Here is a 55,446-nt window from a genome sequence, read left to right as displayed (position 1 = left end):
CGCCACCGCCATCCTGGCGCCCCAGCAGGGCGTGACCCACGACCTCAAGGGCACCCCGACCGCGCTGGTGGTGAACGCCGACAACAAGGTCGAGCTGCGTGAGCTGAAGGCTGACCGCACCGCTGGCACCGACTGGCTGATCCAGGACGGCCTGCACGACGGCGACCGCCTGATCACCGAGGGCCTGCAGTACGTGCACCCGGGTGACACGGTCAAGGTCAGCGAAGCCAGCAACGTCCAGGCCCCGGTGAATGTCCAGGCCAGCGTCGCGGCAAAAGGGGAGTAACCCATGTCCAAGTTCTTTATCGACCGGCCCATCTTCGCCTGGGTGATCGCCCTGGTGATCATGCTGGTCGGCGCCCTGTCGATCCTCAACCTGCCGGTCAACCAGTACCCCAGCATCGCACCGCCCGCCATCGACATCACCGTGACTTACCCGGGCGCCTCGGCGCAGACCGTGCAGGACACCGTGGTGCAGGTGATCGAGCAGCAGCTCAACGGCATCGACAACCTGCGCTACATCTCCTCGGACAGTAACTCCGACGGTTCGATGACCATCGAGGCCACCTTCAACCAGGGCACCAACCCGGACATGGCCCAGGTGCAGGTGCAGAACAAGCTCAACCTGGCCACCCCGTTGCTGCCCCAGGAAGTACAGAACCAGGGCATCCGCGTGACCAAGGGGGTGAAGAACTTCCTGATGGTGATCGGCCTGGTGTCCGACGATGGCAGCATGACCAAGGACGACCTGGCCAACTACATCGTCTCCAACATGCAGGACCCGATTTCGCGCACCAGCGGCGTGGGTGACTTCCAGGTGTTCGGCGCCCAGTACGCCATGCGCATCTGGCTGGACCCGGCCAAGCTCAACAAATACGCGCTGACCCCGGCCGACGTGTCCACCGCCATCACCAACCAGAACGTGCAGGTGTCCTCGGGGCAACTGGGCGGCCTGCCGTCGGTGGCGCATCAGGAACTCAACGCCACCATCATCGGCAAGACCCGTCTGCAGACCGCCGAGCAGTTCAAGAAAATCCTGCTCAAGGTCAACACCGATGGCTCGCAAGTGCGCGTAGGCGACGTCGCCGACGTGGGCCTGGGCGGCGAGAACTACAGCATCAGCTCCGAGTACAACGGCAAGCCGGCCTCGGGCATGGCGATCAAACTGGCCACCGGCGCCAACGCGCTGGACACCGCCAAGGCCATCCGCGACACCGTCAAGCAACTGGAACCCTTCTTCCCGCAAGGCGTGAAGGTGGTGTACCCGTATGACACCACCCCGGTCATCACCGGCTCCATCCACGGTGTGGTCGAGACCCTGATCGAAGCGATCATCCTGGTGTTCCTGGTGATGCTGCTGTTCCTGCAGAACATCCGCGCCACCCTGATCACCACCATGGCGGTGCCCGTGGTACTGCTGGGTACCTTCGGTATCCTGGCCGCCGCCGGTTTCAGCATCAACACCCTGACCATGTTCGGCATGGTATTGGCGATCGGCCTATTGGTGGACGACGCCATCGTGGTGGTGGAGAACGTCGAAAGGGTGATGGCCGAGGACGGCCTGTCACCGAAAGAAGCCACGAAAAAATCCATGGGCCAGATCCAGGGCGCCCTGGTGGGTATTGCCATGGTGTTGTCGGCGGTGTTGCTGCCCATGGCGTTCTTCGGCGGCTCCACGGGCGTGATCTACCGTCAGTTCTCCATCACCATCGTTTCGGCCATGGCCCTGTCGGTATTGGTGGCCCTGGTGTTCACCCCGGCCTTGTGCGCCACCATCCTCAAGCCGATTGCCAAGGGCAGCCACGGCAAAACCACCGGTTTCTTCGGCTGGTTCAACCGCACCTTCGACCGTGGCGTGAACCGTTACGAGAAAGGCGTGATCAGCATCCTGCGCCACAAGGTGCCGTACCTGCTGGCCTATGCGCTGATTGTGGGCGGCATGATTTTCCTGTTCACGCGCATTCCGTCCTCGTTCCTGCCTGAGGAAGACCAGGGCGTATTGTTCTCCCAGGTCACCACGCCACCGGGCACCCCGGCCCAGCGTACGCAGCAGGTCATCGACCGCATGCGTGACTATATGCTCAAGGATGAATCCGGCGCCGTCAGCTCGGTGTTCACCGTGACCGGCTTCAACTTCGCCGGCCGCAGCCAGAACTCGGGCATGGGCTTTGTGATGCTCAAGCCGTGGGACCAGCGTGACGCCTCCAACAGCGTCAGCGCCCTGGCCGCCCGTGCGCAGAAACACTTCGCCAGCTTCCGTGACGCCATGGTGTTTGCCTTCGCGCCGCCGGCGGTGATGGAACTGGGTAACGCCAGTGGTTTCGACGTGTACCTGCAGGACCGCTCCGGGGTTGGCCACGCCAAGCTGATGGAAGCGCGCAACAAGTTCCTGGCCGCTGCCGCCAAGAGCCCGATCCTGTCCCAGGTTCGTCCCAACGGCCTGGACGATGAGCCGCAGTACCAGCTGATCCTCGACGACGAACGCACCGAAGCACTGGGCGTGACCGTGGCTGACGTCAACGACACCCTGTCGTATGCCTTCGGTGGCAGCTACGTCAACGACTTCATCGACCGTGGCCGGGTGAAGAAGGTGTACATCCAGGGCAAGGCCGATTCGCGCATGAACCCTGAAGACCTGAACAAGTGGTACGTGCGCAACAGCGCCGGCACCATGGTGCCGTTCTCGGCCTTCGCCAGTGGCAAGTGGGTGTATGGCTCGCCGAAGCTGTCGCGCTTCAACGGCGTGTCGGCGGTGGAAATCCTCGGTGCCCCGGCGCCGGGCCACAGTACCGGTGAGGCCATGGCCGAAGTGGCGCGCATTGCGGCTACCTTGCCGAGCGGTGTCGGTTACTCCTGGACCGGTCTGTCGTACGAAGAGAAATTGTCCGGCTCCCAGGCGCCAGCGCTGTACGCCATTTCGATGCTGATGGTGTTCCTGTGCCTGGCGGCGCTGTATGAAAGCTGGTCCATCCCGATCGCGGTGATGCTGGTGGTGCCCCTGGGGATCATCGGTGCGCTGCTGGCCACCACGTTCCGCGGGCTGTCCAACGACGTGTACTTCCAGGTGGGGCTGTTGACCACCATCGGTCTGGCGGCGAAGAACGCCATCCTCATCGTCGAATTTGCCAAAGAGCTGCACGAACAGGGCCGCAGTTACACCGAGGCGGCCATCGAGGCCTGCCGGATTCGTCTGCGGCCGATCATCATGACCTCGCTGGCGTTCATCCTCGGCGTGGTGCCCCTGGCCATTTCCCACGGTGCCGGCGCCGGCAGCCAGCACGCCATCGGTACCGGCGTGATCGGCGGCATGCTCACCGCCACCACCCTGGCTGTTTTCTGGGTGCCGTTGTTCTTCGTCAGCGTCTCGTCACTGTTTGGCGACAAGCGCAAGGCCAAGGACGAACCCGCACCTGCTATTGAAGAGGAGACCGCACAATGATCCGTCCCCTGACGTGTCTGGCCCTGGCGGCGTTCATGCTCGGCGGTTGCTCGCTGATCCCGCACTACGATCGCCCTGCCGCCCCGGTGGCCGCGCAATTCCCGCAAGGGCCGGCGTACGCGCCAGCCCAGGAGGCGGCCAGCCAGGCCGCCGCCGAGCAGGGCTGGAAGCAAGTATTCCGTGACCCGGCCTTGCAGGCAGTGATCCACACCGCCCTGGACAACAACCGCGACCTGCGCGTGGCGGCCTTGAATGTCGAGGCCTACCGCGCCCAGTACCGTATCCAGCGCGCTGACCTGTTCCCGGCGGTCACCGCCGGGGGCACGGCGACGCGCACCCGCACACCGGCTGACCTGAGCACCACCGGCAAGACCAGCGTGGGCGGTGAATACACCGCCACCCTGGGGGTCAGCGCCTATGAACTGGACCTGTGGGGCCGCGTGCGCAGCCTCAGCAAGGAGGCCCTGGAAACCTACCTGGCCAGCGATGAAGGCCGGCGCTCCACGCAGATCAGCCTGGTGGCCAGCGTGGCCAACGCCTGGTTCACCCTGGAGTCTGACAAGGAACTGCTCACGCTGACCCAGGACACCCTGGCCACCTACGAGCAGAGCTACAAGCTGACCGCCCACAGCGGCGAGGTGGGTATCTCCACCGCGCTGGACGTCAGCACCGCGCGCATCTCGGTGGAAACCGCCAAAGTCAGCCTGGCCAAGTACCAGCGCGCCGTGGCCCAGGACATGGACAACCTGGTGCTGCTGCTCGGCACCCACCTGCCCGACAACCTGCCCGCCGGGCAGCCGCTGGCCGGCGACCTGGTGGCCGAGGTGCCCGCGGGCCTGCCGTCCGACCTGCTGCAGCGCCGCCCGGACATCCTTGAGGCCGAACACACCCTCAAGGCCGCCAACGCCAACATTGGCGCGGCGCGGGCGGCGTTCTTCCCCAGCATTACGCTGACGGCCAGTGCTGGTTCGGAAAGCGCCGACATGGGCCACCTGTTCAAGGGCGGGCAGGGCACCTGGACGTTTGCGCCGAGCATCAACATCCCGATCTTCAACGCCGGCAGCCTCAAGGCCAGCCTGGATTACGCGAAAATCGAGAAAGACGTCAACGTTGCCAGCTACGAAAAAGCCATCCAGACCGGCTTCCAGGAAGTCTCCGACGGCCTGGCCGCGCGGCAGACCTACAAGCAGCAGTTGCTGGCGCAAAAAGACCTGGTGCAAGCCAACCAGGACTACTACCGCCTTGCGGAGCGCCGCTACCGCACTGGCATCGACAGCAACCTGACCTTCCTCGACGCCCAGCGCTCGCTGTTCAGTGCGCAGCAGTCGGCGATTACGGATCGGTTGGCGCAGTTGACGGCTGAGGTGGATTTGTACAAAGCGTTGGGTGGGGGGTGGAAGGAATAACCTGTAGCCGCTGCCGCCAGGCTGCGCTGGCCCTCCAGAACGCTCCACATCTCCAGCGTGGCCAAGTGCCGGCGCAGCCTTCGGCAGCGGCTACAGGGCATGGCCTCCAGGCGTAATCCGTAGCCGCTGCCGCCAGGCTGCGCTGGCCCTCGAGAACGCTCCACATCTCCAGCGTGGCCAAGGGCCAGCGCAGCCTTCGGCAGCGGCTACAGGGCATGGCCTCCAGGCGTAATCCGTAGCCGCTGCCGCCAGGCTGCGCTGGCCCTCGAGAACGCTCCACATCTCCAGCGTGGCCAAGGGCCAGCGCAGCCTTCGGCAGCGGCTACAGGGCATGGCCTCCAGGCGTAATCCGTAGCCGCTGCCGCCAGGCTGCGCTGGCCCTCCAGAACGCTCCACATCTCCAGCGTGGCCGAGGGCCGGCGCAGCCTTCGGCAGCGGCTACAGGGCATGGCCTCCAGGCGTAATCCGTAGCCGCTGCCGCCAGGCTGCGCTGGCCCTCGGGAACGCTCCACATCTCCAGCGTGGCCGAGGGCCAGCGCAGCCTTCGGCAGCGGCTACGCGAACGCGGGTAACCTGTCGATCGCGTCGCCTGCATCGCGGCCAAGGCCGACTCCTACCTCGGTCAGCGTAGGAGCCGACTTTAGTCGCGATGCAGGCGACGCAGCTTCCAGGCCTTTGCTGCTACCTAAGCGGCTACACCGTCCCCCCTTCGTCAACACTATGTAAATAAAAAGCAAAGCCCACCCATCAGGGTTGGCAGGGCGTTCGGCGCAAGGTCAAATGCCCTTATGAACTTAATCGTACACAGCCGCTCGAACAGTGCGCCCTGCACACTCCCTGCACAATTACTGGCTATGCTGCCCGGTGATTTGCGCAGCGCCGCGTCGTTGCCGGTGCCTTTTATTCCTCGCCTACGCAGAAGTTTCCAATGACCCAGACTCCGGCCGCCCGTTCCCGCAAGCCTCTTGTACTTGCGCTTCTGATTGCCGCCGCCATTGGCGCTGCCTTCATTTACGTCAAGCACACCCCGTCCACCCCCGAAGCCCCGGAGGCGGGCGCCGCACGCGCTGCCGGCCCCGGCGGGCGGCACAGTGGGCCGGGGATGGACGCCAATGCCACGGTCAGCGTGGCGGTGGGTACGGCGGGCGTGGCCGATGTGCCGGTGATCCAGCAGGCGCTGGGCACGGTGATTCCCAACTACTCGGTGACGGTCACCAGCCGTGTCGACGGTGAGCTGATGGCGGTGTACTTCACTGAAGGCCAGTACGTGAAGAAGGGCCAGTTGCTGGCGCAGATCGACCCGCGCGCCTACCAGGCCACCCTGGACCAGTACCAGGGCGACTTGGCGCAGAACCAGGCGCTGCTCAAAAGCGCCCAGCTGACCGCCGAGCGCTACAAGCGCCTGTTCGCCAAAGACTCCATCGCCAAGCAGGACCTGGACACCCAGACGGCCACCGTCGGCCAGTACCAGGGCGCGGTCAAGGCTGACCTGGCACAGATCGACGCCGCCAAGCTGAACCTGATCTACGCCAAGATCGTCTCGCCCATCGACGGCTTCGTCGGCCTGCGCCTGGTGGACCCGGGCAACATCGTGACCTCCAGCAGCACCACCGGCATCGTCACCGTGACCCAGACCAACCCCATTGCCGTAACCTTCAGCATCCCCCAGGCCCAACTGGCGACCATCCTGCCTAAAGTGCGCAAGGGCGAAGTGCTGGCCGTGCAGGCCCTGGACCAGATGGGCAATACCCCGCTGGCCAACGGCACGCTGAAGTTCATCAGCAACGAAATCGACACCAGCACCGGCAGCATCAAGCTCAAGGCGCTGTTCGACAACCCGGACGAGAAGCTCTACCCCAACCAGTTCGTCAACGTGAAGCTGACAACCGACACCCTGCACAACGCCGTGGTGGTACCGTCGGCCGCCGTGCAACTGAGCAGCGACGGCGAGTTCCTGTACGCGGTGAAGGACGGCAAAGCTGAGCGCCGCACCATCAAGACCGGCCCGGCGCTGGGCGAGCAGACCGTGATCACCCAGGGCGTGGCCCAGGGCGAGCAAGTGGTGACCCGTGGCATCGACCACCTGCGTGACGGCGCCACAGTGGAAGTCGAGAAGCCGGCCAGCACTGACAAGGCCGCGAGCAAAACCGCCCAGCCTGCTGCCGGTGCGAAAAGCGAATGAACCCGTCCAGACTCTTCATCCACCGCCCGGTCGCCACCGTGCTGCTGATGCTGGCGGTGATGCTGGCGGGCATCTTCGCCTACCGGCTGCTGTCCACCTCGGCCCTGCCCGAGGTCGACTACCCGACCATCCAGGTCAGCACCCTGTACCCCGGCGCCAGCTCCAACGTGCTGGCCTCGGCGGTCACCGCGCCGCTGGAGCGCCAGCTGGGGCAGATGTCAGGCCTGTCGCAGATGTACTCGACCAGTTCGGCCGGGGCTTCGGTGATTACCCTGAAGTTCTCCCTGGACCTGTCCCTGGACGTGGCCGAGCAGGAGGTGCAGGCGGCCATCAACGCCGCCGACAGCCTGCTGCCCAGCGACCTGCCCAACCCGCCCACCTATAAAAAGGTGAACCCGGCGGACACTGCGGTGCTGACCCTGGCCGCCACCTCCGACAGCCTGCCGTTGACCCGCGTGCAGGACCTGATCAACACCCGCGTGGCGCTGAAACTGTCGCAGATTTCCGGCGTGGGCATGGTCAGCCTGGCCGGCGGCCAGCAGCCGGCGGTGAAGATCGAGGTCAACCCCACCAGTCTTGCGGCCCACGGCCTGACGCTTGAAGACGTGTACGACAAGGTCAACGCCGCCAACGTCAACGGCTCGAAGGGCGGCTTCGACGGGCCCTCGCATTCGATCACCATCGACGCCAACGACCAGTTGCGCGACGCCGTGGAATACGGCGATTTGGTGCTGGCGTACGAGAACGGCGCAGCCCTGCGCCTCAAGGACGTCGCCACTACCGCCGAAGCGCCCCAGGATCAGTACCTGTCGGCCAGCGCCGACGGCAAGCCGGCCATCGTCATCAACGTGCAGCGCCAGCCCGGCGCCAACGTTATCGAAGTGGTGGACAGCATCAAGCAGAAGCTGCCCACCCTGCAATCCGCACTGCCTGATTCGGTGAAGCTCACCGTGATCAGCGACCGCACCCAGACCATCCGCGCCTCGATCAAGGACGTGCAGATCGAACTGCTGCTGTCCATCGGCCTGGTGGTATTGGTGACCTTCGCCTTCCTGGGCAACTTCACCGCCACCCTGATCCCCAGCCTGGCGGTACCGCTGTCGCTGATCGGCACCTTCGGCGTGATGTACCTGGCCGGTTTCAGCGTGAACAACCTGACGCTGATGGCCCTGACCATCGCCACCGGCTTCGTCATCGACGACGCCATCGTGGTGGTGGAAAACATCTCGCGGCACCTGGAGGAGGGCGAGGAACCCATGGCCGCCGCCCTCAAGGGCTCGCAGGAAATCGGCTTCACCATCATCTCGCTGACCTTCTCGCTGATCGCCGTGCTGATCCCGCTGCTGTTCATGGGCGACGTGGTGGGCCGGCTGTTCCGCGAGTTCGCCATCACCCTGGCGGTGGCGATCCTGGTGTCGATGGTGGTCTCGCTGACCCTGACCCCAATGCTGTGCGCGCACCTGCTGCGCCATGTGCCCGAAGGCGGTCAGAGCCGCTTTGCCAAATGGGGCGACCGCCAGTACCAGAAGGTGCTCAACGCCTATGACCGTGGCCTGGTGTGGGTGCTGGACCACCAGCGCCTGACCCTGCTGGTGGCCGTCGGCACCGTGGCACTCACCGGCTTCCTCTACCTGGTGGTGCCCAAGGGCTTCTTCCCCACCCAGGACACCGGCCTGATCCAGGGCTTCACCCGCGCCTCGCAGGACGTCTCGTTCGGCGAGATGGAGCGCCGCCAGCAGGCCATGGTCGAGGTCGTGCGCCAAGACCCTGCCGTGGAATCGGTGTCGTCCACCATCGGCGTCGATGGCAACAACGGCTCGCTGAACAACGGCCGCCTGCAGATCGAACTCAAGCCCTTCGAAGACCGCGATGACACCGCTACCCAAGTCATCGCCCGCCTGGAGCAATCGGCCAAGAGCGTTGCCGGGCTGCAACTGAACCTGGTGTCCTCCCAGGACCTGACCGTGGACGACCAGCTGACCCCCAGCCAGTACCAGTTCACCCTCGACGACTCGGAAAGCGCCAACCTCTCGGCACTGATCCCCAAACTGATGGAGAAGCTGCAGCACCGCAAGGAGATGCGCGACGTCATCGACAACCTGCAGGACCAGGGCCTGGTGGCCTACGTGGAACTGGATCGCGCCGCCGCCATGCGCTACGGCATCACCGCCTCCGACGTCGACACCGCGCTGTACAACGCCTTCGGCCAGCGGCTGATTTCGACCATCTTCACCCAGTCCAACCAGTACCGCGTAGTGCTGCAGGTGCCGGGCAAGTTCCAGCAGAACCTGGCGGCGTTCGACAACATCTACCTGGCGGCAGCGACCACCAGTACCACCGGCAGCAACAGCAGCACGACCACCACAACCACGGGCACCACCACCGGCAGCAGTGCGTCGACGACCAGCTCGTCGACCACCACCACCGCCGCGCAGATGGTGCGCCTGACCGACATCGCCAAGGTCGGCCAGCGCACCGGTTCGCTGTCGCTGAGCCGTCTGGACCAGTTCCCGGCCGTGACCCTGTCGTTCAACCTGGCCGACGGTTACTCGCTGGAGCAGGCGCAACAGGCCATCAGCGAAGTGATGACCGAACTCAACGCACCCAGCAGCATCACCCTGCGCTACCAGGGCGCCGCCGATGCCTTCCAGACCGCCACCGGCAATACCCTGTGGCTGATCCTGGCGGCGCTGATCACCATGTACATCGTGCTGGGCATGCTCTACGAGAGCTTTATCCACCCGGTGACCATCCTCTCGACGCTGCCCTCGGCGGCCATCGGCGCCTTGCTGGCGCTGTTGTTGACCGGCACCGAGTTCAGCCTGATCGCGCTGATCGGGGTGATTCTGCTGATTGGTATCGTCAAGAAGAACGCCATCATGATGATCGACTTCGCCCTGGAGGGCCGTCAGCATCAGCGCCTGAACGCGCGTGACGCCATCCACCGGGCGGCGCTGCTGCGTTTGCGGCCGATCCTGATGACCACCCTGGCGGCCTTGTTCGGTGCCTTGCCGCTGATGCTGGCCACCGGTGCCGGCGCTGAACTGCGCCGGCCGTTGGGCCTGGTGATCGTCGGCGGCCTGTTGCTGAGCCAGGTGCTGACGCTGTTCACCACCCCGGTGATCTACCTGATGTTTGATCGCTTGAGCGAACGCGCCAAGGCCCGCATCAACCGGGGCAGGGCACAGGCATGAACCTGTCACGCCTGTTCATTCGCAAGCCGGTAGCCACCCTGCTGCTGAGCCTGAGCATCACCCTGGCCGGCATCCTGGGCTATACGCTGCTGCCGGTGGCGCCGCTGCCCCAGGTCGACTTCCCGACCATCATGGTCAGCGCGTCGCTGGCCGGGGCCAGCCCGGAAACCATGGCCGCCACGGTGGCCACGCCGCTGGAGCGCAGCCTGGGGCAGATCGCCGGCATCACCGAGATGACCTCGACCAGCAGCCAGGGCTCCACCACGCTGATTCTGCAGTTCGAGCTGGACCGCGACATCAACGGCGCCGCCCGCGACGTGCAAGCGGCCATCAACGCTTCGCGCAGCCTGCTGCCCAGCTCGATGCCGTCGCTGCCCACCTACCGCAAGGCCAACCCGTCGGAAGCGCCGGTGCTGATGCTGGCGCTGACTTCCTCCACGCGCAGCCCGGGCGAGCTCTACGACCTGGCCTACAGCAAGCTGCAGCAGAAGATTGCCCAAGTGAACGGCGTGGGCGAGGTGTCGGTGCGCGGCGGCGCGTTGCCGGCGGTGCGCATCGACATCCAGCCTAATCTGCTGGTCAATGCCGGTATCTCGCTGGAGACCGTGCGCGAAGCCATCGACAACGCCACCAAGGCCAAGCCCAAGGGCATTCTGCAGGGCAGCGGGCAAAGCTGGGTGATCGACGGCAATGACCAGATCGACAAGGCCGTGGATTACCAGAAACTGGTGATCACCTACCAGAACGGCACCGCCGTGCGCCTCAGCGATGTGGCCAACGTCTACGACTCGGTGGAAGACACCTTCGTGGGCGGTTACTACAACGGTCAGCCGTCGGTGACCCTGGGCGTGACCCGCCAGGCCGGCGCCAACATGCTGCAGACCATCGACAGCATCAAGGCGCTGATTCCCGAGCTGCAACGGGAAATTCCTGGCGACGTACAGCTGATTTCAGTGATCGACCGCGGCCCCACGGTGAAGTCGTCGCTGCATGACACTGAGGAAACCCTGCTGATCGCCACCTTGCTGGTGATCGCCGTGGTCTTCGTGTTCCTGCGCAACCTGCGCGCCACGCTGATCCCGGCGGTGGTGTTGCCGGTGTCGCTGATCGGCACCTGTGCGCTGATGTACCTGCTGGGCTACAGCCTGGACAACCTGTCGCTGATGGCGCTGATCATCTGCACCGGCTTTGTGGTGGACGACGCCATCGTGGTGCTGGAGAACATCGCCCGCTATCAGGAGATGGGCATGCGTCCGCTGCGGGCGGCGCTGATGGGCACCCGCGAGGTAGGCTTCACGGTACTGTCGATGACCCTGTCGCTGATTGCCGTGTTCATTCCCATCCTGCTGATGGGCAGCATCGTCGGGCGGCTGTTCCGCGAGTTCGCCGTGACCCTGAGCATCGCCTTGGGTTTGTCGATGATCGTGTCGCTGAGCCTGACGCCGGTGCTGTGCGTGATGCTGCTGCGCCAGCCCAAGCATGATGCGAAAGAACCCAAGCTGTACCAGTGGATCGAAGCCGGGCTGGCCCGCGTGCAGGGCGCTTACTTGGCGGCGCTGGCCTGGGTCATGCGCCATCGGCTGTTGACCATGTTCAGCCTGCTGCTGACCGTGGGCCTTAACGTGTACCTTTACGCCACGGTGCAGAAGGGCTTTTTCCCGGCCCAGGATACGGGCGTCTTGATGGGCGCCGTGCGCGCCGACCAGAACATCTCGTTCCAGGCGCTCAAACCGCACCTGATGCAGATCGCCCACGACCTGGCGGCCGACCCCGACGTGGAGGCCGTGATGTCGTCCACCGGCAGCGGTCGCGCCGGGTCGCGCAACACTGGTGACTTCTTCATTCGCCTTAAGGATTACAAGCAGCGCACCAGCAGTGCGGCAGCCATCGCCAACCGGCTGACCAAGGCCAACAACAAGGTGGCCGGTATCCAGGTGTTCCTGATGCCCGCCGAGGACATCCGCGTGGGCGGCCGCAGTGCCAACGCCACCTACCAGTTCAGCCTGCAGGCCGATGACCTGGACCTGCTGCGGGTGTGGGAGCCGAAAGTCGAGGCGGCGTTGCGCGCCTTGCCGCAACTGACCGGCATCGACTCCGACTCGCAGACCGGCGGCCAGGAACTCAAGCTGCACATCGACCGCGCCGCTGCCAGCCGCCTGGGCGTCAGCGTCAGCGATATCGACAACCTGCTCAACAATTCCTACAGCCAGCGCCAGGTGGCCACGCTGTACAAGACCCTCAACCAGTATCACGTGGTGATGGGCCTGGACCCGGTGTACACCAGCGACTCGACCATGCTGGAACGCATGTACGTGATCAACAGCGACAACCAGCAAGTGCCGCTGACCGCCTTCGCCACCTTCAGCCCCGACAACGCGCCACTGGCCGTGGCCCACCAGGGCCAGTCGGCCACCAGCACCATCGCCTTCAACCTGCAGGACGGGGTGTCGCTGGAGCAGGCCACGGTGGCCATCAACGCGGCGGTGGACAAGGTCGGCCTGCCACGTGACATTCAGGCCGGCTTTGCCGGCACCGCCCAGGCCTACGCGGCGCTGGCGGCGAGCATGCCGTGGCTGATCGCCGCGGCCTTGCTGGCGGTGTATATCGTGCTTGGCGTGCTGTATGAAAGCTACATCCACCCGCTGACCATTCTGTCGACGCTGCCATCGGCGGGGGTAGGGGCGCTGTTGCTGCTCAAGGCGGTGAACATGCAGCTGACGGTGATTGCGCTGATCGGCATTCTGTTGCTGATCGGCATCGTCAAGAAAAACGCCATCATGATGATCGACTTCGCCCTGGTGGCCGAGCGCGACCGCAAGTTGCCGCCCGAACAGGCGATCATCGAGGCCTGCCGCATGCGCTTCCGGCCGATCATGATGACCACGCTGGCGGCTTTCTTCGGCGCCTTGCCGCTGGCCCTGGGCAGCGGCGGCGACGCCGACCTGCGCAAGCCGCTGGGCGTGGCGATTGCCGGCGGCCTGGCGCTTAGCCAACTGCTGACGCTGTTCACCACCCCGGTGGTGTACCTCTATCTGGACCGTGCCAGCCGTGTCACACGGCACTTCTGGCACACGCGTATCCGTCGCACTCACGTGCCCGGCTGACTGACAAGGGTTAAACGATGAACGCTTTTCTGCCTTCCCGCCTGTGTATCGCCGTGCTGCTTGCCAGCAGCCTGCTGGGTGGCTGCATGGTCGGCCCTGATTACAAGAAGCCGACGGCGCCGATTTCCACCACCTTCAAGGAGGCCCAGGGCTGGAAAGCGGCGAGCCCCCAGGACGAGCTGCCCAAGGGGCCGTGGTGGGAACTGTACCAAGACCCGCAGCTGAACACGCTGGCCAGCCAAGTGCAGCTCAATAACCAGAACGTGGCGCTGTACGCGGCCCAGTATCGCCAGGCCCTGGGCCTGGTGGACCAGTCACGCGCCGGGCTGTTCCCGACCCTGACCGGCACGGGCTCCAGCACCCGCAGCGAGACGGGCAGCGGCTCGTCGTCGAGCAGCACCACCGCCAGCGGCGGTGGCGTCAGCAAGGACCACACCGCCAGCCTCAGCCTGAGCTGGGAGGCCGACATCTGGGGCAAGCTGCGCCGCACCGTGGAACAGGACCGTGCCAGCGCCCAGGCCAGTGCCGCGGACCTTGCCAACGCCACCCTCAGCGCGCAGTCGACCCTGGCCCAGAACTACTTCCAGCTGCGCATCCTGGATCAGCGCATCGCCTTGTACAAAGAGACCATCGCCGGTTACGAGCGCTACCTGCAGATCATCCAGAACAAGTACGACGAGCAGATCTCCTCGCGCGCCGACCTGGCCACCGGCAAGACCCAATTGCAGAGTGCCCAGGCGTCGATGCTCGACCTGCAATGGCAGCGCGCCCAGTACGAACACGCCATCGCCTTGCTGATCGGCAAGGCCCCGGCGGACTTCGCCCTGGCCGCCGACCCGGCCTGGCAATACCACGTGCCGACGGTACCGCTGGGCGTGCCGAGCCGCCTGCTGGAACGTCGCCCGGACATCGCCGCGGCCGAGCGGGAAATGGCGGCGGCCAATGCCGCCGTTGGCGTAGCCACGGCCGCGTATTACCCGGACCTGACGTTGAGCGCCAGTGGCGGCTTTGAAAGCTCGACCATGAGCAAGCTGTTCACCGTGCCCAATCGCTTCTGGTCCATTGGCCCGAGCCTGACTGGCACTATTCTCGACTTCGGCGCCACCCGTGCGGCGGTCGATCAGGCCAAGGCCGCCTACGACGGTACCGTCGCCACCTATCGCCAGACCGTGTTGACCGGCCTGGGCGAGGTGGAGGACTACCTGGTTGAGCTGCGCACCCTGGAGCCGGAACTGGTGGCGCGAAGGGCGTCGGCGCAGTCGGCGGAGGATTCGGCGTCGGTGAGCCGTGATCAGTACGAGGCGGGGGTGATCGATTACCTGGATGTGGCGACCACCCAGGCTACCAGCTTGAGTGAGCGGCAGACATTGCTGAGCCTGGTGGCGACGCAGTTGGTCACCAGTGTGCAGTTGCAGGCTGCGCTGGGTGGTTCCTGGACGGGGGACTAAGCTTCAGCTGTGCGGCGCGCTTTCGGGCCTCTCGCGAGCAAGCTTTGCTCCCACAGTGTTACTCCTACTTAAGGCGTACACCTGTGGGAGCAAAGCTTGCTCGCGATGGCCGCGCCGCCGTTTAAAGCTGCAAACGCGCTTCGAGCAGCGCCTTGACCTCGGCCCACTCTTCATCAATCACACTGAACCGCACCGAATTGCGCTTGCGCCCATCCGGCATGATCCGTTCATTGCGCACAATCCCTTCCTGCTTGGCCCCCAGCCTTAAAATCGCCGCCCGTGACCTGGCATTGATCTCATCGGTGGTGAACTGCACCCGCACGCACTCCAACACCTCGAACGCATACCGCAGCATCAGGTACTTGGCCTCGGTATTGACGAAACTGCGCTGCCAGCGCGCGGCAATCCAGGTGCTGCCGATTTCCAGCTTGCGATTGACCCGGTCGACCTTCCAGAACCGCGTGCTGCCGATCACCTCGCCGGTGTCTTTCAGCACCGTGACGTACGGCAACACCGCACCTGCCTCGCGACCTTTGAGGGCCGTGTCGATATAGCCCTGCACCGTGGCCGCCGAAGGCACCACGGTGAAGGGCAGGTTCCACAGTTCGCCATCGCTGGCGGCGGCCACCAGGGCAGTGGCGTCTTCGGGTTGCAGTGGCCGCAACAGGATGCGCGGGCCTTCGAGTGCTTGCATTCAGTCAGGTGCCTTGTGCTTCGGAGCCTTTTTTATATCCAGGAATAATACCCGGATCAACGCGTGCGGGGACAAGTGTCATGACGAATGCTGCAAAGCATCTCGTCACTTTTTGAATCAAGCATGGCCTGTGATTCAAAGCAGGCGCTGGTATATTCGGGGTCCGCTCAAGGGTTGAGTGCCAAGGAATGTAGGTGGTAGATGGATCTCAATATAGCGTGGTGGAACACGAGTTTGTCCCCTCCCACAACAAGGAAAAGTGTGAAGCTTAATAAAAAAGGCCGAGAGGCTTTTTTTACCGTTGTTCGCCATCTTCTTGTGGAAGGGGAAGTTAATTTGCTGGGCTTGTGCGAAGTCGACAAGGTGGATATTGGTGAGCTGTCAGGGTATCTGGTTGAACAGGGGTTTGCTGATTGGGTGGTGATATCGCTGTATTCGTCGCTCAAGAATCGAGTGAACGACTACTGCCTGTTGGTGGATCGTTCATGCCTGGAATACATTGATCACGCGTACGTTGAACACTGGGACGAAACCAGGACCTACTACAAGGCGGGGGTCAGGGTGACACTGAAGGGGGAGGGTGATGAACGGGTTTATGTCTACCTGTCTCATTGGCAGAGTCAACGCAATATGAACGCCAAGGCGCATCGTGCGCAGCTTGCCACGGTGCTTCGTAATTCCATCAATTCGGTGTTCGATGAGCAGGGGGACGATGCGGGTATCGTATTGATGGGCGATTATAATGATGATCCGTTTGAAGATTCCCTGACCCACCATTTAAAGTCAACCCGGGACAAGTTTTTCGCTTTGGCACACCCGCGGGTGCTTTATAACCCCTTCTGGCGCACGCTGGGTGCCATTATTCCGCATCGCCACGATGATGAAGTTTCGTGGGATTATCCGTCGGGCACCTGTTATTACGCGCAGAACAAAGAGCTGACATTCTGGAAGACGTTTGACCAGATTCTGTTTTCTTCATCGTTCTTTGGGCGTAAAGGCTGGCACCTGGTAGAGGGGAATACCAAAGTATATTCTCAGCTCGAGTTAGGTGCGCATTTCTCGAATTGGCATGAGGTGTCTGATCACTTGCCTGTTTTCGCAAGTCTGAAGAGAGTTTGATATGAAGGATTTTCTAGAGGCGTTCAAAGTGGGGATCAAGGCGGCGACTGAGGTCAGTCGAAGCCATAAAGAGGTGGACAGGGTGTTTGCCGAAGCAGATCGGGCCATTGATGAGGCCAGTGGGGGGCAGGTAGGCATCGCTCGCGTGGGCAATGGCTTCTCGTTCAAACATGATGAGATTCGGGCGTCGATTGCAGGCAGCTGCCAGGGCGAGCTCAAGGAGATATCCGGGATGGTTGTGCTGCTTAGCAAAGTGCAACAGGTTGCGCCGGTAAAAGTTGCTGATTGGTGCCAGGCGTCGCGCGGGTTCGTTTTCTCGATTCGATTCGAGCGGCGGGAGATCATTGCCAAGAGCGTCGTTCAGTTAAGGACGGCGTTGAGCGAATTGCTTGCGTCACCCGTGGTAGGTGGCGCGTTTTTAAGCATTATGAATGCAACCCAGTGTAACGATGCTGAAGAGGAGACCCCTCGCGATTCCCGAGCCATCAAACCTGCCCAAGGCACCGAGGTGCCAGTGAAGGCCAAGGTTAAACGAAAGGGCGTGCCAGGCCTTAAACCTGACACTTCTGGTCCCGTCCGCTGAGCCTGAGGGACTTTTGCCGACGCTATGGCTTGTCGCTGAGTATGGCAAACCCCTGCTTGTTTTCACTGACGATGCGCACGTGCTCATCCTGCCCGGCACTGGCCTGCACCAGTATCTCCCGACGCAGGCTGCCCTTGCCGCACAGGGTGTCATCGGCCGTATCGGTGGCGATGCCGACGATCCGCTCGCCCGCCGGCACCTGGAAGGTGGCCACCTCGCCAATGCCGATGCGCGCCGCCACGGTGCGGTCGATGGTCACCGCCACGTAGCAGCCGCCGCCGAGCATGCCGATGTCACGGCGTACCACCAGGGTGCTGCCACCCACCACGGCCTCCTGAAACTTGAGCAGCCGCTCCTTGGGCACCGGGTCGGGGTGGTCGGCACGAAAGGAAGAACAGCCACTGATCAACAACACGCTCACTGCAGTACAGATCAGGCGCATGGGCATTCCTCATTTGTCCCAGGGCATGGGCAGGCCGGCGCGCACCTTGGCGCTCAGCGCCTTGAGGTACTCCAGCGGTTCGCCTTCGGAATGGGCGTGGCTCTGCTCGTCCACCCAGGTCATGACCTTCTGGCGGTCCAGGCTTGGGCGGGCATGCAGCATCTCCTTGATCACCCGTTCACAGTGCTGCGAGTAAGCAATGACACTGGAAAACATCTGATGGGCCATGATCGCTCCTTGAGGCGGTTTTGCGAGGATCACCTCAAGGTAGCACTCAATGGTGACAGGGGCGGGACAATTGTGGGCGTCGGGGCTTGCGACCGATGGCAGTGTTGCCCTATCACTGTGTTTTGCGTATTGCTGTATGCTTGAGGTACGCACAAAAGTATGTGTAATTATCTGCTAAGGAGGTCGTCATGGCTTCATTGCTCGACCGCGCTGAACAGGCCGTCTCGGTCACGGCACTGGTTCGTGGTTTCAGCGCCAAGCTCAAGGAAGTGACCAGCCGCGCGACTGATCGGTTGGTGGTATTCAAGGACAACGAGCCTGCGGCTGTCATTTTGAATGTGCAGGCGTATCAGGATATGCAGGATGAGCTGGAAAATCTGCGTGTTGAAGCCGCTGCCCGGGACCGGCTGGCGACATTCGATGCCGCCAAGGCCATTTCTCACTCGGACATGCGCGCGCGCTACGTCAACAACGATCAATGACAAGGAGCCCCAATGGCTTGGGCGGTTATTTACCATCCGGAGGTTACGGACGACTTCGATCAGCTTGGCGCCTATGCGGCCAACCGCATACTCGATGTGATCGAGCAGCGTATCGCCAACGGTGAGCCCGACAAACTCGGCAAGGCGTTACGGGGCAGCCTTGCAGGCTGTCGACGAATCAGGACGGGGGATACGCGGATTGTGTACCGGGTAGATGGGCAGGCGATCATCGTCTTGATCATCGCTGTCGGTGCTCGACGCGACAGCGAAGTCTATGATGCGGCGGTGGAGCGGGTGTAGCCGCTGCCGGAGGTTGTGGCTAAGTGTTTGTGGTGTGCGTTAGAGGTGCATGTCGTTGGGGTTGTGGTGCTCTTTAGATCGAGCGCCGCCCGCGCGGCGCTTCCCCGCCTCACGCGCAAGCCCGGTCCCACATTTGTTTCGGGCCAGTTATGTGTGCGGCATCACCTGGCCCGCCTTGTTGCTCGGCGCTGGAGTAGTGGGGCGGGTTATTTCTTGTAAGTCTTGGACAGCCGCTGGGCCATTTTGCCGTGGCGTTGCACGTCCTTGAGCTGTGCCAGGGCGAAGGCCTTGAGCTCGGGGGCGTCGTTACTGTTTACTTCGGCTTCGTAGAGGGCGGCCAGCTCCTCGGTCACCTTGACCTGGTTCAGCGCAAAGCTGGCTTCCGGGGTTTTGCCGGCCACGGCTGGCGCCGGGGTGGCTTTGGTCGGCGCCACGGGCAAGTCGATGTCGAGCTTCTTGGCCACGTCCGTCAGCTGTTCGTTGATGATGGTGTTGTCTTTTACCATCACGCCCACGTAGGTCTGCATATCAGGCTGCTGGAACTTGCTGCCGCCTTCCTGCACCAGCAGGATTTGCGTGGCGGCGCCGGTCAGGGCCTTGGTGACGAAGGCGTTGGGCGCGGCGAAGGCGGTACCGGTGCTGGCGATCAGCAGGGCCAGGCCCAGTTGCAGGGTTTTGCGGTGGTTCATTGACGAGGTCTCGAATGGTTCAACGGGGCACATAGCCTATGAGAATCGCTTTGCAGCCTTTGGACAAATGAAGCTTTGCTCAGTTGCACTGTAGCCGCTGCCGCGAGGCTGCGCTGGCCCTTGTCCATCACCCCCCGATCTCCGTCATCTGTACTATTTAAGTATTAACTTTGAAGGGCGTTTTTACGTTGCTATGTAGGACTTTTCTGAAGTTCATTGGCGTTGTTCTTTCGCTATGTGTGCGGTGCTAGTCTCGCGCCTTGTCATTCATTACAAGAGAGCAAGTTTTCTATGCGAGCTATTTCCCAATCCCTCGAAGCCCTGTTGCGCGAAACTTACCACGACAAGACGGTCTCCCTTGAAGAGTTCCAGAAGGTCGCCCGCGATGCCGATGACCGCTGGGACCGCGTGGTAGAGGAGCTAGGCCAGAACAATACCCTGGTGTCCTTCCAGCGCGTGATGGACGTGGCGTCCCATTTGCTGCACTTGAGCCTGGTCAATATTCGCGATGAAGATATTTCCGACCTGGGCAAGGCCATCGTCAAAGATGCGGTATTTGCCCAGGTTGAATATTTGCGTGCAGGGGCCGTGCTAAGTTTGAAGTTGCTGCAAACAGATATCAATCAAGCCGATTGAATATACAAGGCCCGCTCGGTTTTTCCGGCGGGCCTTTCGCTTTACTGCAGGTTCACGTACAACCCACCATCCACCAGCAGCGACGCCCCGGTCACATACCGCGCCATGTCCGAGGCCAGGAACACCACGGGCCCGGCGATATCATCCGGTTCACCCAAGCGCCCCAGCGGCGTGCGGCCGGTCATGTAGGCCAGTTTTTCCGGGTCGCTCAGGTCGTCCTTGTTGATGTCGGTGGCGATGGTGCCCGGCAGCACCGAGTTGCAGCGAATCCCGTACGGCCCTAACGCGATGGCGCACGATTGCATCAGCGAATGCAGCCCGGCCTTGGTGGGCGTGTAGTGGGTTTGCATGCCGCCACCTACCAGTGCGCTGATGGAGCTGATGGCGATGATCGCGCCGCCACGGCCCTGGTTTTTCATCTGATTGGCCGCCGCCTGCACGGCGAAGTAGGCGCCGTTGAGGTTGGTGTTGACGGTTTTCAGGTAGGTTTCGCGGGGCATGTCCAGGAACGAGTGGAACGGGCAGATGCCGGCGTTGTTGACGAACACGTCGACGCTGCCGAAGGCTTCCAGGGCGCCGGCCACCAGCTTGTCGCCGGTGTCAGGGTCGGCGGCATCGCCCGGCACATCGATGGCCTGGCCGCCAAAGGCGCGGATTTCCTCGATCAGGGAGGCGGCCGCCTGGTTGCCCTGGGCGCTGCCGCTGTGGCCGATCACCACGCGGCCGCCCTGGCGTGCACACTCACGGGCCACGGCGCGGCCGATGCCACGCGAGGCGCCGGTGATGATCACGGTCTTGTCTTTGAGCAGCATGGGTGGTTCTCCTTAGCTTAGGTAATTGCCGTAGCCCACCAGGGTGATGGCGGCCAGGATCACCAGGATCCCGGCCAGCAACACGCCCTTGGTGGTGGTGCTGGTGCCTTGCCACTCCTTGAAGTACAGGCCCCAGACGTTGGACACGATGATGATGAACGACATGTGCAGCACCCAGCTGCTGGCGTCGTTGTGCAGGCGGCTTTCGCCCATGCCGTAGAAAAAGAACTGCAGGAACCACAGGGTACCGGCGCAGGCCACCAGCAGGTAGTTGGCCAATAGTGGGGTGCTGCGGTCGCGGTAGTTGTGGAAGGTCCTGTTGCGCCAGTTCAGCCACAGGCACCACAGGCCGTTGGTGGTCAGGCCGCCCCACATGATCACCATGAAGGTCACGTTGTTCTGGAACAGGCTGTTGGCACCGTGCTCCACGGCGGCTGCGGCCAGCGGCCGGCCGGCGGTGATGCCGTAGCTGAAGCTGGCGCTGAGCACGCCGCTGATCACCGCCACCAGCAAGCCCTTGCCCAGGGCGAACTCGGTGACGCTCTGGAACTTGGTGCTGTCGGGCACTTCGCGTTCCTTGATGAAGCCGGCGCGGCCGCACAGGGCGATGCCGATCAGCGACACCGCCACGCCGATCAGCACACACTGGCCGCCCAGATTGGTGCACATGGCGCTGAGGGTGCCGGTGCTGTCATTGGTGAACAGGTCGCGGTACAGCGGCGGCATCAGCGCGCCCAGGGCCGAGGTCAGGCCCATGATCAGCGACATGCCCAGGGACAGGCCCAGGTAGCGCATGGTCAGGCCGAACGTCAGCCCGCCGATGCCCCACAGCACGCCGAACAGGTAGGTCCAGCCCAGGGTCGACGAATCGGCCTGGCGCAGGATGTCGACCCAGCCGGGCACGGTCAGTTGCGCGGCGATCAGGGGCACGATCAGCCAGGACACCAGGCCGCCGGTGATCCAGTAGCTTTCCCAGGCCCAGCCACGGACTTTCTTGTAGGGGATGTAGAAGCTGCCGGAGGCGAAGCCGCCGATGAAGTGCAGCAGTACCCCGAGGATGATGATTTCCAAATGCGCAGTCCTTTGTTGTTATTGTGCAAAACCCTGTAGCAGCGGCCGTCAGGCCGCGTCGGCGTCTTCCCGGGCACACCGCGTTGGCCGGGACGCAGCCTTCGGCAGCTGCTACGGGAGTTCGAACATCGGGATCAGGTCCAGGCTGACCGGCGAGCCGTCGGGGTGGCTGGGCATGATGTCTTTCATGTGCTGCCACCAGCGTTGCATCACCGGCAGGCCCGGCAATTGGTCCAGCAGGTGCTGGTCGTGGTGCTGCATCACGGCGAACAGCGCGTGGCTGTGCGGGTCGAGGAAGATGCGGTACTCGACGATGCCGGCCTGTTTCAGGGCCTGCACCAGTTCCGGCCAGATCTGGTCGTGGCGCTTGCGGTATTCCTCGGCCTGGCCGGGGTTGAGGTTCATGCGGAAGGCGCGGGTTTTCATGCGGTGTACCCCAGCAGGCCGTAGACGCGGGGGGCGTTGCGCAGGAAGAACTTTTCCTGGACGGGGGCGGGTTGGGTCGCCAGGCACGCCTTGACCAGCCCCACAGTGGTGTTGAAGTCGGTGATGTGGTCGCTGTTGGGCCAGTCGCTGCCGAAGAAGCAGCGGTCTTCGCCGAACAGTTCGAACAGCCGGGCCAGCACATCGCGGTAGCCGCTGGGGTCGAGGATCAGGCCCTGGCTGTCGGTCTGTGGAATTTCGGCGAGCTTGGCCACCACCTGAGGGCGACTGGCCAATTCCTGCAGGTCGGCGGTGAACGCCAGGTCCGCCGCATTGGGCAGGTGATCGATCACTATGCGCAGTTCCGGCAGGCGGTCACTGAGCATCAGCAGGGCCTTGATCAAGCGTGCATCCGGGTTGGCGCTGTCCAGCACCAGGCCGCGTTCGGCGACCTGGGCCAGGCCGTCGATGAAGCCGGGTTGCTGCTGGTCGGCCAGCAGGTCGCGGTCCCACAGGTTGCCGTAGCGGATGCCGCGAAAGCGCCGGTCGGCGCTCAGGTGGTCAAGGTCTTGATGAAAGGTGGACGCCAGTGGATCAAGGTTGCCGATGTAGCCCACCAGGCGCGAGTCCTGGTCGAGGGTGCGCAGTACCCAGTCGTTGTCCAGGCGACGGGGGCTGGCTTCCACCACCAGGGCGCCGACCACGCCGGCAGGGGCGGCCAGGGCCCAGTAATCGGCGGGCAGGCGCGGGCCAAAGATGGCGTCGCCAGGCTGTGGCCAGGGGATGCCTTCGGGGCGGCTGGGGTCGTAGAGATGCAGGTGGCTGTCGAACAGCGGGCCGGTGTAGATCAAGATCAGCGTCCTTTCTTGTTGTGGTGGTGCCCTTTTCCCGAGCTTCGCCCGGTCCCACAAACATCTGTGGGACCGGGCGAAGCTCGGGAAGCAGGCGCCGCAGTCTCAAGCCTGCAAGTAGACCACATGGGTATGGGTATATTCATACAACCCATGCTTGCCATCGGCGCCGCCCACGCCCGACTTGCGCACCCCGGCATGGAACCCCTGCATGGCCTCGAAGTTCTCGCGGTTGATGTAGGTCTCGCCGAAATCGATCTCGCGCATGGCTTGCATGGCCTTGTTGAGATCGCGGGTGTACAGCGACGAGGTCAGCCCGTACTCGCAGTCGTTGGCCAGGGCGATGGCTTCGTCCAGATCGTCGACGATCTGGATCGGCAATACCGGCCCGAAGATCTCCTTGCGCATGATCTCCATGTCCGCCCGGCAACCGGCCAGCACGGTGGGCTGGTAGTGGAAACCCTGGTGACGATCGGCCACGGCGCCGCCGGTGATCAGCTGGGCGCCATCGGCCAGCGCACGGCGCACCTTGGCGTCGACGCTGTCCAGGCCGGCACGGTTGATCAACGGGCCCATCTCCACGCTGCTGTCAGCCAGCGGGTCGCCATAGCGGGTGTCGGCCATGGCCGCGCCGATGCGCTCGATAAACTGATCAGCCACCTTGCGCTCCACGTACACCCGCTCGGCGCAGTTGCACACCTGGCCGGTGTTGATGATGCGCGAGTCACGGATGGCTTTCACCGCCAGCTCCAGGTCAGCATCGGCCAGGACGATGGCCGGGGCCTTGCCGCCCAGTTCCAGGTTGAGCTTGGTGAGGTTGGGCGCCGCTGCAGCCATGATCCGCGCGCCAGTGTCGACGCTGCCGGTGAAGCTGATCATGTCGACCTTGGCGTGGGCGCTCAGGGCGGCGCCTACGCGGCCGTCGCCGCAGACCACGTTGAAGACGCCGGCCGGCAGGTCGGTCTCGGCCACCAGGCGGGCGAACTCGAAGCAGTTGTTCGGGGTTTCCTCGCTGGGCTTGACCACGATGGTGTTGCCGGTGATCAGCGCCGGGGCCATCTTGCGCGCGATCAGGAAGAACGGGAAATTCCACGGCAGGATGCCGGCCACCACGCCTAGCGGCTTGCGGAACAGGAAGATGTTCTCGCCCGCACGGTCGCTGCTGATGATCTCGCCTTCGATGCGCCGCGCCCACTCGGCCATGTAGTCCAGGTAGTCGGCGGTGAAGTTGACTTCCACCTCGGCCAGGGCGCTGATCTTGCCCTGTTCCGAGGTGATGGTGCGCGCCAGGGCCGGGGCGTGTTCGCGCAGCTTGGCGGCGATGCGGCGCAGGTAGCCGGCGCGCTCGATGGCCGGCTTGCGCGCCCAGTCTTTTTGCGCGGTACGGGCAGCGGCCAGGGCGCGGTCGACTTCATCGCCGCTGGCGGCGGGCACGCGCGACAGCAGGGCGCCGGTGGCGGGGTTGAACACCTCCAGGTGCTCGGTGCTGTCGGTGAACTGGCCGTTGATGTAGTTCTGGTAAACCGGTACGGATGACATGGCAGGCTCCGTGAAATCAGTAAGTGCGCGACGGCGCAGGGGCGGTGGAGGTGTCGCGGTAGCGCGCCAGGTTGCTCAGGGCGGCCTGGCGCAGCAGGCTGATGTCGATGCCCACGGCGACGAACTGGCAGCCCCACGCCAGGTAGCGGCGCGCGTCTTCTTCGTTGGGCGCCAGGATGCCGCAGACCTTGCCGGCGGCCAGGGTGGCGTCGACGGCGCGGCGGATCTTTTCCTGCACCTCGGGGTGCGACGGGTTGCCGGCATGGCCCAGCCCGGTGGACAGGTCGGCCGGGCCGATAAACACCGCGTCCACGCCTTCCACCGCGGCGATGGCCTCGACGTTGTCGACGCCCAGGCGCGACTCCACTTGCACGATCAGGCACAGCTGTTCATGGGCGGTGTGCAGGTAATCGGGCACACCGTCCCAGCGCGTGGCGCGGGTCAAACCGCCGCCTACGCCACGGATGCCATGGGGCGGGTAGCGCATGGCGCGCACCAGCCCTTCGGCCTGCTCGGCGGTGTCGACCATGGGCACCATCAGGGTCTGGGCGCCGATGTCCAGCAGCTGCTTGATCAGGTTGGCGTCGCCGGTCACCGGGCGCACCACCGGCGCGCAGCCGTAGGGAGCCACGGCCTGCAATTGCGCCTGGATGCTGGGCACAGTGTTGGGCGCGTGCTCGCCGTCGATCAGCATCCAGTCGTAGCCGAAAGTGGCCACCAACTCAGCCGCGTTGCCGGTGGCGAAGCCGGCCCAGATGCCGTACTGCGGTTCGCGCTTGGCCAGCTGCGCCTTGAACGGGTTGACGGGCAGTTTCATCAGCGACCCCCTTCACGGTTGTACGGACGGTGCAGCTGGCATTCGGGGTTCAGCGTCACGCCAAAGCCCGGCTGGTCCAGGCGCGAAATGCGCATGCGGCCGTTCTCCGGCACCGGCTCACCGAGCAGTTGCGGGTGGAACATCGGCACCACTTCATCGGCCTTGGGCGCCATCATCAGGAACTCGGCGAACGGGCTGTTGTGGCGGGTGGCGACGAAGTGGTAGCTGTACACCGACGAGCCGTGGGGCACGACCAGGGCGTTGTGGGCGTCGGCCAGGGCCGAGATTTTCACCAGCTCGGTCATGCCGCCACACCAGCCCACGTCCGGCTGGATAATGTCGCAGCAGCCCATTTCCAGCAGCATGCGGAAGCCCCAGCGGGTGGCTTCGTGCTCGCCGGTGGTCACCAGCATGCCGCTGGGCACGGCCTTGCGCAGGGCGGCGTAGCCCCAGTAATCATCCGGCGGCAGGGCCTCTTCGATCCATTTCAGGCCGAACTCCTGGGCGCCCTTGGCCAGGCGCGTGGCGTAGTTCAGGTCCAGGCTCATCCAGCAGTCCAGCATCAGCCAGAAGTCCTTGCCTACGCGTTCGCGCATGGTGGCCAGTTCTTCCAGGTTCTTGCGCAGGCCGTCTTCGCCCTCGGCCGGGCCGTGGTGCAGGGCCATTTTGCCGCCGATGAAGCCCATCTTCTGCGCCAGGTCCGGGCGGGCGCCGGTGGCGTAGAACTGCAGTTCGTCACGCACCGCGCCGCCGAGCAACTGGTGCACCGGCTCCTGGCGGATCTTGCCCAGCAGGTCCCACAGGGCCAGGTCAACGCCGGAAATGGTGTTGATCACCAGGCCCTTGCGGCCGTAGTACAGGGTGGACTGGTACATCTGGTCCCACATCAGTTCAATGTCGGTGACCTTGGCGCCTTCCAGGAAGCGCGCCAGGTGTTTCTCGACGATGTAAGCGGCCGGCTCGCCGCCAGTGGTCACGGCAAAGCCGACGGTACCGTCGCTGGCCTCGATTTCCACCACCAGGGTGCCCAGCACGTTGATGCCGAAGCTGCGGCGGCTCTGGCGGTACTGCGGGTATTTGCTCATGGGCGTGGCGATGTGGTCGTCGATCCAGTGGCCATCGCCCTGGTCGTGGTAGTCGGCACCGCCGCCACGCAGGGTGAAGGCGCGCACGTGCTTGATGGTTGGGACGCTCATGGACAGCTCCTTGCAGGTAAGGGATTCAGTGTTGCAAGCCTGGGCGCGGTTGCGGCCCGGCCCTTGGGGTCAGGGCGATGCCGAGCACCAGCGCGGCAGCGATCAGGGTGGTGGCGGCCAGCAGGTAGAGGCCGGCGGCGGGCGAGTTGAAGTGCAGCTCGGCCCAGTTCTTCAGCACCGGGGCAATGAAGCCGCCCAGGGCGCCGAACGAGTTGATCAAGGCAATGGCGCCGGCGGCGGCGCTGCCGGCCAGGGTGCGCGAGGGGAAGGTCCAGAACACCGGCTGCACGGCGATGAAGCCGGCGGCAGCGAAGCACAGGGCAATCACGCCCCACAGCGGGCTGGCGACACTGACCGAGGCGGCGATGCCCAGGGCGGCCACCAGCAGGGTCAGGCTGGCCACGCGGCGAGGGTCGCCGCGTTTGGCGGCCTGGGCCGGTACCCACCAGGCGGCCAGCAGGGCGCACAGCCAGGGCACGGCGGACACCAGCCCCACCAGCAGGCCGACCTTGCTGCCCAGCAGCCCCGCCACCTGGGTAGGCAGGTAGAACACCACGCCGTAGACGCTGGCCTGGATCAGCAGGTAGATCAGGCACAGGTACAACACCGAGGGTTGGCACAGGGTCTTGAGCAGACTGCCGTGGCCTTGCTTGTGCTGGTCTTCCTGATCGATCACGCCTTGCAGCAGTTGGCGTTCCTCCGGGCTGAGCCAGGCGGCGTCGGCGGGACGGTTGTCCAGGTAGAAGTACGCCCAGACGCCCACGGCGGTGGCCATCAGCCCTTCGACCACGAACAGCCACTGCCAGCCATGGGCGCCGCCCAGGCCATCGAGCTCCAGCAGCAGGCCCGACAACGGGCTGCCGAAGATGAACGCCAACGGTGCGCCAAAGTAGAAGAAGCCCATGGCCTTGCCGCGTGCGGCGCTGGGGAACCAGTAGGTAAGGTAGAGGATGACGCCGGGGAAGAACCCGGCCTCGGCCACGCCCAGCAGAAAGCGCAGCACGTAGAAGCTGGTTTCGTTGTGGGCGAAGACCATGGCCGCGCTGATCAGGCCCCAGCTGACCATGATGCGGCACATCCACAGCCGTGCGCCGACCTTGTGCAGGATCAGGTTGCTGGGCACTTCCAGCAGCGCGTAGCCGGCGAAGAACACCCCGGCGCCGAAGGCGAACGCGGTGTCGCCGATACCGGTGTCGGCCTGGAAGGCCTGGCGGGCAAAACCGACGTTGGCGCGGTCGAGGAACGCCATGACGTACATCAGCAGCAGGAAGGGCAGCAGGCGCCAGGACACCTTCGCCAGCAGGGACGCGGGTAGAGTCTTCACGGCAGTATCCTTTTGGAATTATTTGACTGCGTGGCAAGTGGCAGGACTGTACGGCGGCGACGGTATGCGCTACAAATCGAATTTTGCTCACAACCGATACCCTCAGGGTATCGATACGCCGGAGCCGTTCATGTCGTCACCTGCCGTCGCCCGCAGCCTGTTCAACCGCCTGCGTTACAAACACCTGCACATGCTGGTGGCCCTGGGCAGCAGTGAGAACCTGCACCGCGCCTCGCAAACCCTGGCCATGTCGCAGCCGGCCGCCACGCGCATGCTCCACGAGATCGAGGACATGTTCGGCTGCGAGCTGTTCGAGCGCCTGCCGCGCGGCATGCGCCCCACGGCGTTGGGCCATGAGTTGATTCGCTTCGCCGAGAACGCCCTCAGCGGCCTGGACCGCTGCGCCGAGGACCTGGCCGCGCGGCAGCAAGGGGGCTACGGCTACCTGGCCATCGGCACGCTGATGGGCGCCGCCCCCGGCCTGGTGATGGACTCCATCGCCGAGATCAAGCGCCGCCACCCGCAACTGCGCATCCGCATCATGGGCGACACCAGCGACCAGGTAATCCAACTGCTGGCCCAGGGGCGCATCGACCTGGCCATCGCCCGCCGCAACGCCAGCATCGACAGCCAGCACTACGACTTCGAGCCGTTGGGCAACGAGCGCTTGCTGCTGGTGGTGCACAGCCAGCATCCGCTGTTGCAGCGCGGGTCGCTGAAACTGGCGGAACTGGTGAATGACTGGCCGTGGATTCTGCAGCCCGACACCAGCCCGGCGCGCATTGCCCTGGAGCAGGCGTTGCAGCGCGAGGGGCTGGTGGCGCCGGCGGACATCATCGAGTGCAGTTCGGTGTATTCGATGCAGCAGCTGATTCAGTTGACGGACGCGATCATGGTGCTGTCGGAGACGGCGTTGCGTGATTATCTGCGCATGGGGTTGGTGGTAGCGCTGCCGATTGAGTTGGAGGAGCGGATGGCGCCGTTTGGGATTTTGTTGAGGAAGGGGGAGCCGGTGAGTCGGGAGTTGGGGGTGTTTATTGAGTTGTTGCGGGGGCGGGTGGGATTGGGGGTGGTTTAGAGGTGCCAGTCGGTGTTGTTGTGGTGTTCTTGAGATCGAGCGCCGCCCGCGCGGCGCTTCCCGGGCAGAGCCCGGTCCCACATTTGTTGCAACGTGCCATGGCCTGTTAGATTGGGGTTGTCAGCCTTGTTGGCACCACCACAAATTGGTAGTGAACTCACCTGCTAAAACCTCGGTCTGTCAGGCCATGGTACGTTGCAACAAATGTAGGACCGGCCTCTGGCCGGGAAGCGCCGCGCGGGCGGCGCGCGATCTCAAGAACGCCCCAAAACCCAAGACATGCACCCAGGAGCCCCCCCATTGACCATCAAAGGCATCATCTTCGACAGCGACGGCACCCTGGTCGACAGTGAACGCATGGCCGCCGGCCTCTTGCGCGACCTGCTCGCCGAGCGCGACATCCACCTGCCCCACGACGAAGTGCTGCGCCGTTTCCGCGGCGTGCAATTCGCCATCTTCGTCGGCGAGCTGTGCGAAGAGCACGGCCACTTGGACGCCGAACCCTTCATGCGCGACTTCCGCAGCCGCAGCCTGGACCTGTTCGCCGCCGGCCTTCAAGCCATGCCCGGCGCCCTGGATTTTGTCCGCGAGCTGAAACTGCCCAAGTGCGTGGCCTCCAACGGTCCGCGCGCCAAGATCGAGACCTGCCTGAAAACTGCAGGCCTGTGGGACGTGTTCGACGGCAAGGTGGTCAGCGCCTATGACGTCAACGCCTGGAAGCCATCGCCCGAGCTGATCCTGGCCGCCGCCCAGGTGCTGGAGCTTGCCGCTGAAGACTGCCTGCTGGTGGACGACAGCATCCCCGGCGTGCAGGCCGGTCTGGCCGCCGGCACCCGCGTGGCCGGCTATGGCGACACCGACTTCAGTCAGTTCGAAGGCCAGCCCGGCTTTCATCATGTGCCGGATTACACCGCGCTGAAAACGCTGCTTGCCAGCTTGGGTTAAGCCTTGCGGTGGCGGCGTTCGTAGTGCTCCAGCAGCGGCTGGGTGCTGACCCCGTGCAGCAGAATGCTCAGCGCCACCACCGACAGCGTCAGGCTGATCGCGGTTTGCTGGACACTGGCCGGCAGGCCGTGGGCGATGGCGAAGCACAGGTAGTACAGCGAGCCGATGCCGCGAATGCCGAACCAGCCCAACAGCGCCCGCTGATGCCCGTCCAGGTACTTGCCGCGCACCAGCAGCCAGACGCTGGCCGGGCGGATCACGCAGAACAGCGCCAGGCCCAGGCCGATGGCGCGCCAGTCCCAGTACAGTGACAGCGCCGCGCCCAGCAGGGTAATCAGCAGCACCTCCATAGAGCGCTCCACCAGGTCGCCGAAGGTGAGGATGTCTTCCATCATCACCCCGGCGGCCAGTTGATGGTCTTCCAGCGCTTCGCGGGGTGTTTGCGGGTCTGGCGGATTGGCCAAATGCTCGGCGGGCACATCGGAGTGAGAGACGCGGGCTTCGGCCTGGCGCAGGCCGACGCCGGCGGCGAACACGGCCAGGAAACCGAATGCGCCCACGGCGTAGGCCACCACGTAGCTGATGGCGATCAGCGCCAGGGCGACGAAGTCGTTGGGCGATTCGACGCTGTCGGCGTTGCGCACCCGCAGGCCGATCATCATCCGCCCCATCAGCCGTCCCAGGACATACCCGATGGCCAGGCCCGCCGGCACGCCCCACACCAGGTTCTTCAGGGCCCAGGCGCCGATCTCGGGCAAGCCCAGCTCGGCGTGGTCGATCAGCATCAGGCTGAAAATCACGAACGGGAAGGCCACGCCATCGTTGAGCCCGGCCTCGCCGGACAGGCCGTAGCGCACCCGGTCGAAATCGTGTGCGTTGTTGACCTGCACCATGGCGGCCAGCACCGGGTCCGTTGGGGCCAGCATCGCCCCCAACAGTGCCGAGAGCCCCCAGGACAAGTGCAAGCCGTAATGCGCCACCGCCGCCACACCGACAATCGACAACAGCATCACCGGCCCTGCCAGCAGGTACGACGCCCGCCACGCCGTGCGGCGCAGGCCCAGGCGCAGCTTGATGCCGGTGCCAAACAGCGAGAACAGCACGGCCATTTCGGTCAGCCGGTGCAGCCAGCTGGAGGCCCGAGCGAAATCCATGTTCACCAGCTCAAGCCCCAGCGGCCCCAAGGCCATGCCAAAGGCCAGGCACACCGCCGAGGTGGTCACCGGCAGCCAGCGCAGGTACGAAGACGTCACGGCCAGCAACAGCAGCAGCGCGCCCAGCACCGACATCCACAGAATGAAACTCATCGAACCCCACGGCCCTTGCGGGCGTTAATGCATGACAATCATTAACTGTGACTTTGCCGCGACCGGTTAGTTGAATTGGCGCTACTATCGATCGGTCAATTCATTGCCCGGAGAGCGAGATGATCAAAGTCAGCGTGATGTACCCCTATCAAAAAGACGCCCGCTTCGATTTTGAGTACTACCGCGACAAGCACATGCCGCTGCTCAAGGAGCTGATGGGCGACGCGTGCCTGAAGTACGCCGTAGAGCGCGGCCTGGGTGGCGGCGTGCCGGGTACGCCGCCGACCTACCTGGGGCTGTGCCATTTCTATTGCGAGTCGCTGGAAGTGTTCCAGAAGAGCTTCGGCCCCCATGCCGAGGTGCTCAATGGCGACATTCCCAACTACACCGACCTGGTGCCGGTGATCCAGATCAGCGAGGTGCTGATCGAGGTATAGCGGGAACGATACGTGGCAGCTGGGTTTCCAACGTTTATGGATCCTGAAAGGAAACCCGCCATGAGCCCACCCGAACACTTGTACTTCCGCGACGATGGTCGCGTGCCCAACAACCCGCTGCCGGCGCTGCTGTATCACCGGGTGGCGGGTGATGCGGCGGCGTTCGAGCAGCTATTTGCGCGCCATCAGTGGGTGCCGCTGTGGCGCGACGGGATTTTCGATTACCACCATTACCATTCCAATGCCCACGAGGTGCTGGGCGTGGCGGCGGGGCGGGCGCGGGTGATGCTGGGCGGCGAGCAGGGGCAGATTCTGGACCTGGTGGCGGGCGATGTACTGGTGCTGCCGGCCGGGACCGGGCATTGCGCGCTGTCGCACAGTGATGATTTTCTAGTGGTGGGGGCGTATCCGCAGGGCCAGGAGCATTACGATATCCAGCGGCCCAAGGCGGCGACGCATCATGCGTCGCGTACGCGGATTGCGAAGGTGGGGGTGCCGGAGTGTGATCCGGTGAGTGGTGGCGCGATTTGGGCTTGAGCTTAAAGCCGTAGCCATCTGGACCGGCCTCTCGCGAGCAAGCTTTGCTCCCACAGTGGTGAGGCAAACATCTAGGTAAGCCGCACCACTGTGGGAGCAAAGCTTGCTCGCGAGAGGCCCGTGAGGTTTACGCAGAACCTGGCGCCTAAGCAGCAGGATCGTCCTTGAGGGTAGTCGTCGACTCCGTCACCTCGATCGTCTCGTTGGTGCCCATCGCCTTGTACTGCTTGCGAATGGTCTTCAGCTCCTTGGCATCCAGGTCTTCCAGATCCAGCGCAGCGTTCTGCGCCTCTTTCGTCGCCCGCAGCAGCTCATCGATCTTGATGTGCAGCATGTCATTGTCACGGTTCTGGGTATTCTGGATCACGAACACCATCAAAAACGTAATGATGGTGGTCGAGGTATTGATGATCAGTTGCCAGGTGTCGTTGTAATGAAACAGCGGCCCCGTAGCCGCCCAGATCACGATCAACACCACAGCCGCGACAAAGGTGCGCGAACTGCCGGCGGCTTTCGACAAGGCATTGGAAAACAGCGAAAATTTCATGGCAGCAGGGTCCTGAATGGGGTTATGGAATAGACCCCGGGCCGCCGCCGAAATTCTTTGTTACAAGTGCGATTTCATCTAACCCAGTTGAATCGCCAGGGCAAACATCCCCAACCCGATCCAGAACGCCGCAAACAGCCACGGCGCCCGTATCGAAAACATCAGCGACTTGCGGTAACCCTTGTGGCTGGACTCCATTTCGCTGAACAGCGGTTCATCGTCGTAGGCCAGGCCCATGGCCGGCAGGTCGCGCAACAGGCCGCTCTGCTTGAAGTGCCAGTGGTCGATGATGTCGTAGGCCGCACGTATCCCCGGCCACGCATTGAGCGAGCACAACACCCCCAGCAGCGCCAGCACCGGCGGCACCACCAGGGTGAACATCTTGCCCCATTCGGGGTTGAGGTTGGCCATGGACGAGGCGTAGGCGATCACCAGGAACGACTGCGCCGACAGGTAGGCGTTAGTGCGGTTGGACAGGATCGCGGTTTCGTACTGGATCTCGCGGCGGTAGAAGTCCAGGCGGTCCTTGGGGGTGCCGAACATTTGTGCGTTGTCTTGCACCTGCTCGGGGTCGGGCAGGCGGGAGGTGATGATGCGGCTCACGTGTTCGGCCCCCTTTGGCTCAGTCGTTGGGTTCGGCGGTGTTGACGTACGGCGGTACCTTGGCCAGCGGCAGCTGCCGCGCCTGGTCGGGCTGAATGCCCTTGCGCGCCGGCAACGGTTCAAGACGCTGCGGTTGGCCGGTTTGTAGCGCCTTCTCGATGGCCGCCAGCACACGCACGTCGCGCCAGGCTTCGTCGCCGTCCGGCTCGGGCGCCACGCCCTTGAGGATGCACTCGGAGAAGTACTGGGTTTCGCCGCCGAAGTGGTCGACCACTGGATGCTGGTGCTCCTGGGGCTTGCCGTCCTTGATCAGCCGGTAGCCGATGGCCACGCCTTCACCGAAACCGAAGCAGGGGGAGGCTTCGATTTCGCCTTCGGTGCCGATCAGCTGGAAGCGCTGGCTGCCGGGCAGGCTGTAGCTGACGGTGAAATGCGCCAGGCGCTCGCGGCTGAAACGCAGGGTCACGGTGACGGTGTCGTGGCTGTCGAAATGCCGGCCCGGGGTGTTGATGCCCACCGCCGACACCTCCAGCGGTTCATCGCCGAACAGGTTGCGTACCGCGTTGAGCGGGTAGGGGCCCATGTCGGTTACTGGGCCCGCCCAATAACCGCTGTGGGCGCGGTGGTTGGATTCCTTGGTGTGCTGGGTGAAGGTGGAGGTGAACAGGCGCGGTTCGCCGATCTCGCCGGCGCGCACCTTGGTCACCATCTCGACGGTGGCCGGTTCGCAGTGCAGGCGGTAGGCGACCATCAGCTGTGCCTTGCTGCGCTGGGCGGCGGCGTTGATCGCCTGGCAGTCGGCCTCGCTGGTGGCCATGGGTTTTTCCAGCAACACGTGGATGCCGGCTTCAAGCGCCGGTACGGCGAATTCGCGGTGGCGGAAGTTCGGCGTGGCGATGTACACCGCGTCGATCTCGCCGCTGGCCAGCAGGGTGGAAAATTCTTCGTAGTGATAGCTTTTCAGGCCGTAGTTGTCGGCCAGCTGTGCGGCTTTCACCGGGTCGCCGGTGACCAGTGCGGTCATCACCGAATTGTCGGTCTGGGCGACACCGGGCATGAACGCGCCCTGGGAAATCCAGCCGCCGGCGACGACTGCGTAGCGAACCTTGCCGTGTGCATCGGGCATGTCATGACTCCTTGAGGACAGGCCGGTGGAATACCGGCACCCTCAGGAATGGGCAAGGCGTGGCCCTACAAGTTCAAGCCGATTGCATTACAGATGGTCGAGCGGGATCTTCAGGTAGCGCACGCCGTTGTCCTCGGCAGGCGGCAATTGTCCGGCGCGGATGTTGACCTGCACCGCGGGCATCAGCAGCACCGGCATGGGCAGGGTGGCGTCGCGGGCGGTGCGCATGGCCACGAATTGCGCCTGGTCGATGCCCTCGCGCACGTGGATATTGCCCGCACGCTGGGCGGCCACGGTGGTCTGCGATTGCTCGCTGCGGCCCTCGGGCGGGTAGTCGTGGCACAGGTGCAAACGGGTGTCGGCGGGGAAGGCCAGCAGGGTCTGGATGGAGCGATATAACTGCTCGGCGTCGCCGCCGGGGAAGTCGCAGCGGGCGGTGCCCACATCGGGCATGAACAGCGTGTCGCCGACGAACAGGTCATGCTCGCCGATCAGGAAAGCCATGTCCGCCGGGGTGTGGCCGGGCACGTGCAGGGCGCGCACTGTGAGATTGCCGATGCTGAAGGTCTCATCCGGCGTCAGCAGGTGATCGAACTGCGAGCCGTCCAGGCGGAAGCCCGGCTCCAGGTTGAACACCGCCTTGAACACTTTCTGCACCTGGCGGATGCCCTCGCCGATGGCGATCTTGCCGCCCAGCAGGCCGCGCAGGTAGGGCGCGGCGGACAAGTGGTCGGCGTGGGCATGGGTTTCCAGCAGCCACTGCACCTGCAGGCCCTGTGCGCGCACGAAGGCGGCGATGGCGTCGGCGTGTTCGGTGTTGGTGCGGCCCGACTTGGGGTCGAAGTCCAGTACCGAATCGATGATCGCGCAGGCGCCGCCGGGCCCTTCATGCACCACGTAGCTGAAGGTGGAAGAGCCGGTGTCGAAGAAGGGCTGGATCAGTGGGGTCATGAATCGCTCCACACTCTATTGTCCGATAATCTATAATTAAACATAATGTAATCACAGAAAGTGATCGAGAGCGACCCCTTCATGGAAACCTGCCTGACCACCGACGATGTCGTGCGCCTGCGTGCCAGCGCCTCCAAGGCCTGTGCGCTGCTCAAGGCGCTGGCCAACGAGGACCGCCTGCTGATCCTGTGCCAACTGACCCAGGGCGAGCGCAACGTCGGCGAGCTGGAAGCCGGCACCGGCGTGCGCCAGCCCACCCTGTCCCAGCAGTTGGGCGTGCTGCGCGACGAAGGCCTGGTGGCCACCCGCCGCGACGGCAAATACATCTACTACGGGCTGGCCAGCCACGAAGTGATCCAGGTGATGAAAACCCTCTCGGGCCTGTATTGCGGCACCGTGTTGGCCAGCCTGGGCTCAACCCCTCAATAGGAAGTGTGGACCCAATGCACGAGAATGCGCAGCAACAGGGTGCGACCGCCAGCAACGCGGACATCCTGATCATCGGCGGCGGTGCCGCGGGCATCGCCCTGATCGCCAGCCTGCTCAAGCGCCAGCCGGGGGTGTCCGTCACCCTGGTGGAACCCAGCGACACCCATTACTACCAGCCGGCCTGGACCTTGGTGGGCGGTGGCGCCTACGCGGTCAACAAGACCGCGCGGCCCATGGCCCAGGTGGTGCCCAAAGGCGTGAACTGGATCAAGGCGGCGGTGCAGGGCATCGACGCCGAAGGCCGCTGCATCACCCTGGATGACGGCCGTCAGCTGCACTATCAGCACCTGGTGGTATGCCCGGGCCTACGCCTGGCCTGGGAGCAGATCGAAGGGCTTGAGCAGACCCTGGGCCAACACGGCGTGACGTCCAATTACCGCCATGACCTGGCGCCATACACCTGGCAGCTGGTGCAGGGGCTGGGGCAGGGCAAGGCGATCTTCACCCAGCCGGGCATGCCGATCAAATGCGCCGGGGCGCCGCAGAAGGCCATGTACCTGTCCTGCGACCATTGGCGTGGCCAGGGCGTGCTGGACAAGATCGACGTGGAATTCAACCTGGCCGGGCCGGCGCTGTTCGGCGTGGCGGCCTATGTGCCGGCGCTGATGAAATACGTGGAGCGTTACCGCGCGCGGCTGGCGTTCGGCTCGCAGCTGGTCAAGGTCGATGGCCCGGGCAAGACCGCGTGGTTCGAGCACCAGGACGCTGACGGCAATCTGTTGCGCGAGGCCAAGCCTTTCGACCTGCTGCATGTGGTGCCGCCGCAAGTGGCGCCGGACTGCGTGCGCGCCAGCAGTCTGGCCAACGCGGGAGGCTGGTGTGAAGTGGACCCCGGCACCTTGCAGCACGTGCGCCATGCCAATGTCTTCGGCCTGGGTGACGTGTGCTCCACCAGCAACGCTAAGACCGCCGCCGCGGTGCGCAAACAGGTCGTGGTGGTGGCCGAGAACCTGCTGGCCGTGCGCGCCGGGCGCTCGATGCCCTTGCGCTACGACGGCTATGGCTCCTGCCCGCTGACGGTTGAGAAGGGCAAGGTGGTGCTGGCCGAGTTCGGGTACGGCGGCAAGCTGCTGCCCAGCTTCCCCTGGGACAGCACCGTGGCGCGGCGTTCGGCCTGGTGGCTGAAGGCAAGCTTTTTGCCGTGGTTCTACTGGAACGGCATGCTCAAGGGCCGTGAATGGCTGACCCGCTGCACCCAGCCTGAATAGGAGCGCGACCATGCTCGCAATGCTGTTGGGGATGGTGATCGGCGTGGTGCTGGGCCTGACGGGGGCGGGGGGCGGCATTCTCGCGGTGCCGGCTTTGGTGCTGGGCCTTGGCTGGCCCATGACCCAGGCGGCGCCTGTGGCGCTGCTGGCCGTGGGCGCTGCGGCTGCGGTGGGCGCCATCGATGGCCTGCGCAAGGGTATCGTGCGCTGGCGCGCGGCGCTGTTGATGGCCGGGCTGGGCACACTGTTCACGCCGCTGGGGCTGCTGGTGGCGCATCGGCTGCCGGATCATTTGCTGGTGGGCCTGTTCTGCGGCGTGCTGCTGATCGTGGCGTGGCGCATGTTCAGCCAGTCGCGCGAAGCCAAGTGCGCAGGCTCCGGGATCGATCACAGTTGGGAGCAGAAGAACTGCATGCTCAACCATCAGACCGGGCGTTTGAACTGGACGCTCCGCTGCAGCGTCACGTTGTCGGTGGTGGGGTCGTGCTGTGGGTTTTTGACCGGGTTGCTGGGCGTGGGTGGCGGGTTCCTGCTGGTCCCGGCGTTTCGCCAGCTCACGGATATCCGGGTGCACGGGATTATCGCCACCTCGCTGATGGTGATCGCTCTGGTGTCGGGGATGGCGGTGGTGGGCGCGTTGCATGCCGGGGTGCGCATACCGCTGGAGGGCGGAGCGTTCATCGCCGCCAGCGTGGTGGGCATGGTGGTGGGGCGGGTGCTGTCGCCCAGGATACCGGCGCGGGTGTTGCAGGTGGGGTTTGCGGGCTTGTGTGTGGCGGTGGCGGTGTACCTGGCGCTGAAGCTGCCCTGAACGCAACCCTGTAGCCGCTGCCGCCAGGCTGCGCTGGCCCTCATAGGCACTGGAGATCTCCAGCGAGGCACAGGCCCAGCGCAGCCTGGCGGCAGCGGCTACGGTCGCGCACCGATGGTATGCTGTCGGGCAATTGCAACCAAATGTTGCAAAGGTAACTGCCCAACAATAAGGAGTACCCGGTGGACCCCACGAACATCGCTTGGCTTGCCCACGACACCCGCCTCATCCTCTGCTGCCTGGTGGCCATCGCCACCATCATCATCCTCATCAGTGCCACCAAACTCCCGCCTTTCCTGTCGATCCTGGTCGGCACCTTCATCGCCGGCATTGGCGCCGGGCTTGGGCCGGAAGAAGTGGCCAAGGCCTTCAGCAAAGGCGCTGGCGGTATCCTGGGCGAGGCGGGCATCATCATCGCCCTTGGCTCCATGCTGGGCGCTTTGATGGCCGAGTCGGGCGCGGCGGACCGCATCGCCAGTACCCTGTTGGGGCTTGGCAAAGGCCGCAGCCTGCCTTGGGTCATGGCCCTGGTGGCGCTGGTGATCGGCCTGCCGCTGTTCTTCGAGGTGGGCCTGGTGATGATGGTGCCGATCATCTTCGTCATGGCGCGCCAGTCCAACCAGCCGCTGCTGAAGATCGCCATTCCGGCGCTGGCCGGCATGACGACCCTGCATGCGCTGATGCCTCCGCATCCAGGCCCGTTGATCGCGGTCAGTGCGCTGCATGCGGACCTGGGCCTGACCATGCTGCTGGGCTTCACCATCGCTTTGCCGGCCGTCATTCTCGCCGGCCCCCTGTACGGCAACTGGTTGTCCAAGCGCATGGACGTGCAAGAGCCTGCCGAACTGGGCGCGCTGTTCAGCGCCAAGCCTCAGCGTCAGCCGGGTTTCGCCATTTCGCTGTTGATCATCCTGCTGCCCGTGCTGCTGATGCTGGGCAGCACGCTGGCCAAGGTCGCCCTGGCGCCTGAGACCACCCTGGCGGTGACCCTCAAGTTTCTCGGCGAGCCGCTGATTGCCCTGGGCATCGCCGTGCTGGCCGCCGTGGTGTGCCTGGGCTGGGCCAACGGCCTGCCGCGCGAGCAGGTGGGCAACACCCTGCGCAAAAGCCTTGCGCCGATTGCCGTGCTGCTGCTGACCATCGGCGCCGGTGGCGGCCTGAAGCAGACGTTGTTGGACGCGGGCGTCAGCCAAACCATCAGCAAGGCGGCTGAGGGTGCGCACATGCCGTACCTGCTGCTGGCCTGGCTGATCGCCGTGGCCCTGCGCCAGGCGACTGGTTCGGCTACCGTGGCGACTACCACCACCGCAGGCATCCTGGCGCCGATGATGGCGGGGCTGGCGGCGACCCAGAGCTCGCTGGTGGCCTTGGCCATTGGCGCAGGGTCGGTGTTTTTCTGCCACGTGAACGATGCCGGGTTCTGGATGGTGCGTGAGTATTTTGGCTTGCAGTTGAAGCAGACCATCTGGGTGTGGTCGGTGTTGCAGACGATTGTGTCGGTGGTGGGGTTGGCGGGCACGTTGCTGCTATGGCACCTGCTGACTTGACCCACCCCGTAGCCGCTGCCGCCAGGCTGCGCTGGCCCAGATGTGCACTGCAGATCCCCAGCGGGGCGCAGGGCCAGTGCAGCCTGCGGCAGCGGTTACAGAGTACACTGCCCGTTTTTACCGGAGCTTCCCCCCATGCCCACCCACCACCGCCTCCCCGTGCCACTGGACAAAGCCTACCGCCTGCTCAACCACGGCCCCACCGTGCTGGTCAGCGCCGCCCACGACGGCCAGCGCAACATCATGGCCGCCGCCTGGGCCATGCCGCTGGACTTCGAACCGCCCAAGGTGGCCGTGGTGCTGGACAAGTCCACCTGGACCCGCCAGTTGCTGGAAGCCAGCGGCACCTTCGTGTTGCAGGTGCCTTGCGTCGCCCAGGCCGACATCGTCCAGACCGTCGGCAACACCGCCGGCAAGACCTTCGACAAATTCGCCGCCTATGGCCTGCAGACCTTTGCCGGTGAACAGCTGGAGGCGCCCTTGCTGGAAGGCTGCGTGGCCTGGCTGGAATGCCGCCTGCTGCCCGAGCCGCACAACGAAGGCACCTATGACCTGTTCCTGGGCGAGGTGATCAGCGCCCAGGCGGATGCGCGGGTGTTCAGTGAGGGGCATTGGCATTTCGAGGGTCATGATCAATTGCGCACCTTGCACCATGTGGCGGGTGGGCATTTCATGGCGATCGGTGCGCCGGTGGTGGGGAAGATGCTGTAAGCCATTTCGGGATTACTGGCTATGGCAGGCTTGTGCCGACCGTTCACGGCGCGGGCTTGCAGCATCTTTTTCAAGCTCGTTACTACAGATTTTTGTCAATGAATGCCACGAGTTTCTCCTGGGATATTGCGCCTTCAATCCTGGCTGTCGGCGTTAGTTCTCCTTTGAATATGAGCAAAGTCGGTACGGCATATAACCCACATCTCGCTGCGGCTGCAGGGGCGGCATCGGCGTCTACCTTGAAGAAGGAAACTCGGTTCAGGTATCTGTTCGAAACCTCGTCTAGTACCGGTGCCAAAATCTTGCTCGGGCCTGACCATGCAGTCGCGAACGCTATTAGCACCGCGCCCTCGGTGTTCAAGATCGTATCTTCGAAGTCATCATCAGTCAGTGATTTCAGTTTCATTGCGCGTACCTCCTCAAGGGGTTTGCCATTATTCATCTGGCAAAACACTATGAGTCGGCTGCCAACCCCCGGCTACTGTCAGAAGTAACAGGTAGCCGCTGCCGCCAGGCTGCGCTGGCCCTTGCATGCACTGAGGATCTTCAGCGAGGCATAGGGCCAGCGCAGCCTGCGGCAGCGGCTACGGTATTGGCATCAGGCAGCCGCTTCCTGCTTCAACGTCGCCATGTCGATCACAAAGCGGTACTTCACATCCCCCTTGAGCATCCGCTCATACGCCTGGTTGATGTCCTGCATGGCAATCATCTCGATGTCCGAGACAATGTTGTGCCTGGCGCAGAAGTCGAGCATCTCCTGGGTTTCCTGAATGCCGCCAATCAGCGACCCCGCCAGGCTACGACGCTTGAAGATCAGGTTGAACACGGTAGGCGAGGGGTGCGGTGAGTCGGGTGCGCCGACCAGGGTCATGGTGCCGTCGCGCTTGAGCAGCGCCAGGAACGGGTCCAGGTTGTGCGGCGCAGCGACGGTGTTGAGGATGAAGTCCAGCTGGTTGGCCTGGGTGGCCATCTGCTCGGCATCCTTGGACACGATGACTTCGTCGGCGCCCAGGCGCAGGCCGTCTTCGCGCTTGTTGGGCGAGGTGGTGAACAGCACCACGTGGGCGCCCATGGCGTGGGCGATCTTGACCGCCATGTGGCCCAGGCCCCCCAGGCCTACCACGCCGACTTTCTTGCCGGGGCCGACCTTCCAGTGGTTGAGTGGCGAGTAGGTGGTGATGCCCGCGCACAGCAGCGGGGCCACGGCCGCCAGGTTGTCCTTGTGGGGAATGCGCAGCACGAATTTTTCCTTCACCACGATGCTGTCCGAGTAGCCGCCGAAGGTGTTTTCACCGCCGAACACCGGGCCGTTGTAGGTGCCGGTAAAACCACTTTCGCAGTACTGTTCCTCACCCTCGGCGCAGGACGCACAGTGCTGGCAACTGTCGACCATGCAGCCCACCCCGGCCACGTCGCCGACCTTGAAGTTTTTTACGTTGGCGCCGACTGCCGTGACCTTGCCGACGATCTCGTGGCCGGGCACCGACGGGTAGAGGGTGTTGTGCCACTCGTTGCGCGCGGTGTGCAGGTCGGAGTGGCAGACGCCGCAGTAGAGGATGTCGATCTGCACGTCATCGGCCCCGGGCGCGCGGCGGTCGAAACGGTAGGGCTTGAGGGTGTCGCTGGCGCTTTGGGCGGCGTAGCTAAATGTCTTGCTCATGACAGTGACCTCGGTGGGGGAAAAAAGCTTGGAACAGCATAGCCGCACATACGTGCCATAAATCCTTGCGGCGATGAGCGAAGATCGCCGCCACCCTTGAAATGATGAAACCAAAGCCCAAGGTAGTGATCAGATTGAGTTGCTTGAAAGCGACCTGTTAGGCTGGAGGATCAGCGTGTCGTCGGCATGTCCGGCCGCTGCATGAATCTTCCGTTCCAAGACCCGAGGAGAACTACTGCAATGGCAACGCCCACCAAAAAGCCCGCCGCTGTGAAGAAACCTGCAGCCGCAAACAAACCAGCCGCCCCCAAGACCGCTGCTGCCAAACCTGCTGCTGCCAAAGCGGCCGCCAAGCCGGTCGCGGCCAAAGCGCCTGCGGCCAAGCCTGCACTGGACAAACCCGCCGCGCTGAAAAGCCGCGTGCGCGCCCTGGCCACCCCGACCGACCTGGGCAGCGACGCCACTCGTGACCTCAGCGGCGCACTGAACCGCCTGCTGGCCGACGTGTTCTCGCTGTACCTGAAAACCAAGAACTTCCACTGGCACGTCAGCGGTCCGCACTTCCGTGACTACCACCTGCTGCTGGACGACCACGCTACCGAAATCTTCGCCATGGTCGATGCCATCGCCGAGCGTACCCGCAAGATTGGCGGCAACTCGCTGCGCTCCATCGGCCACATCGCCCGCCTGAGCAAAGTGGCGGACAACGATGCCGAGTTCGTGCAGCCGCTGGACATGCTGGGCGAGCTGCAGGACGACAACAAGAACCTGGCCGGCTACATGCGCGAAGTCCACGAGCTGTGCGACAAGTACAACGACATCGCCACTGCCAGCCTGATCGAGAATTGGATCGACGAAACCGAACAGCGCACCTGGTTCCTGTTCGAAACCAGCCGCCAGGGTGACGTGACTACCGGTCACTGATCCGCAATCCGTAGCCGCTGCCGCCAGGCTGCGCTGGCCCTGTACCACGCTGGAGATGTCCAGGGTTCACACCGGCCAGCGCAGCCTTCGGCAGCGGCTACAGGCCCGCGGTGTAGCCGCTGCCGCCAGGCTGCGCTGGCCCTGTGCCCCGCTGGAGATTCTCAGTGTTCACTCTGGCCAGCGCAGCCTTCGGCAGCGCCTACGGTTTTGGTAGTGAAACCTTTGCGCCAGCGCTAGACTCTATGGGCGATACACCGCTCACGGAGCCCGAGTCCGGCAATGCATTTCCTTTCCCAAGACCACGGCTGCGAAGGCTGGCGTGGCGAAATGGCTGCGCGAATCCGCGAGTTCGACTGGTCGCCCACCGACCTGGGCCCGTTCAATCAATGGCCACCCAGCCTGCGCACCGCCGTGCAGTTGCTGCTGGCTTCACCAGTCCCGTTGGTGATGCTGTGGGGCCATCCGGGCTACATGATCTACAACGACGCCTATTCGGTGTTCGCCGGTGGCCGTCACCCCTACCTGCTGGGCTCACCCGTGGAGCTGGGCTGGCCTGAAGTGGCCGATTTCAACCGCAATGTCGTCGACACCTGCCTGGCAGGCGGCACCCTGTCGTATCGCAACAAGGAACTGGTGCTGCTGCGCAACGGCGTACCGGAAGATGTGTGGATGGACCTCTATTACAGCCCTGTGCCCGGCGATGACGGGCGCCCGGCCGGGGTGATGTCCATTGTGGTCGAGACCACCGCGCACATGCTCTCCGAGCGTGCGCGGCAGGCGGCCGAGCGCGCCTACCGGGCCACCAACGAACGCTTGCAGATGGCCCTGAACACAGGCGCCGTGCTGGGCTCGTTCGTGTGGGACCTCAAGCATGATCGGCTGTCCGGCGACGAGCGTTTTGCCCGCACGTTTTCCTACCCGCCGCAGTGGGACCTGGACCAACTGCCGTCGGCCTTCGCCATGGAGCGGATCCATGGCGACGATCGTGAGCGGGTGCGCGAGCTGATCGACCAGGCCGTCCGCGCCGGTAAGCCCTACAGCGCCGAATACCGGGTGCTTCACGCCGATGGCAGCTACCGCTGGGTGCAGGCCAGCGGGCGCTGCGACTACGACGACAACGGCCAGGCATCGCGCTTCCCCGGCGTGCTGATCGACATTCACGAGCGCAAGATCGCCGAAGCCTCGTTGCTACAAATGACCCGCAACCTGGAGCAACGGGTAGAAGAGGAAGTAAGAGCGCGGTCCGAAGCCGAAGACAAACTGCGCCAGTCGCAAAAGCTGGAGGCCATCGGCAGCCTGACCGGCGGCGTGGCCCACGACTTCAACAACGTGCTGCAGGTAATCGCCGGCAACCTGCACCTGCTGGCCCGCCAGCAAGGCGACAACCCCCAAGTGCAGCGGCGCGTCACGGCCGCCATCGCCGCAGTGGAGCGCGGCGCCAAGTTGTCCTCGCAACTGCTGGCCTTCGCCCGTCGCCAGCAACTGTCGCCGGCCATCTACAACCTGCGCCGGCTCTACGACGGTCTGGGCGAACTGCTGCTGCGCGCACTGGGCGAAACCGTGCGCGTGCGCATGCAGGTGCCCGACCAGCCCTGGTCGATCCACGTGGACCGCAACCAACTGGAAAACGCCGTGCTCAACCTGGCCATCAACGCCCGGGACGCCATGAACGGTGAGGGCGTGATCGCCATCACCGCCGACAACCTGGTGCTGAGCCGCGAGTTCTGCGCGGGCAAGGACATTGCCGCCGGGGATTATGTACGGCTGTCCATCAGTGACACCGGTGCCGGCATGTCGGCCGCCATCCTGGCTCAGGCCTTCGAGCCGTTCTTCACCACCAAACCTGATGGCCACGGCACCGGCCTGGGCCTGAGCATGGTGTTTGGCTTTGTCAAACAGAGCGCCGGCCACGTCGAGATCAGCAGCGTCGAAGGGCAGGGCACCACGGTGCAGATGTACTTCCCGCGCAGCGAAGGCGTGGAGGGCGTTGATGAATTACCACTGGCAAGCGACACGCTGCGAGGCGAAGAAACCATCCTGGTGGTCGAGGACGACGACCAGGTGCGCGCCACCGCGGCCGAGTTGCTGGAGCAGTCCGGCTACCGGGTGATCACCGCCGAAAACGGCGACGTGGCCATGCGCTTTTTACTGGATGGGCTGCGCGTGGACATGATCTTCACCGACGTGGTGATGCCCGGGCAGGTCAAGAGCGCCGACCTGGCCGCCTGGGCCCAGGCGCGCACGCCGCCGCTGCCGGTGCTGTTCGCGTCGGGGCACACCCGCGATATCATTTCACGCAACAATGAACTGGCGCCGCATCAGCACCTGTTGAGCAAACCTTATGGTCCCGAGGCGTTGACCACGATGGTGCGTCGGGTGTTGCAGGGCGCCACTGGCTGATCAGTGCGCCTCACGCTCCAGTAAGCGCCGTTTACGCTCCACACCCCAGCGGTACCCCGACAGCGCGCCGTCGCTGCGCACCACCCGATGGCAGGGGATGGCCACGGCCAGGCGGTTGGCGCCACAGGCCTGGGCCACGGCGCGGGTCGCCGTGGGGGCGCCAATCAGCCGGGCTACTTCGGCGTAGCTGGCGGTGCTGCCCACCGGGATGCTGCGCAGGGCTTGCCACACGCGTTCCTGAAAGGCCGTACCGCGCACGTCCAGCGGCAGCTCCAGGCCGATGCCCGGCGCTTCGACAAAGCCCACCACCTGCGCCACCCACTGCTCGAAGGCGGGGTCGGCGCCAATCAGCTCGGCCTGGGGGAAGCTATCCTGCAGCTCGCGCAGCAGTTGCTCGGGGTCATCGCCCAGCAGGATGGCACACACGCCACGCTCGCTGCCCGCCACCAGAATGTCGCCCAGCGAACAGCGCCCCAGGGCAAAGCGGATGCTCACCTGGGCGCCACCATTGCGGAACTGTCGCGGCTTCATACCCAGCCGCTGGTTGCTGGATTGGTAAAAACGGCTGTTGGAGTTGAAGCCAGCCTCATAGACCGCGTCCGTCACCGAACCGCCGGGCTTGAGCTGCTCACGCACGCGCTGGGCACGACGAGCGTCGGCATAGGCCTTGGGCGTCAGCCCGGTGAAGCGCTTGAACAGACGGTGGAAATGATAGGGGCTGAGCCCCACATGCGCGGCCAGTTGCGCCAATGACGGCGGGCTGGGCGCGGTGTCCATCAGCTCGCAGGCGCGGGTCACCAGGGCGGCGTGGGGGGCGATATCAGGCGCGGGGCACATGGGTGTTACCTTGCAGGTTGAACATGGTCCCAGCTTAAACCGCGCCTGTTCAGCAAACACCCCGATTCTTGCGCGCCGCCTTTAGAAGTTGGCCGGGGTGTTGGCGCTGATGACTTCCGCCTCGTCCTGACCGATGTTGCGGAAGCGGTGGGGCAGGGTGGTGGGGATGTAATAGCCGTCGCCGGCATTGAGGATGCTGGTCTGGCCGTCGATGGTCAGCTCGATAGTGCCACGGGTGACCACACCACATTCCTCGCCTTCGTTGTGCACGATCAGCTCGTCGCCCGAGTGCGCGCCGGGGGCGTACAGTTCGCGCAGCATGCGCATGTCGCGGCCGGGCAGGGTGGCGCCCACCAGCAGCAGGCGCAGGCCTTCGCGGCCCAGGTCCGGTTGCTCGTCGGAACGGAACACGTAGCGCTCCTGCTTGGGCGGCTCGTCGAAGGTGAAGAAGTCAGCCAGGCTCATGGGGATGCTTTGCAGCAACTTCTTCAGCGAGCTGACCGACGGGCTGACGCGGTTCTGCTCGATGTTGGAAATCGTCGAGTTGGTCACGCCGCTGCGCCGCGCCAGTTCGCGCTGGGACAGTTGAAACCGTTCGCGCACCAACTTCAGTCGTGTTCCGGTATCCATAGGTGCCTTATTGTTCAGAGGGCTTCATGTCGAAAATGACCTGACCTTTATAGCCATCGCCGTGGGCAGGTCAAGGCTTTTAGCAGTTGCAGGCTCAATCGTCGCGCGTCAGCACTTCCAGCAGTTCGATCTCGCCGTGCAGGTCGCTGCCCGGCGTGATGTGCGCGCCCATGCTGCGCTCGCCGTAGGCCAGGTGCGCGGGCACAAACAGCTTGCGCTTGCCGCCCACTTGCATGCCCATCAGGCCGATGTCCCAGCCCTTGATGACGCGGCCGGTGCCGATCACGCACTGGAAGGGTTTGCCCCGGGAAAACGAAGAGTCGAACTCGGTGCCGTCCGCCAGCGTGCCGCGATAATGGGTGGTGATCAGCGCGCCCTTGACCACGGCCTTGCCGTCGCCCAGGTGGAGGTCTTCTACCAGTAGTTCGTTGTTCATCGAGGGTACCTGTCAAATCCGGGCGCCTAGTTTACTCATATTGCTGGCCATATCCCACCGTAGGGTTCCTGTAGCAGCTGCCGAAGGCTGCGTCTGGACTACGCGGTGAATCAGGCATGACGCGCCGCCTGTGACGCGACCTGGCGGCCGCTGCTACACCCGAGCCAGGGCTGTTTCTGAAATGTCAATGCGGCAATTGTTCGCTTTTTTGTAACGATCATTTGCGCAAACGCGGGTTTTTAGTGGACTAACCAGTTGGTTAAAATTGGTTACTGCTCATAGGAATGGCAACTTCATGAAAACCCTGTCTTTTTTCTTCGGTGCCAGCATTCTGGCATTGGCTTCCTCCAGCGCCTTCGCGGCCACCCATCAGCAACTGGACAACGCCCAGGCCGTGCAGGTGATCAGCAACGTCAAGGCCAGCCTGGCTGCGCAGAAAAGCTTCGGTTGCGTAGCGGTGGTCGACGTGTCCGGCACCCTGCTGGCCTTCGAGCGCCTGGACGGCGCGCCGCTGGGTTGCGTTGACGCCTCCATCGGCAAGGCCCGCACCTCGGCGCTGTACCGTGCCCCGTCGGTGAAGTTCATGGAACGCCTGCAGAAAGGCGAATCCACCGTGCTGGAAATCCCCCACGCCGTGGCACTGGGCGGTGGTTACCCGCTGACCCTGAACGGTGAAGTGGTCGGCGCCGTCGGCGTCAGCACCCCGGTACAGGCACTGGACAACCAGGCCAGCGAAGCTGCAGCCCAAGCGCTGAAGTAACGCCCCCTTTTTCACCCGTTACACCGGTACCGCGACAGGCCCACGCCAGTCGCGGCGCCCCACTGTGCACACCATTAAAAAGCCCTGGAGCCTTTGCTATCAGGGATGTGATCACATCGGACGATCCAACCATGATAAATCTAAGCCGACGCCATCTGGTCTTCGGCGCCACCAGCCTCCTGGCTGCGGGTGCCCTGGGCAAGACCTTGCTTGTGTCCAACGCGTTCGCCAGCGCCCCGCTGGTCAACAACCTGACCCTACCTGCGGACTTCCTGGCCCTGTCCATGCGCCTGACCGGCATCGACAAGCCCGACCTGCAACTGGGCCAACGCCTGTACGACTGGCTCAACCACGCCGATGCGCAGCTGAGCGCCAACATGGGTGCCCTCAGCGCCCTGCTGGACGCGCAGCAAGGCGCCGCTCCCGCGGCCTTCCAGGCACAACTGGTGGCCCAGGCGGCCCCGGTCGTGGCCCTGTACCAGGCCCTGCTGGGCGGTTGGTACCTGGGTGTGGTGGGCAGCAAGCTGAACCCCGTGTGCGTCGGCTTCGAAACCATCGTCAGCTACCAGTTGCTGAGCACCTCCTTCACTCCGCCGAGCTACTGCGCCGGCGAACCGAATTTCTGGATTCAACCCCCCCAGTCCGAGAGCGTGGCCCATGTCTGATTCCCTCAGTGCAGATGTAGTCGTCATTGGTGCCGGCATTGCCGGTTCCCTGTCGGCGCTGAAAATGGCCAAGGCCGGCGCTTCGGTGCTGATGCTGGAGTCGGGTCCGGAAATCAAGCGTGACGAAGCCGTGGAGCTGTTCCGCAACAGCCCGCTCAAGGGCGACTTCACCGAACCCTACCCGCCGAAACCCTGGGCGCCGCAGCCCAAGTTCCAGCCGGTGGACAACGGTTACCTGATCCAGAAAGGCCCGGACCCGTACCTGGCCTCCTACCTGCGCGGCGTCGGTGGCACCACCTGGCACTGGGCGGGGCAGGCGTTCCGCATTCTGCCCAACGACATGAAGCTGCAATCGCTGTACGGCGTGGGCGTGGACTGGCCGCTGAGCTACGACGAGCTAGAACCCTACTACTGCGACGCCGAGTTCCAGATGGGCGTGTCGGGCGACCACGACCAGGGTTCGCCGCGCTCGCAGCCGTACCCGCTGCCGGGCATCCCGCTGCCATACGGTTTCGAGCGCATGAAGCAGCGCCTCAAGGGCCTGGGCTATGAAGTGGGCATTGGCCCGCAGGCGCGTAACAGCGTGCCGTTCGACGGCCGCCCGGCCTGCTGTGGCAACAACAACTGCATGCCCGTGTGCCCGATCGACGCCCAGTACCACGGCGGCATTGCTGCGCGCAAAGCACTGGACGCCGGCGTGCGCATCGTCGCCAACGCCGTGGTGTACCGCATCGAGGCCGATGACAAGGGCCGCATCGTCGCCGTCCACTACCTGGACGCCAACAAGGCCAGCCACAAAGTCACCGGCAAGCAGTTCGTGCTGACCGCCAACGCCATCGAAAGCAGCAAGCTGCTGCTGATGTCCACCAGCGACCGCCTGCCCAACGGCGTCGCCAACAGCAACGACATGGTCGGCCGTCACCTGATGGACCACCCAGGCTCCTCCGTGGAGTTTCTGGCCGACGAGCCGATCTACTTCGGGCGTGGCCCGATGCGCCCCAGCAGCATCAACAACATCCGTGACGGTGCGTTCCGCTCCGAGCGTTCGGGCCTGCGCATCGACCTGGCCAACACCAACCCTACGCGCATGCTCACCGAGCGCCTGATCAAGCAGGGTTACTACGGCAAGGCGCTGAACGAGAAGCTCAAGTACCAGGCCGACCACTACGTGCTGCTCAAGGGCATGATGGAAATCCTGCCCGACCGCGACAACCGCGTCATGCTCAGCAAGACCGAGAAGGACGCCTGGGGCCTGCCGCGCATCGAAGTGCACTACAAGTTCCCGGACTACGTGCACAAGGGCTACGACCACTCCATCGACGTCTACAAGGAAATCGCCGCTGCCATGGGCGGTACCGAAGTGGTGTTCAGCAAGCGTGGCGTGTACGACAACAACCAGCACATCACCGGCACCCTTAGCATGGGCGCAGACCCGGCCACTTCGGTGGTTGACCGCGACCTGCGCAGCCACGAGCACGAGAACCTGTTCATGGCCGGCACCGGCGTAATGCCCACTGCCGCCATCGTTAACTCGACCCTGACCGGCACCGCCCTGGCGCTGCGCATGGCCGACACCGTGCTCAAAGGCTTGGCATGAACCGGGAGCTAACCATGAAAAAGATTCTGATGGCGGTACTGCCGCTGGTGGTCAGCCTGGGTGCCCAGGCCGCCGAACAACCTGCCGATGCAGCCTTGATTACCCGTGGCGAATACCTGGCCCACGCGGCCGACTGCACCGCGTGCCACACCGCGCCCAAGGGCAAGGCGTTTGGCGGCGGCTACCCGGTGGGCACGCCGTTCGGCGTGATCTACGGCACCAACATCTCCTCGGACAAGGAGCACGGCATCGGCAACTGGAGCGACGACCAGTTCGTCGCCGCCGTGCGTGATGGCGTGGGCAAGGACGGTGAACAGCTGTACCCGGCCATGCCTTACGACTCGTTCACCAAGATGTCGCGCGACGACGTGCTGGCCATCAAGGCCTACCTCATGTCGCTGCCGCCGGTGGCCGAGGCGTCGCCCAAGACCGACCTGCCGTTCCCGTTCAACCAGCGCTGGGGCATGACCTTCTGGAAGTTCTTCAACTTCAAGGAAGGCGAACTCAAGGCTGACCCAAGCCAGACCGCCGAGTGGAACCAGGGCCGTTACCTGGTCGAAGCGCTGGCGCACTGCGGCACCTGCCACACGCCGCGTAACCTGACCATGGGCATGGACACCAAGAAGCCGTTCGCCGGCGGTGACCTGGGCAGCTTCGTGGCCTACAACATCACCCCGGACAAAGTCGCCGGCATCGGCAACTGGACCCAGGCGCAACTGGTCACTTACCTCAAGACCGGTCACGTCGACGGCCTGGCCACCGCCTCGGGCCCCATGGCCGAAGCCATCGAGCACAGCCTGCAGTACCTGCCGGAAACCGACCTGACGGCCATCGCCACCTACCTGCAGTCCACCCCGGCGATCGCCGACGACAAGCAGCCAGGTTCGCGCGCCAGCTTCGGCAAGCCAGGCGACGGCTACGTCGGCCTGCGCGGCCAGAGCCCGGCCATCCTGGCTCAAGATCCGGGCCGCGCGCTGTTCATGGGTAGCTGCGCCACCTGCCACGGTGCCAAGGGCCAGGGCGCCGGCAGCGGCTTCGGCGCGTACCCGGCGCTAGTCAACCACACCACCACTGGTGCGGCTGACGCCAAGAACGTGGTCTCGGTGATCCTGGGCTCGGTGAACCGCAAGATGGTTCAGGGCGACATCCTGATGCCATCGTTTGCCGAAGACCTGAACGACGAGCAAGTGGCGCAAGTCACCAACTACGTGTTCAAGCAGTTCGGCAACCCGGCGGCCGCGACCGTCGATGCCAAGCAAGTGGCGAAGCTGCGCAAGGATCAGGGGCTGCCTAATCCGCCGCTGGTGCTGGAAGGCGACAAGATGTAATTGGCTGTAATTGCGTCAAAGCAAAAGGCCGCCCTGTGAAGGGCGGCCTTTTTGCATTTCTGGGCTTGGGCATTGGTGACGCGGTAGCGCGCCTGGCACTAAAGGCTGGCAACTCGGTCCACCAGGCCATGGTACGTTGCAACAAATGTAGGAGCCGGCCTTGGCCGCGATGCGCCGCGCGGGCGGCGCTCGATCTCAAGAGCGCCAGAGCAATCAAGACATGCACTTAGCGGCCCTGACGCAAACCCGTAGCCGCTGCCGCCAGGCTGCGCTGGCCTGTGTGAACCCTGAAAATCTCCAGCGAGGCCCAGGGCCAGCGCAGCCTATCGGCAGCGGCTACGTTACCGGTGCAAACCGGCCAGCACGCTGTCCACCAGCGCGCGAGCGCTATCCAGGCAATGCAGCGTCGAACCAATCAACCCACGCTGCGGCAGCCCGCAGTCGGAGAGTTCAAAGGCCGTCTCACTGGCGCACTTGAGCAGCAGCGATACCTGCACCAGCGCATCTTCCACAGGCACACCGGCCCGCACCGAAAACAGTGCCTGGTCATTGGCCCCGCAATCGCCGAAATCTTGTGAGGTAGTCAGAAGGGGTAAAGCAGACTCGTCTTGCATCAGGTTGAATCCTTCAGGTAATCAGCCAAAGCCGCGTCCTCGCTGCCAAACGAAGGGTGGCGGCCGTACGCAGGTTGGCAGACCGGTACCTGAAGAGCCCGGCGCACGCGAACGTGCCCTGCGTACAGCCACCATGAACGGTGGCTCGACGCACTTCAGGTATTCGGGCTGCCAACCCGGCCGCTGGGTTCAGCGGCGGAGGGAAGGGTAGGCCTGGGTACTTGGCGTGCGCAAGACGGCGGGGAGCTTACAGGGTGAAATCAGAAAGGTCCTACAAAAAGGGAAGTAGGACCAACGTTTTTCGCGGGAGGAAACCGGCGACTCGGTGTTAAGCCAACCACCAAAAGCTGGCGACTCGGACCACCAGGCCATGGTACGTTGCAACAAATGTAGGAGCCGGCCTTGGCCGCGATGCGCCGCGCGGGCGGCGCTCGATCTTGAGGGCGCCAGAGCAATCAAGGCATGCACCTAGCGGCCCTGACGCAATTACGTAGCCGCTGCCGCCAGGCTGCGCTGGCCCTGTGCCTCACTGAAGATTTTCAGGGTTCACTCCGGCCAGCGCAGCCTGTCGGCAGCGGCTACGGATTTGCGGTGGGGCTTGGGGTGCATGTCGTGGGTTTTTGTGGCGCTCTTGAGATCGAGCGCCGCCCGCGCGGCGCTTCCCGGGTAGAACCGGATGGCCGGCCCCCCGGTCCCACATTGGTTGCAACGTACCATGGCCTGTTGGATAGGGGTTGTCAGCCTTGGTGCCCGCCTGGAGATCTCGTTATTGTGGGGCGTGCTCCTCCAGCTTGCCCTTGCGCTGACTAAACCACTCATACCCACTCACGCACAAAATCCCCGCCGTCACCAACGCCGCCCCCATCAGGAACCGCGCCTCCAGCGGCTCATCCAGCAGCCATACGCCAAAGCCGATGCCATACAACGGCGTCAGAAACGCCAACACCCCCAACCGCGAGGCCAGGTAGGTGCGCAGCAACCAGAACCATGCCAGCAGGCTGGCAAACGACATCACCAGCACCTGATACGTCAGGTTGACCACCACGGTGGGCGTGAAGTTGGCGCTGGCCTGGTGCAGGGCCACGGCGGCCGCCAGCAGCAGTACGCAAGCACCCAGCAGTTGGTACAGCAGGGTCTGGGTGGCCGGTGCGCCGGACAGGCGCGTGGTGCGTACCACCACGGTGGTGGCGCCCCAGGCAGCGCCGGCGGCCAGGCCCAGGGCGTCGCCCAGCAGGGTGCTGGTGCCTTGGCTGCCGTGGCCACTGAAGGCGACGACAATGCCTAGGAAGGCCAGGGCGATGCCGCCCCATTGCGCTGCTTTCAGGCGCTCGGCCGGCAGCTTCCAGTGCAGCCCCAGCGCGGCGAAGATCGGCGAGGTGTAGAGGAAGATCACCATGTGCGAGGCAGTGGTGTGGCGCAGGCCTTCGCCCACCAGCAGGTATTCCAGGCCAAACAGCCCGCCAATGGCCAAGCCGGGCAGCCAGTGATTGTCGCCGGCGCGCGGTTGTTCGCGGCGCCAGAACATCAACGCGGCCACCAGTACGGCGGCCACGCCGGAGCGCACGCCAATCTGCAGGAGGGGGGAGATGTCGGTGGCAATCGACTTGATCGCCACTTGCTGCAAGCCCCAGATGGCGCACAGCACCAGCATCATCATGCCGGCCCGGCCATCCAGCGCGCTGCGCTGTTGCATGGTGAGGTTCCTGTTGTCGGGAGAAAGGTGAGCATTATGGGACTGGCTGGTTTTATTGATATAGTTTGAATCTGACAGCCTATAGCTGGACTACGCCACCCCGTACCAGATGGACACCATGAAACCCGACATAGCTCACCACGTGCAGGTGCCGCCGTTCAGCTACGAGCTGCCGGCCCCGGTGTTCTTCCGCACGGCCTGCATGCCGGCGCATGCCACCTATCCACGCCATAGCCATGCGTGGGGCGAGTTTGTCTACTCGTTCAGCGGCGTGATGGAAATCGAGATTGCCAATCACCACTACCTGGCGCCGCCGCAATACGGCATCTGGCTGCCGCCGGATGTGGAGCACATGGGTTTCAACCGGCACGAGGCCTGTCACTGTTCGGTTTACGTGGCGCCGGAATTGTGTGCGCTGATGCCCCGCCAGCACTGCGCGCTCACCCTCAGCCCGCTGATTCGCTCGCTGCTCGACGCCTTGCGCGCCGAGCCCCCCGACCTGCCGCAGACCGAGGAGCAGCAGCGTCTGCTGCAAGTGCTGGTGGACCGCCTGGCGCGTGCGCCCCACGCCGGCAGCTACCTGCCAGGTTCCAGCGATCCGTTGCTGGGCCCGGTATTGAGGGCACTGGAAGCCGACCCGGCCGATCCGCGCTCGCTGCCCGAACTGGCGCGTTCGGTGAACACCACCGAGCGCACCCTGGTGCGTCGCTGTCAGCGGGATTTGGGCATGTCGTTCGCCGAGTGGCGCCAGCGCCTGAAGGTGGTCGAGGCGCTGGCCAAACTGGAGCAGGGCCACACCGTGGAGGCCATCGGCCTAGACCTGGGCTACAGCAGCGCCTCCGCGTTTATCAGCATGTTCCGCCGCATGACCGGCGCCACCCCGGACGAATACCGCAAGGGCAACGCCCTGTAGCCGCTGCCGCCAGGCTGCGCTGGCCCTGACGTGCGCCGCAGATCTACAGCCAGGCATAGGGCCAGCGAAGCCTGGCGGCAGCGGCTACAGGTCGGCCACCAGGGCCTTGAGCGAGGCGTCGAACGCCTGCAGCGCACCCGCTTGCTGGGCGTCCACGCTGCGTACCTGGGTGATGTAAGTGAGGTTGGCGTCGAAGAACTGCGCCTGCACGAACCCACCGCGCTGGCTGGTGCTTTTGAGTAGCACAATCACGTCCGGCCGCGCGCCCATCACCTTGTCCAGGCTCGCGTAGAACTGCACCGAAGCGAACTGCTGCTGTAGCGAACTGCGCACTGCCTCCAACGCCGCGCGGGTGGCGGCATCGTGGTGCATCAGGGCCGCCTGGGTGGTCTCGTTGAGAATCACGCCCACCGATTGCGAATGGTGCAAGGTGGCTGCCGACACTTGGGTCGCCGGTCGAAACATCCCCTCATCTTCAGCGGCGCGCGGGGCGGCCAGGGCATTGCCGGCAGCCAGGGCGAGGGCGAGCAGGGCGATGAGGGGACCTTTCATGGCATGTACTCCAGGATTGCTTGGGTGTGAAGCCATCCTGAACCTGATCGGCGGGTCAGGGAACATGTGATTATCAATGGTGGCTATTGATCACGATGATGGCCAGCAACGCCTGTAGCCTGGCGGCAGCGGCTACGGGTACCCGTCAGCGCGGCGCGCTG

The 55,446-nt window shown here is 64.2% G+C and carries 54 protein-coding genes (2 of these 54 cut by a window edge); 28 read left to right on the top strand and 26 right to left on the bottom strand.

Annotated elements, in window-relative coordinates:
* The 7 genes from ACZ9GA_RS18030 to ACZ9GA_RS18000 form a co-directional block, all read left to right on the top strand.
* A protein-coding gene (locus ACZ9GA_RS18030) for an efflux RND transporter periplasmic adaptor subunit (RefSeq protein ID WP_457361407.1) crosses the window boundary here: on the top strand, nucleotides 1-286 show its end. It extends 857 nt beyond the left edge of the window; the window shows 286 of its 1,143 coding nt (coding positions 858-1,143); its start codon lies off the left edge, out of view; its stop codon occupies nucleotides 284-286.
* Nucleotides 287-289: 3 nt separating this feature from the next.
* Entirely contained in the window at nucleotides 290-3,439 is a 3,150-nt protein-coding gene (locus ACZ9GA_RS18025; RefSeq protein WP_457361408.1) for an efflux RND transporter permease subunit, read from the top strand.
* Nucleotides 3,436-4,845 carry an AdeC/AdeK/OprM family multidrug efflux complex outer membrane factor gene (gene adeC / locus ACZ9GA_RS18020; protein WP_457361409.1) on the top strand — a complete coding sequence of 470 codons (1,410 nt, stop codon included), beginning with the start codon at nucleotides 3,436-3,438 and terminating at the stop codon, nucleotides 4,843-4,845. The genes ACZ9GA_RS18025 and adeC overlap by 4 nt, the downstream gene beginning before the upstream one ends.
* 928 nt (nucleotides 4,846-5,773) lie before the next feature.
* On the top strand, nucleotides 5,774-7,027 hold the full coding sequence (locus tag ACZ9GA_RS18015) for an efflux RND transporter periplasmic adaptor subunit (protein WP_457361410.1): 1,254 nt from the start codon (nucleotides 5,774-5,776) through the stop codon (nucleotides 7,025-7,027).
* Nucleotides 7,024-10,221 (top strand): efflux RND transporter permease subunit, encoded by a 3,198-nt coding sequence (locus tag ACZ9GA_RS18010; protein WP_457361411.1) that lies wholly within the window; start codon nucleotides 7,024-7,026, stop codon nucleotides 10,219-10,221. Before ACZ9GA_RS18015 ends, ACZ9GA_RS18010 begins: the two co-directional genes overlap by 4 nt.
* On the top strand, nucleotides 10,218-13,325 hold the full coding sequence (locus tag ACZ9GA_RS18005) for an efflux RND transporter permease subunit (protein WP_457361412.1): 3,108 nt from the start codon (nucleotides 10,218-10,220) through the stop codon (nucleotides 13,323-13,325). Before ACZ9GA_RS18010 ends, ACZ9GA_RS18005 begins: the two co-directional genes overlap by 4 nt.
* 17 nt (nucleotides 13,326-13,342) lie before the next feature.
* Complete coding sequence (locus ACZ9GA_RS18000) at nucleotides 13,343-14,773, top strand: efflux transporter outer membrane subunit (protein ID WP_457361413.1); 1,431 nt, start codon at nucleotides 13,343-13,345, stop codon at nucleotides 14,771-14,773.
* A gap of 121 nt (nucleotides 14,774-14,894) precedes the next feature.
* Here ACZ9GA_RS18000 and ACZ9GA_RS17995 read toward each other — a convergent pair whose 3' ends face one another.
* Nucleotides 14,895-15,467 carry a GNAT family N-acetyltransferase gene (locus ACZ9GA_RS17995; protein WP_457361414.1) on the bottom strand — a complete coding sequence of 191 codons (573 nt, stop codon included), beginning with the start codon at nucleotides 15,465-15,467 and terminating at the stop codon, nucleotides 14,895-14,897.
* 261 nt (nucleotides 15,468-15,728) lie between these two features.
* On the opposite strand from ACZ9GA_RS17995, the gene ACZ9GA_RS17990 reads away from it, so the two are divergent.
* Both ACZ9GA_RS17990 and ACZ9GA_RS17985 read left to right on the top strand, forming a co-directional pair.
* The gene (locus ACZ9GA_RS17990) at nucleotides 15,729-16,586 is read left to right on the top strand and encodes an endonuclease/exonuclease/phosphatase family protein (RefSeq protein WP_457361415.1); all 858 of its coding nucleotides are present in this window, start codon (nucleotides 15,729-15,731) and stop codon (nucleotides 16,584-16,586) included.
* Nucleotide 16,587: 1 nt separating this feature from the next.
* Entirely contained in the window at nucleotides 16,588-17,169 is a 582-nt protein-coding gene (locus tag ACZ9GA_RS17985; RefSeq protein ID WP_457361416.1) for a hypothetical protein, read from the top strand.
* A gap of 22 nt (nucleotides 17,170-17,191) precedes the next feature.
* Here the strand turns inward: ACZ9GA_RS17985 and ACZ9GA_RS17980 are convergent, their stop codons facing one another.
* Complete coding sequence (locus ACZ9GA_RS17980; RefSeq protein WP_457361417.1) at nucleotides 17,192-17,611, bottom strand: 3-isopropylmalate dehydratase; 420 nt, start codon at nucleotides 17,609-17,611, stop codon at nucleotides 17,192-17,194.
* A gap of 9 nt (nucleotides 17,612-17,620) precedes the next feature.
* The gene (locus tag ACZ9GA_RS17975) at nucleotides 17,621-17,839 is read right to left on the bottom strand and encodes a hypothetical protein (protein ID WP_008368335.1); all 219 of its coding nucleotides are present in this window, start codon (nucleotides 17,837-17,839) and stop codon (nucleotides 17,621-17,623) included.
* Nucleotides 17,840-18,027: 188 nt separating this feature from the next.
* Here ACZ9GA_RS17975 and ACZ9GA_RS17970 point away from each other — a divergent pair, with 188 nt between their 5' ends.
* The gene (locus ACZ9GA_RS17970; protein ID WP_457361418.1) at nucleotides 18,028-18,321 is read left to right on the top strand and encodes a type II toxin-antitoxin system Phd/YefM family antitoxin; all 294 of its coding nucleotides are present in this window, start codon (nucleotides 18,028-18,030) and stop codon (nucleotides 18,319-18,321) included.
* Nucleotides 18,322-18,333: 12 nt separating this feature from the next.
* Complete coding sequence (locus tag ACZ9GA_RS17965; RefSeq protein WP_457361419.1) at nucleotides 18,334-18,621, top strand: type II toxin-antitoxin system RelE family toxin; 288 nt, start codon at nucleotides 18,334-18,336, stop codon at nucleotides 18,619-18,621.
* A gap of 206 nt (nucleotides 18,622-18,827) precedes the next feature.
* Here ACZ9GA_RS17965 and ACZ9GA_RS17960 read toward each other — a convergent pair whose 3' ends face one another.
* Nucleotides 18,828-19,310 (bottom strand): DUF4142 domain-containing protein, encoded by a 483-nt coding sequence (locus ACZ9GA_RS17960; RefSeq protein ID WP_457361420.1) that lies wholly within the window; start codon nucleotides 19,308-19,310, stop codon nucleotides 18,828-18,830.
* Between the two features lie 291 nt (nucleotides 19,311-19,601).
* Between ACZ9GA_RS17960 and ACZ9GA_RS17955 the strand changes: the two genes are divergently transcribed.
* A complete protein-coding gene (locus tag ACZ9GA_RS17955; RefSeq protein ID WP_457361421.1) occupies nucleotides 19,602-19,946 on the top strand; it encodes a hypothetical protein in 345 nt (114 codons plus the stop codon).
* Nucleotides 19,947-19,987: 41 nt separating this feature from the next.
* Here the strand turns inward: ACZ9GA_RS17955 and ACZ9GA_RS17950 are convergent, their stop codons facing one another.
* The 8 genes from ACZ9GA_RS17950 to ACZ9GA_RS17915 form a co-directional block, all read right to left on the bottom strand.
* Nucleotides 19,988-20,758 (bottom strand): SDR family NAD(P)-dependent oxidoreductase, encoded by a 771-nt coding sequence (locus tag ACZ9GA_RS17950; RefSeq protein ID WP_457361422.1) that lies wholly within the window; start codon nucleotides 20,756-20,758, stop codon nucleotides 19,988-19,990.
* A gap of 12 nt (nucleotides 20,759-20,770) precedes the next feature.
* The gene (gene rhaT / locus ACZ9GA_RS17945) at nucleotides 20,771-21,829 is read right to left on the bottom strand and encodes an L-rhamnose/proton symporter RhaT (RefSeq protein WP_457361423.1); all 1,059 of its coding nucleotides are present in this window, start codon (nucleotides 21,827-21,829) and stop codon (nucleotides 20,771-20,773) included.
* 111 nt (nucleotides 21,830-21,940) lie between these two features.
* Nucleotides 21,941-22,255 (bottom strand): L-rhamnose mutarotase, encoded by a 315-nt coding sequence (gene rhaM / locus ACZ9GA_RS17940; protein WP_457361424.1) that lies wholly within the window; start codon nucleotides 22,253-22,255, stop codon nucleotides 21,941-21,943.
* Nucleotides 22,252-23,103: an amidohydrolase family protein gene (locus ACZ9GA_RS17935; RefSeq protein ID WP_457361425.1), complete on the bottom strand. Its 852-nt coding sequence runs from the start codon at nucleotides 23,101-23,103 to the stop codon at nucleotides 22,252-22,254. The genes rhaM and ACZ9GA_RS17935 overlap by 4 nt, the downstream gene beginning before the upstream one ends.
* 105 nt (nucleotides 23,104-23,208) lie before the next feature.
* Complete coding sequence (aldA, locus tag ACZ9GA_RS17930; protein WP_457361426.1) at nucleotides 23,209-24,642, bottom strand: aldehyde dehydrogenase; 1,434 nt, start codon at nucleotides 24,640-24,642, stop codon at nucleotides 23,209-23,211.
* A gap of 16 nt (nucleotides 24,643-24,658) precedes the next feature.
* A complete protein-coding gene (locus ACZ9GA_RS17925; protein WP_457361427.1) occupies nucleotides 24,659-25,459 on the bottom strand; it encodes an HpcH/HpaI aldolase family protein in 801 nt (266 codons plus the stop codon).
* Complete coding sequence (gene rhmD, locus ACZ9GA_RS17920; RefSeq protein ID WP_457361428.1) at nucleotides 25,459-26,655, bottom strand: L-rhamnonate dehydratase; 1,197 nt, start codon at nucleotides 26,653-26,655, stop codon at nucleotides 25,459-25,461. Before rhmD ends, ACZ9GA_RS17925 begins: the two co-directional genes overlap by 1 nt.
* Nucleotides 26,656-26,680: 25 nt before the next feature.
* Nucleotides 26,681-27,979 carry an MFS transporter gene (locus ACZ9GA_RS17915; RefSeq protein ID WP_457361429.1) on the bottom strand — a complete coding sequence of 433 codons (1,299 nt, stop codon included), beginning with the start codon at nucleotides 27,977-27,979 and terminating at the stop codon, nucleotides 26,681-26,683.
* 130 nt (nucleotides 27,980-28,109) lie between these two features.
* On the opposite strand from ACZ9GA_RS17915, the gene ACZ9GA_RS17910 reads away from it, so the two are divergent.
* On the top strand, nucleotides 28,110-29,057 hold the full coding sequence (locus ACZ9GA_RS17910) for a LysR family transcriptional regulator (protein WP_457361430.1): 948 nt from the start codon (nucleotides 28,110-28,112) through the stop codon (nucleotides 29,055-29,057).
* A 300-nt stretch (nucleotides 29,058-29,357) separates the two neighbouring features.
* Entirely contained in the window at nucleotides 29,358-30,002 is a 645-nt protein-coding gene (locus ACZ9GA_RS17905; protein ID WP_457361431.1) for an HAD family hydrolase, read from the top strand.
* Here the strand turns inward: ACZ9GA_RS17905 and ACZ9GA_RS17900 are convergent.
* On the bottom strand, nucleotides 29,999-31,309 hold the full coding sequence (locus tag ACZ9GA_RS17900) for a cation:proton antiporter (protein ID WP_457361432.1): 1,311 nt from the start codon (nucleotides 31,307-31,309) through the stop codon (nucleotides 29,999-30,001). The genes ACZ9GA_RS17905 and ACZ9GA_RS17900 overlap by 4 nt on opposite strands.
* Nucleotides 31,310-31,428: 119 nt before the next feature.
* On the opposite strand from ACZ9GA_RS17900, the gene ACZ9GA_RS17895 reads away from it, so the two are divergent.
* Together ACZ9GA_RS17895 and ACZ9GA_RS17890 are read left to right on the top strand one after the other, a co-directional pair.
* On the top strand, nucleotides 31,429-31,746 hold the full coding sequence (locus ACZ9GA_RS17895) for an EthD family reductase (RefSeq protein WP_027978336.1): 318 nt from the start codon (nucleotides 31,429-31,431) through the stop codon (nucleotides 31,744-31,746).
* A gap of 60 nt (nucleotides 31,747-31,806) precedes the next feature.
* Complete coding sequence (locus tag ACZ9GA_RS17890) at nucleotides 31,807-32,283, top strand: cupin domain-containing protein (protein WP_457361433.1); 477 nt, start codon at nucleotides 31,807-31,809, stop codon at nucleotides 32,281-32,283.
* A gap of 145 nt (nucleotides 32,284-32,428) precedes the next feature.
* Here the strand turns inward: ACZ9GA_RS17890 and ACZ9GA_RS17885 are convergent, their stop codons facing one another.
* The 4 genes from ACZ9GA_RS17885 to ACZ9GA_RS17870 form a co-directional block, all read right to left on the bottom strand.
* Nucleotides 32,429-32,830, bottom strand: a complete 402-nt coding sequence (locus tag ACZ9GA_RS17885) for a low affinity iron permease family protein (protein ID WP_027978334.1) — start codon at nucleotides 32,828-32,830, stop codon at nucleotides 32,429-32,431.
* A gap of 78 nt (nucleotides 32,831-32,908) precedes the next feature.
* Nucleotides 32,909-33,433 (bottom strand): hypothetical protein, encoded by a 525-nt coding sequence (locus ACZ9GA_RS17880; RefSeq protein WP_457361434.1) that lies wholly within the window; start codon nucleotides 33,431-33,433, stop codon nucleotides 32,909-32,911.
* A 19-nt stretch (nucleotides 33,434-33,452) separates the two neighbouring features.
* A complete protein-coding gene (locus ACZ9GA_RS17875) occupies nucleotides 33,453-34,559 on the bottom strand; it encodes a Gfo/Idh/MocA family protein (RefSeq protein ID WP_457361435.1) in 1,107 nt (368 codons plus the stop codon).
* A gap of 87 nt (nucleotides 34,560-34,646) precedes the next feature.
* A complete protein-coding gene (locus ACZ9GA_RS17870) occupies nucleotides 34,647-35,510 on the bottom strand; it encodes an MBL fold metallo-hydrolase (protein ID WP_457361436.1) in 864 nt (287 codons plus the stop codon).
* Between the two features lie 81 nt (nucleotides 35,511-35,591).
* Between ACZ9GA_RS17870 and ACZ9GA_RS17865 the strand changes: the two genes are divergently transcribed.
* The 5 genes from ACZ9GA_RS17865 to ACZ9GA_RS17845 all read left to right on the top strand — a co-directional run bounded on the left by ACZ9GA_RS17865 (nucleotide 35,592) and on the right by ACZ9GA_RS17845 (nucleotide 40,276).
* Entirely contained in the window at nucleotides 35,592-35,939 is a 348-nt protein-coding gene (locus ACZ9GA_RS17865) for an ArsR/SmtB family transcription factor (protein ID WP_457361437.1), read from the top strand.
* Nucleotides 35,940-35,953: 14 nt separating this feature from the next.
* Nucleotides 35,954-37,207: an NAD(P)/FAD-dependent oxidoreductase gene (locus tag ACZ9GA_RS17860; RefSeq protein ID WP_457361438.1), complete on the top strand. Its 1,254-nt coding sequence runs from the start codon at nucleotides 35,954-35,956 to the stop codon at nucleotides 37,205-37,207.
* 10 nt (nucleotides 37,208-37,217) lie between these two features.
* Nucleotides 37,218-38,018: a sulfite exporter TauE/SafE family protein gene (locus tag ACZ9GA_RS17855; protein ID WP_457361439.1), complete on the top strand. Its 801-nt coding sequence runs from the start codon at nucleotides 37,218-37,220 to the stop codon at nucleotides 38,016-38,018.
* A gap of 182 nt (nucleotides 38,019-38,200) precedes the next feature.
* Nucleotides 38,201-39,565 (top strand): GntT/GntP/DsdX family permease, encoded by a 1,365-nt coding sequence (locus ACZ9GA_RS17850; RefSeq protein WP_457361440.1) that lies wholly within the window; start codon nucleotides 38,201-38,203, stop codon nucleotides 39,563-39,565.
* Nucleotides 39,566-39,700: 135 nt separating this feature from the next.
* Nucleotides 39,701-40,276, top strand: a complete 576-nt coding sequence (locus tag ACZ9GA_RS17845) for a flavin reductase family protein (RefSeq protein WP_476226473.1) — start codon at nucleotides 39,701-39,703, stop codon at nucleotides 40,274-40,276.
* 82 nt (nucleotides 40,277-40,358) lie between these two features.
* On the opposite strand, the gene ACZ9GA_RS17840 is transcribed toward ACZ9GA_RS17845, so the two are convergent.
* Nucleotides 40,359-40,682, bottom strand: a complete 324-nt coding sequence (locus tag ACZ9GA_RS17840) for a thioredoxin family protein (RefSeq protein ID WP_457361442.1) — start codon at nucleotides 40,680-40,682, stop codon at nucleotides 40,359-40,361.
* Between the two features lie 192 nt (nucleotides 40,683-40,874).
* On the bottom strand, nucleotides 40,875-41,936 hold the full coding sequence (locus ACZ9GA_RS17835; protein ID WP_457361443.1) for an NAD(P)-dependent alcohol dehydrogenase: 1,062 nt from the start codon (nucleotides 41,934-41,936) through the stop codon (nucleotides 40,875-40,877).
* 240 nt (nucleotides 41,937-42,176) lie between these two features.
* Here ACZ9GA_RS17835 and ACZ9GA_RS17830 point away from each other — a divergent pair, with 240 nt between their 5' ends.
* Nucleotides 42,177-42,860, top strand: a complete 684-nt coding sequence (locus tag ACZ9GA_RS17830; protein ID WP_457361444.1) for a Dps family protein — start codon at nucleotides 42,177-42,179, stop codon at nucleotides 42,858-42,860.
* 279 nt (nucleotides 42,861-43,139) lie between these two features.
* Nucleotides 43,140-45,260 carry a hybrid sensor histidine kinase/response regulator gene (locus ACZ9GA_RS17825; RefSeq protein WP_457361445.1) on the top strand — a complete coding sequence of 707 codons (2,121 nt, stop codon included), beginning with the start codon at nucleotides 43,140-43,142 and terminating at the stop codon, nucleotides 45,258-45,260.
* On the opposite strand, the gene ada is transcribed toward ACZ9GA_RS17825, so the two are convergent.
* The 3 genes from ada to ACZ9GA_RS17810 all read right to left on the bottom strand — a co-directional run bounded on the left by ada (nucleotide 45,261) and on the right by ACZ9GA_RS17810 (nucleotide 47,163).
* Nucleotides 45,261-46,130: a bifunctional DNA-binding transcriptional regulator/O6-methylguanine-DNA methyltransferase Ada gene (gene ada, locus ACZ9GA_RS17820; RefSeq protein WP_457363696.1), complete on the bottom strand. Its 870-nt coding sequence runs from the start codon at nucleotides 46,128-46,130 to the stop codon at nucleotides 45,261-45,263.
* Between the two features lie 48 nt (nucleotides 46,131-46,178).
* Nucleotides 46,179-46,727: a cupin domain-containing protein gene (locus ACZ9GA_RS17815; RefSeq protein ID WP_457361446.1), complete on the bottom strand. Its 549-nt coding sequence runs from the start codon at nucleotides 46,725-46,727 to the stop codon at nucleotides 46,179-46,181.
* Nucleotides 46,728-46,821: 94 nt separating this feature from the next.
* On the bottom strand, nucleotides 46,822-47,163 hold the full coding sequence (locus tag ACZ9GA_RS17810; RefSeq protein WP_457361447.1) for an FKBP-type peptidyl-prolyl cis-trans isomerase: 342 nt from the start codon (nucleotides 47,161-47,163) through the stop codon (nucleotides 46,822-46,824).
* 295 nt (nucleotides 47,164-47,458) lie between these two features.
* Here ACZ9GA_RS17810 and ACZ9GA_RS17805 point away from each other — a divergent pair, with 295 nt between their 5' ends.
* The 4 genes from ACZ9GA_RS17805 to ACZ9GA_RS17790 all read left to right on the top strand — a co-directional run bounded on the left by ACZ9GA_RS17805 (nucleotide 47,459) and on the right by ACZ9GA_RS17790 (nucleotide 51,513).
* Nucleotides 47,459-47,923, top strand: coding sequence for a GlcG/HbpS family heme-binding protein (locus ACZ9GA_RS17805; protein WP_457361448.1), 465 nt, complete (start codon nucleotides 47,459-47,461; stop codon nucleotides 47,921-47,923).
* Nucleotides 47,924-48,054: 131 nt separating this feature from the next.
* A complete protein-coding gene (locus ACZ9GA_RS17800) occupies nucleotides 48,055-48,588 on the top strand; it encodes a sugar dehydrogenase complex small subunit (protein WP_457361449.1) in 534 nt (177 codons plus the stop codon).
* Nucleotides 48,581-50,185 (top strand): GMC family oxidoreductase, encoded by a 1,605-nt coding sequence (locus ACZ9GA_RS17795; RefSeq protein ID WP_457361450.1) that lies wholly within the window; start codon nucleotides 48,581-48,583, stop codon nucleotides 50,183-50,185. The genes ACZ9GA_RS17800 and ACZ9GA_RS17795 overlap by 8 nt, the downstream gene beginning before the upstream one ends.
* A 14-nt stretch (nucleotides 50,186-50,199) precedes the next feature.
* Complete coding sequence (locus ACZ9GA_RS17790; RefSeq protein ID WP_457361451.1) at nucleotides 50,200-51,513, top strand: c-type cytochrome; 1,314 nt, start codon at nucleotides 50,200-50,202, stop codon at nucleotides 51,511-51,513.
* Between the two features lie 341 nt (nucleotides 51,514-51,854).
* Here ACZ9GA_RS17790 and ACZ9GA_RS17785 read toward each other — a convergent pair whose 3' ends face one another.
* Nucleotides 51,855-52,127: a DUF3077 domain-containing protein gene (locus ACZ9GA_RS17785; RefSeq protein ID WP_457361452.1), complete on the bottom strand. Its 273-nt coding sequence runs from the start codon at nucleotides 52,125-52,127 to the stop codon at nucleotides 51,855-51,857.
* Nucleotides 52,128-52,893: 766 nt separating this feature from the next.
* The gene (locus ACZ9GA_RS17780; RefSeq protein WP_457361453.1) at nucleotides 52,894-53,820 is read right to left on the bottom strand and encodes a DMT family transporter; all 927 of its coding nucleotides are present in this window, start codon (nucleotides 53,818-53,820) and stop codon (nucleotides 52,894-52,896) included.
* Nucleotides 53,821-53,938: 118 nt separating this feature from the next.
* On the opposite strand from ACZ9GA_RS17780, the gene ACZ9GA_RS17775 reads away from it, so the two are divergent.
* Complete coding sequence (locus tag ACZ9GA_RS17775) at nucleotides 53,939-54,733, top strand: AraC family ligand binding domain-containing protein (RefSeq protein WP_457361454.1); 795 nt, start codon at nucleotides 53,939-53,941, stop codon at nucleotides 54,731-54,733.
* 84 nt (nucleotides 54,734-54,817) lie between these two features.
* Here ACZ9GA_RS17775 and ACZ9GA_RS17770 read toward each other — a convergent pair whose 3' ends face one another.
* The gene (locus tag ACZ9GA_RS17770; protein WP_457361455.1) at nucleotides 54,818-55,285 is read right to left on the bottom strand and encodes a hypothetical protein; all 468 of its coding nucleotides are present in this window, start codon (nucleotides 55,283-55,285) and stop codon (nucleotides 54,818-54,820) included.
* 145 nt (nucleotides 55,286-55,430) lie between these two features.
* A protein-coding gene (locus ACZ9GA_RS17765; RefSeq protein ID WP_457361456.1) for a YncE family protein crosses the window boundary here: on the bottom strand, nucleotides 55,431-55,446 show its 3' portion. The gene runs 1,121 nt beyond the window's last position; only the last 16 of its 1,137 coding nucleotides appear in the window; the start codon falls outside the window, past its right edge; its stop codon occupies nucleotides 55,431-55,433.

This window comes from Pseudomonas sp. TE3644 (assembly GCF_056278815.1).
The sequence above is the reverse complement of the archived record's forward strand: the minus strand, read 5'-3'. Positions and strand labels throughout refer to the sequence as shown.

Bases quoted from the DNA above. Each gene is read 5' to 3' on its own strand.
- ACZ9GA_RS18025 (WP_457361408.1), top strand. From the start codon at position 290: ATGTCCAAGTTCTTTATCGACCGGCCCATCTTCGCCTGGGTGATCGCC.
- adeC (WP_457361409.1), top strand. From the start codon at position 3,436: ATGATCCGTCCCCTGACGTGTCTGGCCCTGGCGGCGTTCATGCTCGGC.
- ACZ9GA_RS18015 (WP_457361410.1), top strand. From the start codon at position 5,774: ATGACCCAGACTCCGGCCGCCCGTTCCCGCAAGCCTCTTGTACTTGCG.
- ACZ9GA_RS18010 (WP_457361411.1), top strand. From the start codon at position 7,024: ATGAACCCGTCCAGACTCTTCATCCACCGCCCGGTCGCCACCGTGCTG.
- ACZ9GA_RS18005 (WP_457361412.1), top strand. From the start codon at position 10,218: ATGAACCTGTCACGCCTGTTCATTCGCAAGCCGGTAGCCACCCTGCTG.
- ACZ9GA_RS18000 (WP_457361413.1), top strand. From the start codon at position 13,343: ATGAACGCTTTTCTGCCTTCCCGCCTGTGTATCGCCGTGCTGCTTGCC.
- ACZ9GA_RS17995 (WP_457361414.1), bottom strand. From the start codon at position 15,467: ATGCAAGCACTCGAAGGCCCGCGCATCCTGTTGCGGCCACTGCAACCC.
- ACZ9GA_RS17985 (WP_457361416.1), top strand. From the start codon at position 16,588: ATGAAGGATTTTCTAGAGGCGTTCAAAGTGGGGATCAAGGCGGCGACT.
- ACZ9GA_RS17980 (WP_457361417.1), bottom strand. From the start codon at position 17,611: ATGCGCCTGATCTGTACTGCAGTGAGCGTGTTGTTGATCAGTGGCTGT.
- ACZ9GA_RS17975 (WP_008368335.1), bottom strand. From the start codon at position 17,839: ATGGCCCATCAGATGTTTTCCAGTGTCATTGCTTACTCGCAGCACTGT.
- ACZ9GA_RS17970 (WP_457361418.1), top strand. From the start codon at position 18,028: ATGGCTTCATTGCTCGACCGCGCTGAACAGGCCGTCTCGGTCACGGCA.
- ACZ9GA_RS17965 (WP_457361419.1), top strand. From the start codon at position 18,334: ATGGCTTGGGCGGTTATTTACCATCCGGAGGTTACGGACGACTTCGAT.
- ACZ9GA_RS17960 (WP_457361420.1), bottom strand. From the start codon at position 19,310: ATGAACCACCGCAAAACCCTGCAACTGGGCCTGGCCCTGCTGATCGCC.
- ACZ9GA_RS17955 (WP_457361421.1), top strand. From the start codon at position 19,602: ATGCGAGCTATTTCCCAATCCCTCGAAGCCCTGTTGCGCGAAACTTAC.
- ACZ9GA_RS17950 (WP_457361422.1), bottom strand. From the start codon at position 20,758: ATGCTGCTCAAAGACAAGACCGTGATCATCACCGGCGCCTCGCGTGGC.
- rhaM (WP_457361424.1), bottom strand. From the start codon at position 22,255: ATGAAAACCCGCGCCTTCCGCATGAACCTCAACCCCGGCCAGGCCGAG.
- aldA (WP_457361426.1), bottom strand. From the start codon at position 24,642: ATGTCATCCGTACCGGTTTACCAGAACTACATCAACGGCCAGTTCACC.
- ACZ9GA_RS17925 (WP_457361427.1), bottom strand. From the start codon at position 25,459: ATGAAACTGCCCGTCAACCCGTTCAAGGCGCAGCTGGCCAAGCGCGAA.
- rhmD (WP_457361428.1), bottom strand. From the start codon at position 26,655: ATGAGCGTCCCAACCATCAAGCACGTGCGCGCCTTCACCCTGCGTGGC.
- ACZ9GA_RS17910 (WP_457361430.1), top strand. From the start codon at position 28,110: ATGTCGTCACCTGCCGTCGCCCGCAGCCTGTTCAACCGCCTGCGTTAC.
- ACZ9GA_RS17900 (WP_457361432.1), bottom strand. From the start codon at position 31,309: ATGAGTTTCATTCTGTGGATGTCGGTGCTGGGCGCGCTGCTGCTGTTG.
- ACZ9GA_RS17895 (WP_027978336.1), top strand. From the start codon at position 31,429: ATGATCAAAGTCAGCGTGATGTACCCCTATCAAAAAGACGCCCGCTTC.
- ACZ9GA_RS17890 (WP_457361433.1), top strand. From the start codon at position 31,807: ATGAGCCCACCCGAACACTTGTACTTCCGCGACGATGGTCGCGTGCCC.
- ACZ9GA_RS17885 (WP_027978334.1), bottom strand. From the start codon at position 32,830: ATGAAATTTTCGCTGTTTTCCAATGCCTTGTCGAAAGCCGCCGGCAGT.
- ACZ9GA_RS17875 (WP_457361435.1), bottom strand. From the start codon at position 34,559: ATGCCCGATGCACACGGCAAGGTTCGCTACGCAGTCGTCGCCGGCGGC.
- ACZ9GA_RS17870 (WP_457361436.1), bottom strand. From the start codon at position 35,510: ATGACCCCACTGATCCAGCCCTTCTTCGACACCGGCTCTTCCACCTTC.
- ACZ9GA_RS17865 (WP_457361437.1), top strand. From the start codon at position 35,592: ATGGAAACCTGCCTGACCACCGACGATGTCGTGCGCCTGCGTGCCAGC.
- ACZ9GA_RS17860 (WP_457361438.1), top strand. From the start codon at position 35,954: ATGCACGAGAATGCGCAGCAACAGGGTGCGACCGCCAGCAACGCGGAC.
- ACZ9GA_RS17855 (WP_457361439.1), top strand. From the start codon at position 37,218: ATGCTCGCAATGCTGTTGGGGATGGTGATCGGCGTGGTGCTGGGCCTG.
- ACZ9GA_RS17845 (WP_476226473.1), top strand. From the start codon at position 39,701: ATGCCCACCCACCACCGCCTCCCCGTGCCACTGGACAAAGCCTACCGC.
- ACZ9GA_RS17840 (WP_457361442.1), bottom strand. From the start codon at position 40,682: ATGAAACTGAAATCACTGACTGATGATGACTTCGAAGATACGATCTTG.
- ACZ9GA_RS17835 (WP_457361443.1), bottom strand. From the start codon at position 41,936: ATGAGCAAGACATTTAGCTACGCCGCCCAAAGCGCCAGCGACACCCTC.
- ACZ9GA_RS17830 (WP_457361444.1), top strand. From the start codon at position 42,177: ATGGCAACGCCCACCAAAAAGCCCGCCGCTGTGAAGAAACCTGCAGCC.
- ACZ9GA_RS17825 (WP_457361445.1), top strand. From the start codon at position 43,140: ATGCATTTCCTTTCCCAAGACCACGGCTGCGAAGGCTGGCGTGGCGAA.
- ACZ9GA_RS17815 (WP_457361446.1), bottom strand. From the start codon at position 46,727: ATGGATACCGGAACACGACTGAAGTTGGTGCGCGAACGGTTTCAACTG.
- ACZ9GA_RS17810 (WP_457361447.1), bottom strand. From the start codon at position 47,163: ATGAACAACGAACTACTGGTAGAAGACCTCCACCTGGGCGACGGCAAG.
- ACZ9GA_RS17805 (WP_457361448.1), top strand. From the start codon at position 47,459: ATGAAAACCCTGTCTTTTTTCTTCGGTGCCAGCATTCTGGCATTGGCT.
- ACZ9GA_RS17800 (WP_457361449.1), top strand. From the start codon at position 48,055: ATGATAAATCTAAGCCGACGCCATCTGGTCTTCGGCGCCACCAGCCTC.
- ACZ9GA_RS17795 (WP_457361450.1), top strand. From the start codon at position 48,581: ATGTCTGATTCCCTCAGTGCAGATGTAGTCGTCATTGGTGCCGGCATT.
- ACZ9GA_RS17790 (WP_457361451.1), top strand. From the start codon at position 50,200: ATGAAAAAGATTCTGATGGCGGTACTGCCGCTGGTGGTCAGCCTGGGT.
- ACZ9GA_RS17785 (WP_457361452.1), bottom strand. From the start codon at position 52,127: ATGCAAGACGAGTCTGCTTTACCCCTTCTGACTACCTCACAAGATTTC.
- ACZ9GA_RS17780 (WP_457361453.1), bottom strand. From the start codon at position 53,820: ATGCAACAGCGCAGCGCGCTGGATGGCCGGGCCGGCATGATGATGCTG.
- ACZ9GA_RS17775 (WP_457361454.1), top strand. From the start codon at position 53,939: ATGAAACCCGACATAGCTCACCACGTGCAGGTGCCGCCGTTCAGCTAC.
- ACZ9GA_RS17770 (WP_457361455.1), bottom strand. From the start codon at position 55,285: ATGAAAGGTCCCCTCATCGCCCTGCTCGCCCTCGCCCTGGCTGCCGGC.